Raw genomic sequence first — 54,876 nt, forward strand, 5'->3', positions numbered from 1 at the left:
CACACCGGCACGCTGACCGGATCCGACCACGTCGTCCGCGGCCAGGAGCGCGCGCAGCTGCGCGCCACCGGCGCCATCGCGGTCGACATGGAGTCCGCGGCCACCCTGTGGGCCGCCACCCGGGGCGGCGGCCGTCCGGTTGCGGCCGTCCGGGTGATCGTGGACGCCCCGGAGCACGAGCTCGTCCGTATCGGCACGGTTCGCGGGGGAATATCGGCCTTCCGTGTCCTGCGTGCCGTACTGCCCGCGTTTCATGAATGGCACCGTTCGTTGCTGCTCCCCAGGAGGTGAGCCAGATGGCCATGCCGCTGCGCCAGTCCATCAGGGTCGGGACGTATCTTCTCGAACAGAAGCTCCGCAAGCGCGAGAAGTTCCCGCTGATCGTCGAACTGGAACCGCTCTACGCCTGCAACCTGGCCTGTGAGGGGTGCGGGAAGATCCAGCACCCGGCCGGGGTGCTCAAGCAGCGCATGCCGGTCGCCCAGGCGGTCGGCGCCGTACTGGAGTCCGGTGCGCCCATGGTGTCCATCGCGGGCGGTGAGCCCTTGATGCACCCGCAGATCCACGAGATCGTCCGGCAGTTGGTGGCGAGGCGGAAGTACGTGTTCCTCTGCACCAACGCGATGCTGCTGCGCAAGAAGATCGAGAAGTTCACCCCTTCCCCCTATTTCGCCTTCGCCGTGCACATCGACGGTCTGCGCGAACGCCACGACGAGTCGGTGGCCAAGGAGGGCGTCTTCGACGAGGCGGTCGCCGCCATCAAGGAGGCGAAGAAGCGCGGGTTCCGGGTGACCACCAACTCCACCTTCTTCAACACCGACACCCCGCAGACGATCATCGAGGTACTCAACTACCTCAATGACGACCTCCAGGTCGACGAAATGATGATCTCGCCCGCCTATGCCTACGAAAAGGCTCCCGACCAGGAGCACTTCCTGGGCGTCGAACAGACGCGAGAACTCTTCAGGAAGGCCTTCGCGGGCGGCAACCGGCGGCGCTGGCGGCTCAACCACTCCCCGCTCTTCCTGGACTTCCTGGAAGGAAAGGCCGATTTCTCCTGCACGGCCTGGGCCATTCCGAATTACTCCCTCTTCGGCTGGCAGCGCCCCTGCTATCTGATGAGCGACGGCTACGTGCCGACGTACCGCGAGCTCATCAACGACACCGACTGGGACAAGTACGGCCGCGGAAAGGACCCGCGCTGCGCGAACTGCATGGCGCACTGCGGCTACGAGCCCACCGCCGTCCTCGCCACCATGGGCTCCCTCAAGGAATCCCTGCGCGCGGCCCGGGAAACCATCGCCGGCAACCGGGACAAGTCGGCATGACCGGGCGGCCACAGGAGGAAGGGGGCGGCCGGGGCAAGGGCTTCGACCTCGGCGCCCTGCTCGCCGAGCGCGGCGCGGAGCGGTACGAGCTGCACGCCCGGCACCTCAACCACCAGCTGCCCCGCATGCTGCACACCATCGGCTTCGACAAGGTCTACGAACGGGCCGAGGGCGCCCACTTCTGGGACGCGGAGGGCAACGACTACCTGGACATGCTGGCCGGGTTCGGGGTGATGGGCCTGGGCCGGCACCATCCGGTCGTCCGCCGCGCCCTGCACGACGTCCTGGACGCCCAGCTCGCCGACCTGACCCGGTTCGACTGCCAGCCGCTGCCCGGGCTGCTGGCCGAGAAGCTGCTCTCGTACAGCCCGCACCTGGACCGGGTCTTCTTCGGCAACAGCGGCACCGAGGCGGTGGAGACGGCCCTGAAGTTCGCCCGGTACGCCACCGGGCGCCCCAGGGTCCTCTACTGCGACCACGCCTTCCACGGTCTGACCACCGGCTCCCTCTCGGTGAACGGGGAGGGCGGCTTCCGGGACGGCTTCGCACCGCTGCTCCCCGACACGATGATCGCGCTCGGGGACCTCGCCGCCCTGGAGCGCGAGCTGAAGCGCGGGGACGTGGCCGCCTTCGTCGTCGAGCCGATCCAGGGCAAGGGGGTCCTGGCCGCCCCGCCCGGATTCCTGCTCGCCGCGCAGGAGATGCTGCACCGGCGGGGGGCACTGCTGATCGCGGACGAGGTGCAGACCGGCCTCGGACGTACCGGTGACTTCTACGCGTACCAGCACGAGCCGGGCGTGGAGCCGGACCTGGTGTGCGTGGCGAAGGCACTGTCGGGCGGATACGTCCCGGTCGGCGCGACCCTGGGCAAGGACTGGATCTTCAAGAAGGTCTACTCGTCCATGGACCGGGTGCTCGTGCACTCCGCGAGCTTCGGTTCCAACGCCCAGGCCATGGCGGCGGGCCTCGCGGTCCTGTCCGTCATGGAGGACGAGGAGGTCGTGGCGAACGCCCGCGCCATGGGTGACCTGCTGCGCGGGCGGCTCGCCGCGCTGGTGGGCGAGTACGAGCTGCTGCACGAGGTGCGGGGGCGCGGGCTGATGATCGGCATCGAGTTCGGCCGGCCGTCCTCGCTGGGCCTGCGCAGCCGGTGGACCATGCTGCAGGCGGCCCGCAAGGGCCTCTTCGCGCAGATGGTCGTGGTGCCGCTGCTGCAGAAGCACCGGATCCTCACCCAGGTCTCCGGGGACCACCTGGAGGTGATCAAGCTGATCCCGCCGCTGATCGTGGACGAGGCGGACGTGGACCGGTTCGTCGGGGCCTTCCGCGAGGTCATGGACGAGGCGCACGGCGGGTCCGGACTGATCTGGGACTTCGGCCGCACGCTGGTGAAGCAGGCCGTCGCCACGCGCTGACGGCCCGCCCACCCCGTGGGGGAACCGGTCCCCGCCCCGGTCAGGCGAGGAGCCGGTCCCGCAGCCGGCCGAGGGTCTCGGGCGTCAGCCCGAGGCCCTCCGCCAGGTAGCGGTCCACCCCGCCCCAGATCTCGTCGATGGTGTCGAAGGCGGCCACCAGGTACTCGGCGCGGGCGTCGAAGAGCGGCGCGAGCAGCTCCATCACCTCGGGGGAGCGGGCGCCCTCCGACTCGTCGGTGCGGCGCACGCGGTAGCGGCGGTGCGGGGCGTTCGACTCCAGGTAGTCCGCCACGATCGCCTCGCGCTCGACGCCCAGCGCGAGCAGGGTGACGGCGATCGACAGGCCGGCCCGGTCCTTGCCGGCCGCGCAGTGCATCAGCGCGGGGACGCTGTCCTCGGCGAGGGCGTGCACGACCCGGCTGTGCTCGGCGGTGCGCTGCCGGATGATCCCGCGGTACGAGTGCGACATCCGGGCCGCGGCCTTGCCGTCGCCCAGGAGCTCGCGCAGCTGGACGAGGTCGCCGTCGCGGACCAGTCGCCAGAACTCCCGTCCGTCGGCCGGGTCGGAGAGCGGGATGTTGACGTTCCGCACGCCCGGCAGCTCGACGTCCGGCCCCTCCAGCGCGTGATCGGCGACGTTGCGGAAGTCGAAGATGGTGTGGAGACCGAGCGAGGCGAGGAATTCTGTATCGGTTTCGGTGGCATGCGCGAGATGTCCGCTTCGGAACAGTCGTCCTGTCCTGACCGTTCGGCCGTCAGAAGTCGGCAATCCGCCCACATCGCGGAAATTGCGCACTCCGGACAGCTCCGGCTCCTGTATCTGCTGGGTCAAAGCAACTCCTCCGCCATGTCGTGGACCCTCTGTCCGAATTACACTACTTGCGCCAACTTGCCATATCCGGAGGCGAGATCGGGCACGTCCCCGTGAGCCAGATCATACGGTGACCGTGAGTGCCTGATCGTCAAAGGTGAATGGCCGCGTCGGGGCGGCTGTTGGCGGTGCGGAATGGACGGAGGGTGACGGTAATTCCGTCGGTCCCTCATGCCTGTTATTCCGTCAGGGAATTCGCGGCTTGTTCCGTGCTGCCGCAAGGGATTACCTTCGCGATCGATCCGGGTGGACCGCCAAATCCTGCCGCCTCCCGGAAACCGCACCCGACCTATTCGCGCGGCAGGAGCGGGGGAACCAGGTAAGCCGCCGGCCCGGAGATCTTTTCTCCGGGAACGGCTCGGGGTGAAGCCGTCCATGTCCCGTACATGTACGGCCGGACATCTCCAGTCCGAACCCGACAGCTCACCTCGCAGGCGCCGGAGAGGAATTCGTCATGCCTGCAAAGGGTAAGCACCGCCGTCCCAAGTCCCTTTCCCTTTCCCGCGGTTTCGCCGTCGCCGGAACCGGTGGCGCGGCCCTCGCGCTGCCGCTGATCGGTGCCGCCGGCGCCCACGCGGCCGGCGCCCCGGCCGCCGCGAGCGCGGTGACCCCCGCGGTGGCGTCGCAGGCCCCCGTCGCCGTGCGGGCTGCCCCCGTCGCCGCAGTGCAGGCCGCGCCGACCCTCTACACCGTCGTGCCGGGCGACTACCTCTCCAAGATCGCCGCCGAGCGCCATCTGTCCGGCGGCTGGGAGCAGCTGTACGCCGACAACCGCGAGGCCGTCGGCGGCAACCCGTCGCTGATCCACCCGGGCCTGAAGCTGCACCTCGGCGGTCCCGCCGAGGCGGCTCCGGCCGAGGCGGAGGCCGAGGCCGCCCCGGCCCCCGAGGCCGACGCGAAGCCGGCCGCGCAGGCCGCGCCGGAGCCGGTCCGCGAGCAGGCCGAGCAGGCCGCCCCGGCGCAGCGGGAAGCCGCCGTCGAGTCCCCGGCCGAGGCCCCCGCCGCCGCGCCGCAGTCGGCCGCGGGCTTCGTGGCCCCGGTCAGCGGCGGCATCTCCACCCAGTACAAGGTCGCCGGCAGCATGTGGTCCTCCGGCTACCACACCGGCGTCGACTTCATCGCTGCCATGGGCACCACCGTCAAGGCCGTCGGCGCGGGCACCGTGGTCTCCGCCGGCTGGAGCGGCTCGTACGGCAACGAGATCGTCATCAGGCACGCGGACGGCAAGTACTCCCAGTACGCCCACCTGTCCCAGCTCTCCGTCTCCTCCGGCCAGAGCGTCACCGCCGGGCAGGCCATCGGCCTCTCCGGCTCCACCGGCAACTCGACCGGACCCCACCTCCACTTCGAGATCCGTACGACCCCGTCCTACGGCTCGGACATGGACCCGATCGCGTACCTCCGCTCGAAGGGCGCGAGCCTCTGACGGCACCCGCCGCCGGAGCGCCGACAGGGCGTGAGGCCGGGACCCGAGGGGGGTCCCGGCCTCACCTGTACTTATTCCTTATCCCTCGCGTGGTATAGATCACGGTCCGTCAACCCCTCATTACGTTGGCGTAGGTTGGTTACCGGAGTGAAGTATGGGTTCTCGTGGCAGCGACGACGACGAAACTCAAGACCATCGGCTCGTACGCGGCGATCGGGGACAGCTTCACCGAGGGTGTGGGGGACCCGGGACCCGGGGATTCTTTTCTCGGCTGGGCGGACCGGCTCGCCGTGCTCCTGGCCGATCAGCGCGAAGAGCATGACTTCCGGTACGCGAATCTGGCGGTGCGGGGGAAGCTCCTCGACCAGATCGTGGCCGACCAGCTCCCGAGAGCCAAGGCCCTCGCACCGGACCTGGTGACCTTCTGCGCGGGCGGCAACGACATCATCCGGCCCGGCACCGACCCGGACGACGTGGCGGAGCGGTTCGAGGCGGCCGTGGCCGACCTCACCGGGTCCGTGGGCCAGGTCATGATCACCACGGGCTTCGACACCCGTGGCGTACCGGTGCTCAAGCACCTCCGCGGCAAGGTGGCGACGTACAGCGCGCACGTCCGCGCCATCGCCGACCGCTACGACTGCCCGGTGCTCGACCTCTGGTCGCTGAAGTCCGTGCAGGACCGGCGGGCCTGGGACACGGACCGGCTGCACCTCTCGCCCGAGGGACACACGCGGGTCGCGCTGCGCGCCGCGCAGGTGCTCGGCCTGGACGTGCCGGCCGACCCCGACCAGCCGTGGCCCCCGCAGCGGCCGCGCGGCTCGGTGGACGTGACCCGGGACAACATCCAGTGGGCGCGCGAGCACCTCGTGCCGTGGATCGGCCGGCGGCTGCGCGGGGAGTCCTCCGGGGACCACGTGGAGGCGAAGCGGCCGGACCTCCTTCCGCTGTAGCGGGAGCGGGAGCCAGAAGCGGAATCCTTCGGGGCCGGTGTGCGTTGGGATGGTCGTAGAGCGACGACCATCCTGACCCCATCCTCCCTGGAGGCGCTTTGACCGGCTCCCGTCCCCTGCGTCCGCGGCTGCGTGCCCTGCGGCCCGAAGCCTTCGGCGCGGACCCGTCCGGTGCCCGGCTGGAGCGGATCAAGCGCTCGCCGAACTTCGCCGACGGCGTCTTCCAGAACCCGGTAGGGGCCCGGAGCAGGCCCTCGGGGTCGATGGCAGAGTTCGCGAAGATCTACTTCCACCGGGAGCAGCGGGCGCGGCGCAGCCCCGGGGCGCCGATCCCGGTCCACCCGACGACCCTCGCGGACCTGGCGAAGCCGCCCGTGAGCGGCCTGCGGCTGACCTGGATGGGCCACTCCAGCGTGCTCGCGGAGATCGACGGGCGCCGGGTGCTGTTCGATCCGGTGTGGGGCGAGCGGTGCTCCCCCTTCCCCTTCGCCGGTCCCAAGCGGCTGCACCCGGTACCGGTCCCGCTGGCCTCGCTGGGCACGGTCGACGTCGTGGTCATCTCGCACGACCACTACGACCACCTCGACCTGCCGACGATCAAGGCGCTGGCCGGTACGGACACGGTCTTCGCCGTCCCGCTGGGCGTCGGCGCGCACCTGGAACGCTGGGGCGTACCGGCCGACCGGCTGCGCGAGCTGGACTGGAACGAGAGCACCAAGATCGCCGGTCTCTCGCTCACGGCCACCCCCGCCCGGCACTTCTGCGGCCGCGGTCTGCGCAACCAGCAGCACACCCTGTGGGCGTCCTGGGTCGTCGCGGGCGACGGGCACCGGATCTTCCACAGCGGGGACACCGGCTACTTCCCCGGCTTCGAGGAGATCGGCGCCGAGCACGGGCCCTTCGACGCCACCATGATCCAGATCGGCGCCTACTCGGAGTACTGGCCCGACATCCACATGACGCCCGAGGAGGGCATGCGCGCCCACCTCGACCTGCAGGGCGGCACCCCCCACGGGACGATGCTGCCGATCCACTGGGGCACCTTCAACCTGGCCCTGCACCCGTGGGACGAGCCGGGCGAAGGCACGCTGACCGCATCGAGGAACGCGGACGCGGCCATCGCGCTCCCCGTCCCGGGACAGCCCTTCGAGCCCGGCTCGGCGGACGCACCCACCGCACCGTGGTGGCGGCCGTTCGTCGGCGCAACGGCGGCGGGCGGCCCCGTCGACGGCCGCGCGTCCGTGCCGCCGCTCGGGGCGGGCGGAGCGGTGGCGACAGCTGCCCGGGTGGCGTCGGCGGCCGCCGACGGCCAGGAGAAGCCGGAGTCCGTCGGCTCGTAACGCACGCCACCGGGGCAGGACCGGGCCGTCCCGGCACATCCGGGCGGCCGACAGCCGCGGATAAGGACCCCCCACGGGACGTACCCCATGGGGGTCCTTCGTGCTCGGAGCCCGCGGCGCTCCCCGCTTCCCCGCCGGACGCGCCCGGCTGCCGCGGGGCGCCGCCGGGGCGGTGCGCAGGGGCCGACCGGCGCATTCGGGCTGCTGTACGAGCGCTCCACCGGGAGCGGGAAGCACCCCGGCGAAGTTCGCCAACTGGCGCTCCGGGGTGCTGCGATGGGGTCTAGCGTGGGTATTCGGTGATCAACACCGGGCCCCGGGAACGCTGGGGGCCGGGCCCCACGTACCGAGGACGCAGATGTCCGGACTCCGCGCCGCCCGCCATGCCCCGTCGAGACACGCCGTCACCGGTCCCGGCCGGCAGATACGCCCCCAGCTGGTGCGCGCCGCCGTACTGCCCACCCTCGCCGCGGGGCTCAGCGGCGCGGCCGCGGTGATCTTCACCCTCCAGCTCGGCGGGGGAGCCGGCGACCGCGACGCCCGGCTGTGGCCGGTGCTCACCGGCTGCGCCCTCCTCGTGGTCGGCGCCCTCGCCGCAGCCCTGCTCGGCGCCCAGCGCACCGCCAAGGCCGTACGGGACCGGTGCGAGGCGCTGCGCCGCTCCAGCGTGCGCGGCCGGGGCGAGCTGCGCGCGGCCGCCGACCGGCTGGAACGGGGCGAGACCCCGGCCCGCCCGGTGCGCGGAGGGCCGAACTCGCCGCTGCCCGGCGGGGATCCGGCCGGGGTGGACGAGTTCTGGCTGCTCTCGCAGGAGCTGCGGGGCGCCCGCGAAGAGGCGCACACCACTCTCCTGCGGGTGGCCGGACCGGCCGCGCCGACCGACAGCGAGCGCAAGGTCGAGGTCTTCGTCAACCTCGCGCGCCGGCTTCAGTCCCTCGTGCACCGCGAGATCTCGCTGCTGGACGATCTGGAGGACACGGTCGAGGACCCGGACCTGCTCAAGGAGCTCTTCCACGTCGACCACCTCGCCACCCGCATCCGCCGGCACGCCGAGAACCTCGCCGTGCTGGGCGGGGCCGCGTCCCGCCGCCAGTGGACCAGGCCCATCGACCTGAGCGAGGTGCTCCGCTCCTCGGTCGCGGAGGTCGAGCAGTACACCCGGGTCAAGGTCGTGCCCCCGGCCGGCGGCAGCGTACGCGGGCACGCCGTCGCGGACGTGGTGCACCTGCTGGCCGAACTCGTCGAGAACGCCACGGTCTTCTCCGCCCCCGACACCGATGTGGTGCTGCGCGCCGAACGGGTCACCGCCGGCATCGCGGTCGAGGTGGAGGACCGCGGACTCGGCATGCCCGCCGAGGAGCAGCACCGGATGAACGCCCTGCTCGGCGACCCCGACCAGATCAGCGTCCGGCACCTGCTGGCGGACGGCCGGATCGGCCTGTTCGTGGTGTCGGCGCTCGCCCGTCGGCACGGCATCGCCGTCGAGCTCAAGTCCAACATCTACGGCGGTGTGCTCGCCGTGCTGGTGCTGCCGCAGGAGCTGCTGGGCGCGGAGGCGCCCACCGCGGCCGACGCGGCGGGCGGCTCGCGGGCCACCTCGTGGGGGACCGGTCACGGGTCGGCGATGCCACCGCTGGAGCCGGTACGGATGCCCCTGCCGGCGCCCCTGCCGGAGGCCCGGCTGGCTTCCGGCGGCCCGGGGGCCGCAGCCCCGCACGACCCCGAGCCGCACCCCGGACCCGCACCCGAACCCGCTCCGCCGTCCCACGCCCCGCCCGCCCCCGCCCCCGTTGCGGGCTCCGGCACCCGGCCGGGTCCCGGAGCCGCGACCCCGTCGGAACCCGCGCCCCAGCCCGTGCCCCGGCCCCGGACGGAGCCCCAGCCCCGGCCCCCGTCCCTGCCGTCGCCCCGTTCCGGGGCGACGGACGGGCCCGGTGCGGTGGCCTGGTCGGCCCCCGTGGCCGATCCCCGGGTCGGGCCCGTGCCGGGTGCGCCGACCGGTGCGGTGGCCTGGTCGGCGCCCGTGCCCGAACCGGCGCCGGCGGCCGATCCCGTACCCGGCGCACCCGCCGCGGGCGACCGGCCACGGCTGCCCCGGCGCCGCGCCCAGGAGCACCTCGCGCCCCAGCTGCGCGAGGCCCCCGCACCCCGGCGGGCCGCGGATCCGGAACAGCCGGTGCACGACCCGGGCCTGATGGCCGCCTTCCAACGGGGCTTCGGCCTGGCCCAGTCGGAGAACCAGGCATGACCCCGACCCCTCACCTCAGCAGCAAGGAGCGCACCCCCATGGGCGGCGAAGTGGCGACGAAGACCGGCGGTCGGCTCTCCGACCTCGACTGGCTGCTCAGCGGCCTGGTGCAGCGCGTGCCGTACACGCGAAGCGCCGTGATCCTCACCGCCGACGGGCTCGTGACCTGTGTGCACGGGCTGGACGCCGACAGCGCCGACCACCTGGCCGCCCTCGCCTCAGGGCTGTACTCCCTGGGCCGCAGCGCGGGCTCCCGCTTCGCGGACGGCGCCGAGGTACGGCAGGTCGTGGTCGAACTCGACAGCGCGCTCGTCTTTGTCTCCGCGGCCGGATCCGGCACCTGCCTGGCCGTCCTCGCCGACCGGGAGGCCGACGCCGGGGTGCTGGGCTACGAGATGGCGATGCTGGTCAAGAGCGTACGTCCGTACCTCGCGGCCCCGCCGCGGCGGCCCGTCGCCGACGTGGAGCGATGAGGGCCCGCGGGACGGGGGCGTACGCGAAGGGGCGGGACACACCATGGCTCGACGACTCGGCGGGTCGCGTGATGCGCCCGTACACCGCCAGCGGGGGGCGGACCAGGCCGGGCTTCACGCTCGACCTGCTCTCGCTGGTGAGCGCGACCGGGGTGCGGCCGCACGTCCCGCTCGGGGCGGAGCACACGCTCGCACTGCGGATGTGCGCGGGCGCCACCACCGTCACCGTGGCCGAGGTGGCCGGGCAGCTGCGGCTGCCCGCCGTCGTGGTGAAGGTGCTGCTGTCCGATCTGATGGAACACGGGGCCGTCATGGCGCAGGCGCCGCGGTTCCCGGGCGGGGGCTCGTTCGCCGCCGACGACCGGTCCCTGCTCCTGGCGGTGCTCGATGGCCTTCGTAAGCGACTGTGACGCCCCCGCACCCGCCCCGGCCCCGGCCGCCGGAGCCCCGCCCGCGACCTTGAAGATCCTGGTCGCGGGCGGGTTCGGGGCGGGCAAGACCACCTTCGTGGGCGCGGTCAGCGAGATCGAACCGCTGAGCACGGAGGAGCTCCTCAGCGGACTCGGCGCGGGCTCCGACCCGCTGCACGGCGTCGAGGAGAAGACCACGACGACCGTCGCGCTCGACTTCGGCCGGATCACCCTGGACGAGCGCCACGTGCTCTACCTCTTCGGCACCCCGGGCCAGCACCGCTTCTGGTTCCTCTGGGAGGAGCTGTGCGCGGGCGCGCTCGGAGCGGTGGTGCTCGCCGACACCCGCCGCCTGGCCGACTGCTTCCCCGCCGTGGACTTCTTCGAGCGGCGCGGGATCGCCTTCATCGTCGCCGTCAACGAGTTCGACGGCGGTCACCGCTACGGGCCCGAAGAGGTCCGCGAGGCGGTGGGGATCGGGCCCGAGGTACCCGTCGTACGGTGCGACGCGCGCCTCGCGAGCTCCGGGACGGGGGCGCTGGCCGCCCTCGTCCGCCACCTGCTCTGCACGTCCACAGCCAGCTCTTCGTCTTCGGAGTCGGGGGAACCGCCATGACGTACTACGAATCGACCGGACACCTGCTGCTCACGCCGGTGGACCGGGAGGCACCCGCACGCACCGTCCGGCTGCGCGAGCTGGGCCTGGGGGAGCGTACGGACGCCGAACTGGACGCCTTCGCGCGGCGCGTCGCCGACGTCCTCGGCGCACCGTACGCGGGGGTCAACTTCATCGGCGAGGAACGGCAGTTCTTCGCCGGGCTGCACCACGCCGCCGAGGCCCCGGCGAGCGGGTACCCGGCGCGGGTGCTCGCCCGCGACCACGGCTACTGCCCGCACGTGGTGGTGCGGCGGCGGGCGCTGGTGCTGGAGGACGTACGGGACTTCGCGCGCTTCGCGGGCAACGCGGTGGTGGACGAGAGCGGGGTGCGGTCGTACGTGGGCGCGCCGCTGACGGACCGGCGCGGCATCGTCCTGGGCACGGTGTGCGCGGTGGACGTGGTGCCCCGGCGGTGGGGGACGGAGGGACTCGCCACCGTGAAGGCGCTCGCGGCGGAACTGGTGGCGCTGGTGCACGAGCGGGAGGACCGGCGGGGGTGAGCGGCATGGTCGGTGGCGGGGGCTACGGTCGTCGGACAAGGGTCCACCGGTGGGTGGAGAGGAGTCTCGGGGATGGCCACGACCGCGCAGGACGTCCGCCTGATCGCGCTGTCGCTTCCGGACAGCAGTGAGAAGCCCGCCTGGGGCATGCCGACCTTCCGGGTGGGCGGGAAGATCTTCGTCTCGCTCGCCGACGACGACACCTCGATCGGGGTGAAGTGCCCCAAGGAGGACCGGGCCGGGCTGATCGCGGCGGAGCCCGGGAAGTTCTTCCTGCGGGCGGGCCACGACGACAACTACGCCTGGATCCGGGTCCGGCTCGCCGCCGTGCGCGACACGGCCGAGCTGCGCTCCATCCTGACCGACTCCTGGCTCCAGGCGGCCCCCAAGCGCCTGATCGCCGCACATCCGGAGCTGACCGTGGACACGGGCTGAAGGCGGCGGCACGGCCGCGCGGACCCGGAGACGGACCGGAGACGGAAAGGTGCGCGCAACCACCCCGCGAAGTGCGGTATCGTTCTCCTGCGCGTTCAACCAGGGGAAACCCCAGGTCAGCGTGCATCGGGACGTGGCGCAGCTTGGTAGCGCACTTGACTGGGGGTCAAGGGGTCGCAGGTTCAAATCCTGTCGTCCCGACTCGTGAGAGTCGTAGATCGAAGGGCCGCTCCGGAGCAATCCGGAGCGGCCCTTCGATCGTTCTCCGACCTTCCCGGGGTGTTCCGGCCGAGGTCAGGCGGTCGTGCTCGCGTCGGCCTCCCGTTGCATGCCCGCGCACAGCGCCCAGACCACGAACAGGTTGACGGCGATCAGGATCACGGCCCACCACGGGTAGTACGGCAGCCACAGGAAATTGGCGATCGCGCCGAGACCGGCGATGGCCACGCCGAAGAAGCGCGCCCACAGGGCTCCGGTGAAGACGGCGCAGCCGCCGAGGACGAGGGCGATGCCCACGATCAGGTGGACCCAGCCCCAGCCCGTCACGCTGAACTCGAACACGTAGTGCCGCGTCACGACGAACAGGTCGTCCCTGGCGAGGGCCGCGATCCCTTCGAAGATAGCCATGGCACCCGCGAAGACCATCAGGGCGCCTGCCGTGATGGTCGTACCCGATGTGGGCGCAGTCCAGGCGCTGGGCTGCGATTGACTGGTCCGGGCCCTGCCGGCGTCACTGGCCATGTCGGTCTCCTCGGTGGCAGAGCCGATCCGGCGCGCCGGAGTCGGCGTTCCCCCGATTCAGCGTGGCACGATCACCCTCCGTCGGCACTCCGGCCGCAGGAGGGGGCCGTTCCGGAGTAATCCGGAACGGCCGCCCTCGTTGCCGGGGCGCCCGCTAGTGCGGACCCGCCAGGACGGGGTGCGCCGCCCGGGGGCCCGGAGGCAGGGCGGGCCACTCGCGGTGCGGCCGGGCCGCGGCGGCGGGCCGCCGGGACAGGTTCGCGCTGATCATCGCCGCCGCCCGGGCCACGGACCCGCCCAGCGGGGCGATCTGCCCGGCGTCCGGGCTGGTCGCCGCCACGGCGGCGACCACCTGCCCGGACGCGGAGAGCACCGGCGCCGACACGCACGAGAGCGAGGGCACGCACTCCCCGTACCGGAAGGCGAGCCCTCGCTCCCCGGCCTGGGCGACCTCACGGGCCCAGGAGGCGGCCGTCCGCCCCTCGGGCGGCTGTGCCACCGGGGCGGAAGCCGCCAGGATCAGCTCGGCCGCGCTCCCGGGCGGCAGTACGACGCCCGGTCTCAGCGCGAAGACGTCGTCCGCCTCGCCGCGCAGGCCCGCGACGACGATCGTCTGTCCCGCCTCCGCGACCGACAGGCTGAGGGTCAGCCCGCCGTTCGCCGAGGCGAGCTCACGCAGCGGCCGGGCCGATGCCGCGCGCAGCGCCCGCGCCGGGTGCCATGCCTGTCCCAGGCGGAAGGCCCTCGCCCCGAGCCGGTAGCGGCCGGAGCGGCTCTGCACCGCGCCCAGGGCCACCAGCTGGCCCAGCAGCCGGTGGGCGGTGGCCTTCGGCAGTTCCGCGTCCGTCGCCAGGCGGGTCAGCCCGACTTCCTCGCCCTCGGCGAGCACCTCCATCAACGCGAACGCTCCTTCCAGTACGCCCCGCCCCTCTGCGCCGGATCTGGCCATGGGCGGTCCCCCTTTCACGCCTGGCCCCGTCGGTCGGACGGAACCAGAACTCCCCGTTCGTACCGGCTGGTCGGAGGTATCGGTGGTGCCTTCCCCCGTTCACCGGTCCGTTGAATGGACCAGATCATTGCCCGTGCGATCCGATCGCGCCATTGTGTTCTCGTCCAAGTGACGGAACGTTACGGCGACTTCGGAGGAGCCTGAGGGACCGTCCGCCCGGAACGAACAAGGAGGATCCGATGAGCGCGATCAAGACGAGCGCCAAGCAGTTCAAGTACGTCATGGGCGCCATGACGGCGGTCTTCTTCGCCACCTGTTCCGCCAGCTGACGAAGAAGTGAGGGGTGGGAGCGGCGCGTCGCTCCCACCCCTCCGCCACGCCCCAGGGAGGTATGAGTGCTGGAGACCGGTGTCCGCCAGGTCCGGGTGGCCATGGCCATGGTGTTCGGCCGGCGGCTGAACGTACGGGCCGTCGAGCGACTGGTCGCCGACGCCCTCCTCACGCTGGAGGAGTTCGGCTCGCTCGGCGACGACGTCGACGAACTGGCCGACGGACCGTTCGCCGATCCCGAGGAGCGCAGGGACCTGCAGGACCGCGCGCTCCGGCGGACCGTACGCAGGCTCGCCAGACACTCCCCCTTCTACCGGGAGCGCCTCGCCGGCATCGACCTCGACGGCGTGAGCGCCGCGACGCTCGCCGCGATCCCCGTGACCCGCAAGGCCGACCTCGTCGAACGCCCCGCCGACTTCCTGTGCGGCACCCCCTACCTGGCGACCCAGACGACCGGTACCACCGGCCGCCCCGTGCAGATCTGGCTCTCCCGCTACGAGATGGAACTGTGGCCCGCGCTGATCGCGCTGTCCCTGGTGCTGCGCGGCGATCTCGGGCCCGGCGACCGGATGCAGATCAACCTCAGCTCCAGGGCGACGGCCGCCGTGCAGGAGGACGTCGAGGTGTGCCGGCTCGCCAACGCCTCGTGCCACGTCGTCGGACAGATCCCGCCGGACGAGTCCGTCGAGCACCTGCTCACCGAGGTCGGCGGCACCCGGCCCACCATCCTCACCGGCAACCCCAGCTACCTCGGGCAGATGGTCACCGCCGCCCGGCAACGCGGCTGCGGACCCGGCGACTTCGCGCTGCGCGCGGTCTACGCCGGCGGGGAGATGCTGTCACGGAGCCTGTCGGACGCCCTGCGCGAGACCTTCGGCGCCCCGACCGTCGGCGACGCCTTCGGCATGACCGAACTGCTGCCGGTCGGCGGCCGCACCTGCAGCGAGCGCCACCTCCACATCGACCCCAACATGGGGTACACCGAGGTGCTCGACCTGGTGACCGGCGAGCCCGCCGCCCCTGGCCGGCTCGGCGAACTGACGGTCACCCCCTACTTCCCCTACCGGGAGTGCATGCCGGTCCTGCGGTACAACACCGGCGACGTGGTCCGCACCCTGGACGGCGAACCGGACTGCGAGCTGGCGGCCGTGCCCGCCGTCTCCCACATCCTCGGCAAGGCGGGCACACTGCACCGCACCGCCGACGCCGTCGTGACCCCGCGCGACATCCTGGAGGCGCTGGACGGCACCCCCGGCCTGCCGTTCCCGCTGCGCCACCGGGCCGGGGTCGGGGCCGACGGCCGGCTCCACGTGGAGGTCGCCTCCAAGGAGGTCACCGAGGCGGAGGTGACCGAGCGGCTGCGGGTCCGGGGCGTGGACGCCCGCGTCACGGTCCTGCCGGTGGACGCGGAGGAGGCAGCGCGCCTCTTCCCGCTCCGCTGCGACCTGTCGGAGCACACCTTCACCCGGAGCCACGCATGAGCGTCTTCTTCCAGCTCGCGGTCACCATCGCCCTGGCGGTCGGGGTGTGCGCCGGTGCGATCGCCTACTTCCGTGCCGTACGCACCCCGAGGCCGCCCGTCGGCGTCTTCAACGGCAGCGACATCTTCATGATGATGGGCTTCGTCCTGGCGCTGCCGTACGTCTATCTGACGCTGCCCGGAGCGGTCCTCCCGGTGGTGCTCGCCCTCGTCTTCGCGGGCGGACTGTCCGTCGGCTACCAGCCCGTGATCGGGAACGGCCGGCTGCGCTGGGCGCTGATCGCCGTACTGATCGCGAGCGTCCTCGTCTCGCACCTGGCCTTCGGCGAGACCGCGCCGCCGTACTGGGTGGCGAACAGCGCCGTCGTCGCACTGATCGTCGTCTCCGCCACGAACCTCAACGTGCAGGGCGGCATGCGGCTCGAGAACGTCGCGTGGTTCCTGCTCGCGCTCACCGCGTACGACGCCTTCTTCGCCTGGGTCGTACCGCTCACCCAGCAGCTGTCCGACGCCATCCAGGGGTATCCGTACGCGCCCGCCGCGGGCCTGCGCATCGGGGAGGACCTGGGGGCGGTGGTCGGCATGGGCGACCTGCTGGCGTACGCCCTGTTCACCACCACCGCCTACAAGGCGTACGGGAAGCCGGGGCTGCGGACCGGCATCGCGCTGGTGACCCTCTTCGGCGCGGTGGCCCCGGTCGCCACGCTGCACGTCCTCGCCGCGGTCACCGGCCACGCGCCGGCCCTCATCCCGGCTCAGGTGTTCTTCGGCCCGGCGGCCTTCCTCGGCTACCGCTACCTGCGCCGGAGCGGCCCCGAGCGGCGGATGGCCGACGTGGTCCTCCGCGGGACGCGCCGGGGCGCGGCGCCGCAGGCGCCGGCCGGCCGCGGTGCCGCCGTCGAACCCGTGGGCTGAGCGGGCCGCCCCTCCCGGGCGCGGCTAGCCTGGGACTGCGGGACACCGGCGCGATCGGAGGAGCACATGACCACCGTCACTCCTGGTAGCGCGCGGGCGGGGAGCCGGTGCCGTGACACACGCCGACTGGCTCCTGCTTCCCGCTGAACGCGGCAACCCCGCGACACGCCTGGACCGGCGCCGGCCCGACGGCACAGCCTGGTCCACGGGAAACGACGTACGGCCCCTGGTCCACGGAGCCGTCTACTTCGCGGAGCTCCTGGCGGCCGTCCGCGCGATGGGTCCGGGCGATCTGTTCCTGTTCACCGACTGGCGCGGCGACCCCGACGAGCGGCTCGCCGGACCCGGCACCGAGATCGGCTCCGTCCTGTGCCGGGCGGCCGAGCGCGGCGTCATCGTCAAGGGCCTGCTGTGGCGTTCCCACCTGGACGGTCTTCACTTCAGCCAAGAGGAGAACCTCCACCTCGGCAAGGAACTCGCGCGGGCCGGCGGTGAGTGCCTGCTCGACATGCGCGTGCGGCCCGGCGGCTCCCACCACCAGAAACTGGTCGTGCTGCGCCACCCCGGCCGCCCGGAGCTCGACGTGGCCTACGTCGGCGGGACCGACCTCTGTCACAACCGCAACGACGACGCTTCGCACCGCGGCGACCGTCAGTCGCTGCCCCTCGCCGCAGCCTACGGTCCGCACCCGCCGTGGCACGACGTCCAGCTCGCCCTGCGCGGGCCGGTCGTGGGCGACGTCGAGGCCGTCTTCCGCGAGCGCTGGGAGGATCCGGCTCCGCTCAGCCGGAGCCCGCTCACCCGCCTGCGGGAGCTGATGCACCGCGAGGACGTCAGCGCGGACCCGCTGCCACCGCAGGCACCCGATCCGGAGCCCTGTGGCACGCACAACGTCCAACTGCTGCGGACCTATCCGAACCGGCTGCTGTCCGGTTACCCCTTCGCCCCGGACGGCGAGCGCAGCATCGCCCGCGGGTACGCCAAGGCCCTGCGGCGGGCCCGGGTGCTGATCTACCTGGAGGACCAGTACCTGTGGTCGCCCCGGGTGGTGGACCGCTTCGCCCGGGCGCTGCGCGATCACCCACGGCTGCGGGTGATCGCGGTCGTCCCCAGCATCCCGGAGGAGGACGGTCCGCTCACCCTGCCGATGAACCTGATCGGGCGGATCACGGCCCTGGACGAGCTGCGCCGGGCCGGCGGCGACCGGGTCGCGGTGTACGGCCTGGAGAACCGGGCGGGAACACCGGTCTATGTCCACGCCAAGGTCTGCGTGATCGACGACGTCTGGGCCTCGGTCGGCTCCGACAACATCAACCTCCGTTCGTGGACGCACGATTCCGAGCTCGGCTGCGCCGTGTACGACGAGCACCCCGACCCGCGGCGGCCGGCCGACCCGGGAGGACTGGGGGACGGAGCGCGGGCCTTCGCCCGGAAGCTGCGGCTGGAGCTCATGTGCGAGCACGCCGAGGCCGGGGAGGCGGACGGGCTGTGCGACCCGGAGGCCGCCTTCGACGCCTTCGCCGCGAGCGCGGCAGCCCTGGACGCCTGGCACTCGGGCGGCCGCCCCGGTCCGCGGCCGCCGGGCCGGCTGCGCCGGTACGAGCCCCCGGAGCTGTCCGTGACCCGGCGGGTGCTCGCGACCCCCCTGCACCACCTGCTGGTCGACCCGGACGGCCGTCCGCTCGGCATGAGGATCCGGGGCACGTTCTGACGGCGAACCATTGAAAATCCGTACAAATTCATGTCACATAGTGCCCGTTCCCGACACGGTGGGTACCGCTTAAGTGACCAAAATGGCGGCGGGTTAGCATATGAGCACCGCCTAGCTCGAAAGATAATCCTGTGACTGTCAATGAGGACTCGTTCACCAGCTGGAAGAACCGCGAGGAGATCGCGGAGTCGATGATCCCGATCATCGGGAAGCTGCACCGGGAGCGGGACGTCACGATCCTGCTCCACAGCCGTTCCCTGGTGAACAAGTCGGTGGTCAGCATCCTCAAGACCCACCGATTCGCCCGGCAGATCGACGGTGAGGAGCTCTCGGTCACCGAGACGCTGCCGTTCCTGCAGGTGCTCACCACCCTCGATCTCGGCCCGTCCCAGATCGACATCGGCATGCTCGCCGCGGAGTACAAGAGCGACGACCGCGGCCTCTCGGTGGCGGAGTTCACCGCCGAGGCCGTCGCCGGCGCCACCGGCGCGAACAAGATCGAGCGTGGCGACGGCCGCGACGTCGTCCTGTACGGCTTCGGCCGCATCGGCCGCCTCGTCGCCCGCCTGCTGATCGAGAAGGCCGGCTCCGGCAACGGCCTGCGCCTGCGCGCCGTCGTCGTCCGCGGGGGCGGCGAGGCCGACCTGGTCAAGCGCGCCTCGCTGCTGCGCCGCGACTCGATCCACGGCCAGTTCCAGGGCACGATCACCGTCGACGAGGCGAACAGCACGATCATCGCCAACGGCAACGCCATCAAGGTGATCTACGCGAACGACCCGTCCGAGGTGGACTACACCGAGTACGGCATCAAGGACGCCATCCTCATCGACAACACGGGCAAGTGGCGCGACCGCGAGGGTCTGTCCAAGCACCTGCGCCCCGGCATCGACAAGGTCGTGCTGACCGCCCCGGGCAAGGGCGACGTCCCCAACATCGTCCACGGCGTCAACCACGACACCATCAAGCCGGACGAGCAGATCCTGTCCTGCGCCTCCTGCACCACCAACGCGATCGTCCCGCCGCTCAAGGCCATGGACGACGAGTACGGTGTCCTGCGCGGTCACGTGGAGACCGTCCACTCGTTCACGAACGACCAGAACCTGCTGGACAACTACCACAAGGCCGACCGTCGTGGCCGCTCCGCGCCGCTGAACATGGTCATCACCGAGACTGGTGCCGCCTCCGCCGTCGCCAAGGCGCTGCCGGACCTGAAGGCGCCGATCACCGGCAGCTCGATCCGCGTCCCCGTCCCGGACGTCTCGATCGCCATCCTGAGCCTGCGCCTGGGCCGTGAGACCACCCGCGAAGAGGTCCTCGACTACCTCCGCGACGTCTCGCTGCACTCGCCGCTCAAGCGCCAGATCGACTTCACCACGGCTCCCGACGCGGTCTCCATGGACTTCGTCGGTTCGCGCCACTCCTCGATCGTCGACGCGGGCGCCACCAAGGTGGACGGCGACAACGCCATCCTCTACCTCTGGTACGACAACGAGTTCGGCTACTCCTGCCAGGTCATCCGTGTGGTCCAGCACGTGTCCGGCGTCGAGTACCCGACCTACCCGGTTCCGGCGGTCTGATCCGTCGCACCACCGTCACACCGTTCGACCGGCTGAACCGACAGGCGGGGCGGCGGTGGGCGGGCCCCCGATGCCGACCGGCACCGGGACGCCCCGCCCATCGCCCCCCGCCTCTCGTGTGCCGCGCCCCTGCGGCGCCGCGAGGTGCCGGGCCAGGGCGATCACGCAGAGCAGGGCCACGAGCGCACACACGCCCTGCCAGCCGGCCCGGCCGTAGATCCGTACGCCCAGCCAGGACCCGCCGCTGCCGCCCAGGTACGCGCAGGTCATGTACGCGGTGTTGAGCCGGCTGCGGGCATCGGGACGCACGGCGTACACCCGGGCCAGGTTCGCGACCGTGCCGGACTGCATCGAGACGTCGAGCAGCAGCGTGCCGCCCGCCAGCGCGGCCAGTCCCGCCGCCCCGCCGCCGGCGCCCGCCGCGAGGACCGCGGCCGAGAGCAGGACCCCGAGCAGGCAGGCGAGGTTCACCCGGTCCGCTCCCGTGCGGTCCACCAGGCGCCCGGCGTACGGGGTGCACAGCATGGTCACCGCGCCCACCAGGGCGAGCACCCCCACCGCGTCGGCGCCCAGGCCGTACGCCGGGCCGGTGAGCAGCAGCGCCAGGCACGTCCAGACCGCCGAGAAGGCACCGAAGACCGCCGCCTGGTAGAGGCAGGAGCGGCGCAGTTCCGGCTCGGTGCGCAGCAGGCGCAGCGGCTCGGCCAGCAGCGCCGGGTACGGCCGGCGCGAGGTCGGGGTGGTGACCGGCAGGGCGCGGCCCAGGACAGCGGCCAGCAGCAGGGCCACGGCACCGGCCGCCAGGTAGGGGGCCCGCCACCCCAGCCGTTCACCGAGCGTCCCGCCGAAGGTGCGGGCCAGCAGCATGCCGCCGGTCGAACCGCTCAGCAAGGTGCCCAGTACGGCTCCCCGGCGGTCGGCGGCCACCAGACCGGCCGCCAGCGGACCGATGACCTGCGCGGCCACGGTCGTCACACCGACGACGGCCGAGGCGGCCAGGAGCGGCGCCAGCCCCGGCGCGCAGCCGGCGGCCAGCAGCCCGGCGCCGGTCAGGGCGAGCAGGGTGACGAGGAACGGGCGGTGCGGGAGCCGGTCGCCGAGCGGCACCAGCAGGAAGATCCCGGCCGTGTAGCCGATCTGGACCGAGGTCACCACGAGGCCGGCGGAGCCGGGCGATACGTGCAGGGCCGTGACGACCAGCGGGCTGACCGCCTGCGGAAAGTAGACGGTGCCCACGCCGACGGCGCAGGTCAGGGTGAGGAGCAGGAGCAGCCGGCGGCTCATCCCGGACCCCCGGTGAACGGCGTTCGACGTGCCAGGAGTTGTCATGAAGGGAGTTCACGGCACGTCACCGCACGCGACAAACGATGTAGCGTATGCCTTGATGATCAGCTTCGAGCTCGGCGTCGAGGACCTCGCCGACACCCGGTTCGCACTCTCCCCCCTGTACGAGACCGTGCTCAGCCTGCGCGTACTGCGCGAGCCGGGGCTCTCCGCCCTGCACCTCCCGTGGCGCAGGTCCGCCCTCGGCACACTGGACGCACTCGACGGGCTCGACACCGAGCTGCTGATGTCCGTGGTCGCGGTGCGGCGCACCCTGCCCGACTTCCTCACCCCGCGGCCCGCGAGCTTCGCCCCCTCCTTCGAGGAGGAACTGGCCACCGTCGGCCGGACGCCCCCCGGCCTGGTCCGCCGCGACCTGCTGGCCGCGCACGCCCCGGACCCGCTCCCCGCCCCGCTGCTCGCCGCCCTCGCCCCCGACGACGGGCCCGTCGTCGGGCTCCGCGACGCCCTCTGCGCGCTGCTGCGCCGGTACTGGGAGGCCGCCGTCCGGCCGATGTGGCCGCAGATGCGCCTCCTGCTGGAGGCCGACATGACCTACCGCGCGCGGCAGCTGGCCATGGGCGGGGCCCGCCTCCTCTTCGCCGACATCCACCCGAACCTGCGCTGGCACGACGGCGTGCTGCACATCGGACAGATGGTCAGCCGGCACCACGTCGTCGCGTCCGGCCGCGGGCTGCTCCTCGTACCGTCGGTGTTCGCGCACAAGCCCGCACCCCCGGTCAGTCCCGAGGAGGCGCCGACGCTGGCGTACCCGAGCCGCGGCGTTGCGACCCTCTGGGTGCGCGAGCCCGTCGCCGGGACGGCCGCCCTGGTGTCTCTGCTGGGCGCCCCCAAGGCGAGACTGCTCGGCCTGCTCGACGAGCCGCTGCCCACCGTCGAGCTGGCCCGCCGCCTCGGGGTCACCGCGAGCGCCGTCTCCCAGCACCTGGGCGTGCTGTACGCCACCGGCCTCGTCTCCCGGGCGCGCGACGGACGGCAGGTCCTCTACCGCCGCAGCCCGCTCGGCGACGAGCTGAGCGGCCGGGGCCGGCCGGGGTGACGCCCGGCGGCCGCCGCACGGGGCCCCGCGTACGCACGTACGCGCTCAGGCGCTCGCCCGCGCGGGCCGCCGCAGCAGATAGCCGGCCGCAGCCGTGACCAGGACGGCCATGCAGGCGATGAACACCAGCCCGGCGCCCTCCAGACCGATCGGGCCCACCAGCAGCCCCACCCCGATCACCGGCAGCGAGATGCCCGCGTACGCCACCACGAACAGCATCGAGATCACGGCCGCGCGCCGGTCCGGCGGCGAGGCCGCGGCCACCGTGGCCAGCGACCCGCGGAACGCCAGCCCCTGCCCGGCCCCGCCGACGACGGCGCTCGCCACCACCAGCGCCAGCAGGTCCCACCACAGCGCGCTCGCGAGCAGCGCCAGCCCGGCGAGCAGCCCCGCGCAGCCCAGCGGCAGCGACCGGCCCACCCCCACCCGGCCGACCGCCAGTTGGCCGGCGGTCGAGGCGAAGAAGGCCAGCGCGACGATCAGCCCGCTCACCGCGCGGTTGTGCACGTCCAGGGACTGCGCGAGGAAGGCCGGGCTGACCGAGGTGAACACCCCGAACAGTGCGAAGCCCACGAAGGAGGCGATCGCCGCGGGCACGAACACCGACCGCACCCGCGCGGGCAGGCCGGGCCGCTGCGGCCGTACGGTACTCAGCGGCTTCCGGTCGCGCACGGTCTCGGGGAGCCGCACCAGGACGACGGCCGAGACCGCCACCAGTGCGAGGTGCACGGCGAACGGCAGGTACAGCGGCCAGGCGGCGTACTGCGCGAGCACCCCGGCGAGCAGCGGGCCGCAGCCCAGCCCGCCCATGTTGGCGGCCGTGGCCACGAACGTGGCCCGGGAGGCACCGCCGCTCGGCGCCAGTTCCATCACGTAGGCCGTGGCGGCCCCGGTGAACAGGCCGGCGGACAGCCCCGACAGCAGCCGGCCCGCGTACAGCCAGCCCATGCCGGTGGCGCACAGGAAGCAGACGGCGCTCGCCGCCGAGAAGGCCAGGCCGGCCAGCAGCACGGGCCGCCGGCCGACGGTGTCCGAGGCGTTGCCCGCCAGCAGCAGTACGCCGATCACCCCGAAGGCGTACACGGCGTACACGACGGTCACCACCAGCTCGGAGAAGCCGAACTTCTCCTGGTAGAGCCCGTACAGGGGGGTGGGCAGCGTGGTGCCCGCCATGCACACGGCGAACACCGCCCCGCCGAGCAAGCACTGGCGCCACTGCCGGCGATCACCGTCCATGCCGCCGACGGTAACCCCGCCGCCGCGGCCCGGCGCGGCGGCGTCCGGGACCGTCGGTCAGGGGCGGCCCGCGTGGAGTTCCAGCGGACCGGTGCCCGCGGCGCGGGCGGCCAGGCAGGCGGTGATCTGGCGCCGCAGGGCGGGTTTGACCAGGCCCGGGAGTTCCGCGGAGGCGACGGTGCGCCACTGGAGCAGCTCGGTCCGGTCCAGCCGGATCCGGGCGAGGGTGGGGGCGTCGAGGACGCCGCCGTCGTAGAGGAACCTGATACGGGCCGGACGGCCGGGCTTGTGGGACCAGTTGACGGCGAGCAGCCGGCCCGGGGCGAGGTCGAGGCCGAGCTCCTCGTGGACCTCCCGCCGGGCGGCGGCGCGCGGGATCTCGCCGAGGTCGCTGTCGATGCCGCCGCCGGGCAGGTTCCAGCGATCGGACCTGCCGTACGCGGGCTGCACCAGCAGGATCCGGCCGTCGGAGCCGGTGAACAGCACGCTCGCCGCGGTCACGGCCTTGGGACGGCTGGCCCGGTGGCTGGCCGGGTCGAGGGTGCCCGAGTGCTCCAGGGCCACCCGCCGGGCCGGGTCCAGCCCGGCCGGGGAGCCCGGCTGGGGCACCCCGTCGACGAGGTGGGCGAAGGAGCCGGTGTGCAGGGCGGCCAGTGCGGCGCGCAGCCGGGGCGCGGTACGGGCGGGCAGCATCGCACAGGCCGCCTCCGGCGGGAGCCAGCGGGCGTCGGTGGTCGCCCCGGCGGGGAAGGAGACCGCCGCGGCCTCGGGCGGTGGCAGCGGGCCGACGAGGTGGACGTGCACGACCAGGGAGCGGCCGGAGGTGCCGGCCGGGCCGGGCTGGCCGGGCGGGCGGGAGTCCACCGCCAGCAGGCGGCCGGCCGGCCGGGCGAGGCCCAGCCCTTCCCGCAGCGCGCGGGCCAGCCCTTCCTCCGGGGTCTCGGAGTCCTGGACCGCGCCGCCCGGAAGCTCCGGGTCCGTCCGGCCGGGGGTGGTCAGTACGAGGACGCGCCCGCGCGTGTCCAGGACGACCCCGGTGGCGGCCACGAGCGGGGAGGGACGGTCGGGCACGGCGGGCTCCAGGGGATCGGGTCGGCGGCACCAGCACTATGCCCCGGCCGCGGCGGGCGCCCGGCGCCGACATGCGGACACTCCCTAGTGCTGTGGCCGGGAAGGTTTGCCGGGTCGCGTCGTCCGGTGCGGTGGATCGCAAGGCGGAGGACCGCGGCTCGTACGGGACGTACTTGCGCGGTCCGACAACGCGGCGAGGCGCCGTGCCGGGCGTCGTGACCCGGTGAACCTTCCCGGCCACAGCACTAGGCGCGGGCCAGCAGCAGGCCGCCCATGGTGACCATGGTCGCGGCGACCAGCCCGTCGAGGACCCGCCAGGCGGCCGGGCGGGCGAGCAGGCCGCTCAGCAGCCGGGCCCCGTAACCCAGACCGGCGAACCAGGTCAGGCTGGCCAGCACGGCCCCGACGGCGAAGGCCCACCGCAGGTCGCCGCGGTCGGCGGCCAGCGAACCGAGGAGCAGCACGGTGTCCAGGTAGACGTGCGGGTTGAGCCAGGTCATGGCCAGAGCGGTCAGCACGGCCCGGCGGGCGGACCCGCTCGTCGCCCCCTCCGTGGTGAGGGCGGCGCCGGGGGCGGGCCGCAGCACCCGGCGGGCCGCCAGGACCCCGTAGCAGATCAGGAACCCGCCTCCGGCGAGCCCGACCACCGTGAGCGCGGCCGGCCAGGCGGTGACGAAGGCGCCGACGCCGGCGACGCCGAGGGAGATGAGGACCGCGTCGGAAACGGCGCAGATGGCGACCACGGCGAGGACCGCGTGGCGGCGCGCGCCCTGTCGGAGGACGAAGGCGTTCTGCGCGCCGATGGCGACGATGAGGGAGAGTCCGCTGCCGAAGCCGGCCAGGGCCGCGGTGACGATGCCGTAGTTCATGACCTCGACGGTAGGCAGCGAGATCGGTTCAGTACAGCTAAAGATTTTTACGTACCATTAGCGCTTGTGATGGACGAGCTTCCGCTGGACCAGGTACGCACGCTGCTCGCCGTGGTGGACGAGGGCACCTTCGACGCGGCGGCGGCCGCCCTGCACGTGACCCCCTCCGCGGTCAGCCAACGGGTCAAGGCGCTGGAGCAGCGGACCGGGCGGGTGCTGCTGATGCGGACGAAGCCGGTGCGGGTGACCGAGTCCGGGGAGGTGGTGATCCGCTTCGCCCGGCAGCTGGCCCGCCTGGAGCGCGACGCGCGCGCCGAGCTGGGGATGGCCGACGGGATGGGCCCGGTGCGGCTGCCGATCGCGGTGAACGCGGACTCCCTCGCCACCTGGTTCCTGCCCGCGCTCGCGCGGGTGCCGCAGGATCCGCCGGTCTGCATCGAGCTCCACCGCGAGGACGAGTCCCACACGACCGCGCTGCTGCGGGAGGGACAGGTGATGGCGGCGGTGACCTCCTCGCCCGACCCGGTGGCCGGGTGCAGCGTACGGATGCTGGGACTGGCCCGGTACCTGCCGACGGCGAGCCCCGCGTTCGCGGCCCGGTACCTGACGGGGGAGCCGGAGCGGGACCTGCGCGAGGCGCCGACGATCGTCTTCGACCGCAAGGACGACCTCCAGGACGCCTTCGTCCGCGCGCTGACGGGGGATCCGCCGGCCGGTGCGGGGCCGGTACGGCACTACATACCGACGTCGGAGGGCTTCCGGGACGCGGTGGTCGCGGGGCTGGGGTGGGGGCTGGTGCCGGAGCAGCAGGCGAGACCGCTGGTGCGGACGGGGCAGCTGGTGCTGCTGGAGCCGCTCCGACCGATGGACGTACCCCTGTACTGGCAGCAGTGGAGGCTCGACTCGCCCGCGCTGTCGACGGTCGCGGAAGTGATCGCGGCGGCGGCCCGGGAGTCGCTCCGCCACCCTGCCGGGTGACCGGGCCCGATCCGGATCGGTCCGGATCGGGCGTGATCGGGCATGATCCACAACGCACCCCCTAAGCTGCGGACCATGGAGTCCTACACGATCGGCCAGGCGGCCCGGCTGCTCGGCGTCAGCGTCGACACGGCCCGGCGCTGGGCGGATGCCGACCGGTTCCCCACCCACCGCGAGGGCACACGCCGGATGGTGGACGGGCCCGACCTGGCCGCCTTCTGCGTCGAGGCCGCACAGGAGGGCGCCGAGGGCGAGGAGGCCCCGTACACCTCGGCCCGCAACGCCTTCCCCGGCATCGTCACCGGGGTGAAGCTCGGCACGGTCGACGCGCAGGTGGAGATCCAGGCCGGACCCCACCGGATCGTGTCGCTGCTGACGCGCGAGGCGGTGGAGGAACTCGGGCTGGAAGTCGGCGCGCGGGCCACGGCGCGGGTGAAGTCGACGAGCGTGTTCATCGACAAGGTCTGACGCGGACGGCGGAGTACCGCCCCGGACGGCGAACTACCGCCCGGGGCGGTGAGCCCGGACGCAGGCGTTCCGGTGGCGATGGCAGACTGGCCGCTGATCCGCCGAAGGGGAGTACGCCTTGTCCATGTTCAGCAACCTGCGCCGGGTCGTGCGGCGCAGCTACCGGCGGGCCGTCGACCTCAGCCACCCGTCCCGCTCCCCGCTCGGCAGTGCGGTGGTCAACTGCGTGATCTACCGGGACGGCGTCCGGCAGGACGACTGCGCGGAGGTCGAGGAGGCGCTGCGCCGGGTCCGCAAGACGGGTGACGGCTTCGTCTGGATCGGCCTGCACGAGCCGGCGAGGTCGGAGCTGGCCGGGCTCGCCGAGCTGTTCGGCCTGCACCCCCTCGCGGTCGAGGACGCCGTGAACGCGCACCAGCGCCCCAAGGTGGAGCGCTACGACGACACGCTGTTCTCCGTCTTCAAGACCGTGCGCTACGTGGAGCACGAGGAGCTGACCGCGACCAGCGAGGTGGTGGAGACCGGCGAACTGATGGCCTTCACCGGCCAGGACTTCATCATCACCATCCGGCACGGCGGCCGCGGCACGCTGGGCCCGGTCCGCGAGGAGCTGGAGGCCGCCCCGGACCAACTGGCCAACGGACCCGCGGCCGTTCTGCACGCGATGGCCGACCACGTGGTCGACGACTACGTGGGCGTGACGGACGCGGTGCAGAACGACATCGACGCCGTCGAGACCGCGGTGTTCAGTGAGGACGGAGGCCGCGGCGACGCGGGCCGGATCTACCAGCTCAAGCGCGAACTCCTGGAGCTGCGACGGGCGGTGGCACCGCTGAGCCGTCCGCTCCAGCAGCTGGCCACGCAGCCGATACCGGTCATCCCGCCGGAGACCCGCGCGTACTTCCGGAACGTGGCGGACCATCTGACCCGGGCCACGGAGCAGATCGGCGCCTACGACAACCTCCTCGACTCCATCCTGCAGGCCCACTTGGCGCAGGTGACCGTCGCCCAGAACGAGGACATGCGCAAGATCACGGCATGGGCGGCGATCGTCGCCGTCCCGACCATGGTCTGCGGCGTGTACGGCATGAACTTCGACCACATGCCCGAACTGCACTGGACCTACGGCTATCCGCTGGTCCTCGGCGTGATGGCGCTCGCCTGCTTCGTCATCCACCGGGGCTTCAGGCGTAACGGCTGGCTCTGACCGGACGGGGTCATTCCTTGGGGTGCGCCCGGGTATTGAGCTGCCGTCAGCTCTGGTAGTAAAGTTTCCTAACGAAGCTGGGACGCCTCAACTACCAGATGGAGGCCTTGTGTTCACCCCCCACCGCAAGATGCTGGCGATCGGCGCACTGCTCGGCAGTGCGCTGATCGCCGTCCCCGTCGCCGCCCACGCCACCACGGCCCCCGCCCCTGCGGCGGAGAGCACGGCGGTGGCAGCCGCAGGACTCGACGATCCGGCGAAGAAGGAGATCGCCATGAAGATCGTCTCCAGCGCGGAGAACTCCTCGCTGGACTGGAAGGCGCAGTACAAGTACATAGAGGACATAGACGACGGCCGCGGTTACACGGCCGGCATCATCGGATTCTGTTCCGGCACCGGAGACATGCTCGACCTCGTCGAGTACTACACCCAGATCAAGCCGGGCAACGTCCTCGCCAAGTACCTCCCCGCCCTGCGCAAGGTCGACGGCAGCGACTCGCACGCCGGCCTCGATCCGAACTTCACCAAGGACTGGGCGAAGGCGGCCCAGGACGCCGACTTCAGGAGGGCCCAGGACCACGAGCGCGACCGGGTCTACTTCAACCCGTCGGTGAACCAGGGCAAGTCCGACGGGATCGGCGTGCTGGGCCAGTTCATGTACTACGACGCCATCGTCATGCACGGCGACGGCGGCGACTCCACCAGCTTCCGCAACATCCGCAAGCGCGCCCTGTCCAAGGCCAAGCCCCCGTCCCAGGGCGGCAACGAGACCGCATACCTGCACGCCTTCCTCGACGCCCGGGTCTGGGCGATGAAGCAGGAGGAGGCGCACAGCGACACCAGCCGGGTCGACACCGCGCAGCGGGTCTTCCTGAAGAAGGGCAATCTGAACCTCGATACGCCGCTCGACTGGAAGGTCTACGGGGACTCCTTCCGCATCGGCTGACGGTGCGCCGCGGACCGGGGCGGAGCCCTCCTCCCCGTCCCGGCCCGCGGTGTCGCGGGGCGATAACGATGTGGGTAACGATCAGAGCAGCTGCGGGGGCGTCAAGTGGGCCTCGTGTGCGGACGTTTCGGACGTTCAGGGACATGGTGTTGCGGCTGTGTCCCGAAGTCGTAACTCCGGTGCCGGAAATCGGGCGGTCCAGCCGATTTGGCCTCCCCGGAAGTGGCTTGACCGCGACGTAAGGGGGGCATAAGTTCTGCCCCGGCTTGCTCCAGCAGGACGGGCCGAACCAACCGTCCTCTGGGGGGACCCTCATGAACCACTACCTTGACGTTCTGAAGAAGTACGCCGTCTTCTCCGGCCGCGCGCGCCGCCAGGAGTACTGGATGTTCTTCCTCTTCAACCTGGCCGCCGCGGTCATCCTGACGATCCTCGACGGCGTGCTGGGCACCTCCCCGGTCCTGTACAGCCTCTACTTCGTCGCCGTCCTCCTGCCGAGCCTGGGTGTCGCCGTCCGCCGCCTGCACGACACCGGCAAGTCCGGCTGGTGGATCCTGATCGGCCTGGTGCCCTTCGTCGGCTTCATCTGGTTCATCGTTCTCCTGGCCACCGCCGGTCAGCCGCAGCCGAACCAGTACGGCCCGGACCCGAAGGCCTACGCCGCCTGATCTGCCGTACGGGCCTGATCAAGGCCTGAATGCCTGAGCGCCACCCCTGGCCGGGACAAGCCGGGGGCGGCGCTTTCGCCTTTTCCGGGGCCCGCCGGGGCCCGCGTGACACGCGTCTCCCGGACTGGCGGCCGGGGGCTGTCCAGAGCGGCCCGATCACGAGATATCTTGATGTCGAGCAATGTTGCAGACGAGAGACGCAGACTGTGGAGCGGAGCATCCGGTGACTGACTCGACCATCATCTACACGCACACTGACGAGGCCCCGGCCCTCGCGACGTATTCCTTCCTGCCTGTGATCCAGGCATACGCGTCGACGGCCGGTGTGAATGTCGAGACCCGTGACATCTCCCTGGCCGGTCGGATCATCGCCGTCTTCCCGGAGTACCTCCAGGAGAGCCAGCGGATCGCCGACGCCCTCGCCGAGCTCGGTGAGCTGGCGAAGACCCCGGAAGCCAACATCATCAAGCTTCCGAACATCTCGGCCTCGATCCCGCAGCTCAAGGCCGCGGTCGCCGAGCTCCAGGGCCAGGGCTACGCCCTCCCGGACTACCCGGACGACCCGAAGACCGACGAGGAGCGCGACATCCGCGCCCGCTACGACAAGGTCAAGGGCAGCGCCGTCAACCCGGTCCTGCGCGAGGGCAACTCCGACCGCCGCGCCCCCGCCTCGGTCAAGAACTACGCCAAGACGCACCCGCACCGCATGGGCGCCTGGACCACCGAGTCGAAGACGAACGTCGCCACCATGGGCGCGAACGACTTCCGCTCCACCGAGAAGTCCACCGTCATCTCCGAGGCCGGCACGCTGCGCATCGAGCACGTCGCCGCCGACGGCGCCACCACGGTGCTGCGCGAGTCCGTACCGGTCCTCGCCGGTGAGGTCGTGGACGCGTCCGTCCTGCACGTGGATGCGCTGCGCACCTTCCTGAACGACCAGATCGAGCGTGCCAAGGCCGAGGGCGTGCTGTTCTCCGTGCACCTCAAGGCCACGATGATGAAGGTCTCCGACCCGATCATCTTCGGCCACGTGGTCCGCGCCTTCCTCCCGAAGACCTTCGCCCGCTACGGCGAGACCCTGGCCGCCGCCGGCCTGTCGCCCAACGACGGTCTGGGCGCCATCCTGAACGGCCTGGGCGCGCTGCCCGACGGCGACGCCGTCAAGGCTTCGATCGACGCCGAGATCGCCGAGGGCCCGGCCCTCGCGATGGTCGACTCCGACAAGGGCATCACCAACCTGCACGTGCCGTCCGACGTCATCGTCGACGCCTCGATGCCGGCCATGATCCGCACCTCCGGCCACATGTGGGGCCCGGACGGCGCCGAGGCCGACACCCTCGCCGTCCTCCCGGACAGCAGCTACGCCGGTGTCTACCAGGTCGTCGTCGACGACTGCCGCACCCACGGCGCCTTCGACCCGTCCACCATGGGCTCGGTCCCGAACGTCGGCCTCATGGCGCAGAAGGCCGAGGAGTACGGCAGCCACGACAAGACCTTCGAGATCGCCACCGCCGGCACCGTCCGCCTGGTCGACGCCGCGGGCAACACGGTCCTGGAGCAGGAGGTCGCCGCCGGTGACATCTTCCGCGCCTGCCAGACCAAGGACCTGCCGATCCAGGACTGGGTCAAGCTCGCCGTCACCCGCGCCCGCGCCACCGGCGTCCCGGCCGTCTTCTGGCTGGACGAGACCCGCGCCCACGACGCGCAGCTGATCGCCAAGGTCAAGACGTACCTCGCCGAGCACGACACCGAGGGCCTGACCATCAAGATCCTCTCCCCGGTCGAGGCCACCGCCTTCTCCCTGGAGCGCATCCGCCGCGGCGAGGACACCATCTCGGTGACCGGCAACGTGCTGCGTGACTACCTGACCGACCTCTTCCCCATCCTGGAGCTGGGCACCAGCGCCAAGATGCTGTCGGTCGTCCCGCTGATGAACGGCGGCGGCCTCTTCGAGACGGGCGCCGGCGGCTCCGCCCCGAAGCACGTCCAGCAGCTGGTCAAGGAGAACTACCTGCGCTGGGACAGCCTGGGCGAGTTCTTCGCGCTGGCCGCCAGCTTCGAGCACCTCGCGACCACCACCGGCAACGCCCGCGCCCAGGTGCTGGCCGACACCCTGGACCGCGCGACCGGCACCTTCCTCAACGAGGACAAGTCGCCGAGCCGCAAGCTGGGCGGCATCGACAACCGCGGCAGCCACTTCTACCTCGCCCTGTACTGGGCGCAGGAGCTGGCGCGCCAGACCGACGACCCGAAGCTGGCGGCGGCCTTCGACCCGCTGGCCAAGACGCTGGCCGAGTCCGAGGAGAAGATCGTCGGCGAGCTGATCGCGGTGCAGGGCTCCCCGGCCGACATCGGCGGGTACTACCGGCCCGACGCCACGAAGGCCGAGGCGATCATGCGCCCGTCCACGACCCTCAACCAGGCGCTCGCCCTCCTGGGCTGATGCCGGCAGCCGTACCCGCGCGTCCCTGACGACGTGACCCGCTCCGCCCCGGCCGGCCCCGTGCCCGCCGGGGCGGAGCCGTGTCCGGCGCCTTCGGGGACCGGGCCGTCATGGGGCTCCTGGCCGCGGAGTGGGCCCTGCGCTAGCGTTCGGGTTCGGTGCCCCCGGGGGCTGCACCGAAAACGCTCTGGGGGTTCTGTGGCACGTCGTTCCGACACGTCCTGCGGTGGTATCGGCTGCCTGGCACTCCTGCTCGTGCTGTTCGTCCTGCCCACCGTCGGCTATCTGCTGGCGGTGCCGGTGGCGCTGCCCGATCTGCTCGCCGAGCAGTCACCGCCGCAGCGGCTGCACGGCTTCGGCCAGTACCTCCTCGTCCACGCCGTCCCGGCCGTCGTGGCCCTGCTGCTGGCCCTGTTCGCGTCGCGGCGGCGGACCGGCGGCTGGTGGCTGGTCCCGGTCCGGGCGGCGGCGCTGCTCGCGCTCGTCGCCGGCGCGCTGTGGTGGACGGAGAGCAGGGTCGGGCAGTACCCGGTGTGGAACGTCCGGGCCACGGCCGAGAGCATGGCCGCCGGACTGGTGGCGCTCGCCTTCGTCGTGGCGGTCCGCCGGTGGGACGCCTCGCGCGGCGGCCCGCGCGTCGCCGTCGGCACCCGCCGGCCGGCGCCGGGGGAGATCTGGCTGGCCATGGTGCCGCTGCGCGAGGATCCGGCGCGGCAGCTGCGGCACTACTGTGTGGTGCTGGCCGTCCATCCCGGCCACGCGGAGGTCGCCCAGATCACCACCAAGGACAAGGACGGCCGCGCCGACCACATCCGGATGCCCAACGACGGCTGGGACAAGGCCTCCGGCCGCGACCACTGGGTGGAGTTCGGCCGTCCGCCGCGCCGGGTCGACTACGGGATGTTCCTCAAGTCCCGGCCGCAGGGGCGCTGCCCGGCCCCGGTGTGGCGCCGGCTCAGCCGACAGCTCGGCTGAGCCCGGCGGCCCCGTCCGCGTCCCCGTCCACGGCCCTGTCCGAGGCCACGTCCGCGGCCACCCGGAAGCCGATGTTGCCGGCGGAGCTGTCAGGGGTGTTGCGGGTGCGCGCCGCGACCCGGTACCGGTTGCAGTACGAGTCGTGGCACATGTGGGAGCCGCCGCGCATGGTCCGTTCCGGGCCGGCGGGGGAGAAGCGGTCGGCGGACCACTCCCACACGTTGCCGACCGTCTGGTAGAGCCCGTACCCGTTGGGCCGGAAGGCCTTGGCCGGGGCCGTGCCCGCGTAGCCGTCGGCCCGGGTGTTGTGCACCGGGAAGTCACCGTTCCAGATGTTGCACATGTAGCGGCCGCCGGGGAGCAGCTCGTCGCCCCACGGGTAGCGCTTCTGCTCCAGCCCGCCGCGCGCGGCGAACTCCCATTCCGGCTCCGTGGGCAGCCGGGTCCCGGACCAGGCGCAGTACGCCTGGGCGTCGTGCCAGGAGACGTGGACCACGGGGTGGTTCTGGCGGGCGGCGAAGGAGGAACCGGGCCCTTCCGGACGGCGCCAGTCGGCCCCGGAGACGGCCCGCCACCACGGGGTCCCGGCCACCGCGGGCGAGGCGGCCGCGAGTTCGCCGGTCAGGAAACCCGCGAAGACGAAGCTGAAGCCGAAGGACTCCGCCTCCGTGACGTGGCCGGTGGCCTTCACGAAGGACGCGAACTGCGCGTTGGTGACGGTGGTCGGGGCGATGCGGAACGCCCCGACCACCTCCGGACGTACCGGCCCCTCGCCGTCCGCCGGGAACCCGTCCGGGTCCTCCGTCCCCATCAGGAACCGGCCCCCCGCGAGGGCGACGAGGTCGCGTACGGCCCGGGCCGCCGAGGGGTCCGCAGCCGGAGCCCCCACGGGCGCGGGTTCCGGCCGCCGGGCCAGGGTCAGGACCTCGGCGGCGGGCTCGCGTCCGGGGGTGCAGCAGGGCTCGGGCGGCATGGATCTCTCCTGGGGGACGTATATGGACGTACGGGGACGTACGGGGGTGGCCGGAGCGGTGCGGATCCGCTCCCGGGTCAGCCGGCGCGGTCGGCGGCCGGCCGCGCGGCCACCGCCGCGGCGCCCGCGAGGAAGCCGCGTCTGCCGACCGGGGCGGTGCGGGGCGCGTTCCGGGGCGTGCCGGTGTGCTCGCTCACGAAGGGTCACCTGTACGTGCGGGGGCGGGAACGTACGCACGGAGGTTCGCGGCGCTGCTCGCGCACCGTCGAACCCGCCGGTCAGACCCTAGGACCGGGGTGTGGCAGCACCGTGGCGGGGCTGTGGCGGCTCCATGGCGGCGCTGTGCCGCGCACGTAACGGGCTCGGTGGTACGGGATCCGGGTGGCCCGGACCGGCGGATCAGAGCCGGTGGATCCGCTCCTGCTCGAAGGCCAGCGGGGACCGCCCGGCCGCCAGGATCCGCAGCCCCGGCGCCACGGCCAGCAGGTTCCGCAGCCAGGCCAGGGCGTCCGGGCCGAGCTGCTCCGCGCCGTCCAGGACGAGCAGCATGTCCCGTTCGGCCAGCCACGAGGCGGTGTTCGCCGTCCCGCAGGCCGGGGCGGGCATGCCCGGTACGGAGCCCAGTTCGGCCGTCAGCTCGCGGACTCCGTAGCCGCCGTGCTGCGGGTTCATGGCGACGACGGCCACCCCGTCGTAGAAGTTGGACGCGATCCGCCGCGCGATCTCCCGTACCAGCAGGCTCCGCGGCTCGCGGAAGGCTCCCGCCACGGTCAGCACGCGCCCCCGCCGGACGGCGGTGAGCAGCCGGGACATTTCGGCGGACGTCGCCGGCAGCGTTCCCGATAAGCCGTTTTCCCTCATCGACCCGGCTTCCCCCATGCCCCGGATTCCCTCATCGGCACGATGCCCCCACTGCATGCGTGACCAAGTGCGGCAAGAGGGTTTTTTCGAGCCGCGTGACGACGATTATGCGCCACTTGTGCCGTAAGGCTAGGGGAATGTCGCATTCCGGCGAAGGCGTTCGCTGCGGCCCAGGTGGGGACATCGTCCGGACTGCCGGACGGGCGGCGTAGTTCCCGTGGTCCGCGTGACGTACGTACTCGAACTCCTGCTCCTGGGAACGGTTGTCCGGAAGCCGGGATTGGGCTCTACTGCTGTGCAGCCCCTACGAGGGGCGTATTCGCGGAAGGGACCAGAATGACAGCGGACCGGCGAACGGACCGGCGAGCACAGCATCGTGCGGCCCGGCGGGCCCGGCGCGCGGGGCGGGCGGCCGGACCCGTGTCGCACCGGCGCCGGCCGGCCTTCCGGGGCCGCAGGCCGCTGCTCGCCACGCTGCTCTCCGCCTTCTTCCTGTTCGGTGTCTGCGCGGCCACCGGAATCGCCTGGGACCCCCGCGACGCGGCTTCCGTACAGGAGGCCGCCGCCCGTGGCGGCGGACTGCCGGCTCCCACCGGGACCGGCGGCGCGTCCGGCACTCCCGGCTCGGCCACCCCGTCCCCCGCCGAGCCCCCGGAGCCCACCAAGGGCGCGGCCGCCAAGGGCACCCCCAAGGGCGCGGTGGACTCCGGAGCCGAACGCCCCACCGGAGCCCTGCCCTTCGACATGCCCTCGCCGCCCGCCCTGCGTTCCGGCGGCGCGGGCAAGAAGCTGGTGTTCGCCCACTACTTCACCCCCTACCCGCTCTCCCTCGACAACGCGGCCGCGGACCGGGACTACTACACCCGCAACTACCTCGACCCCGACGGCGAGAGCGGGAAGCACGGCCGGTACGGCGGTCTGCTGCGCGACCGGCCGCTGCCCGTGGCCCCGAAGAGCGGTGACTGGGAGTACGCCAACCTCCAGCAGGAGGTGCGCACGGCCCGTGCGGCGGGCATCGACGGCTTCACCCTCGACCTGCTCTCCCTCTCCGGCAAGAACTGGGACCGCTGCAACCTGCTGATGGCGGCCGCCCGTTCGGTGGATCCCGCCTTCAAGATCATGCTGATGCCGGACATGACCTCGCTGAAGACCGACGACCCCGCCGTACTCGCCGGCGCGATCGCCACGCTCGCCGACGCCTCCGCCGCGCACCGGCTCCCCGACGGCCGCCTCGTGGTCTCCCCGTTCAAGGCGGAGGAGAAGAGCGTCGGCTGGTGGACCGAGGTCATCGGCCGCCTGAAGTCCGACCACGGCATCCATACCGCCTTCGTCCCGCTCTTCCTCGACTTCGGTGCCCACAGCGGCGAGTTCGCCCCGATCAGCCACGGCTTCTCCGAGTGGGGCAGCCGCAGCTACGTCGGCCAGGAGAGCTCCACGCGCGACGTCCAGCGGGCCCACGACATGGGCAAGATCTGGATGCAGCCGGTGTCGGTCCAGGACGCCCGCCCCAACCAGGGCATCTACGACGAGGCGGGCAACACCGCGACCCTGCGCTCGACCTGGACGCACGCCATCGAGGACGGCGCCGACTGGGTGCAGCTCACCACCTGGAACGACTATTCGGAGGGCAGCCAGTTCGCCCCCTCCCTGCACAACGGCCACGCGTACCTGGACCTGAGCTCGTACTACCTGACCAAGTTCAAGACGGGCAGCTGGCCGAAGATCGTCCGGGACACCCTCTACCTCTGCGCGCGCACCCAGTTCGCGGACGCCGACCCGACCGGCGACCAGTCGCTGGTGATGTCGCTCCGCAAGGGGAGCGCCCCGGCCCGGGACAAGGTGGAGGTGCTCAGCTTCCTCACCGGGGCCGGAGCCGTCCGGACGGCCGTCGGCACCACGGACGGCAGTTACGAGGCCCCCGCCGGGATCCACTCGCAGCTGCTCCCGCTGACGGCGGGCACCAGCTCGGCGCAGGTCGTCCGGGACGGCAAGGCCGGAGTGAAGGTCGACCTGCCGTACCGGGTGGACCACACGGTGGAGGTGCAGGACCTCCAGTACTACGCGGCGACCAGCGGCCGCGAATCGTAGGGGCCAAGGAGCCTCTTGCCGATCAGGCCGGAGGGGTGAATTCCGGCTGGTCGAGCAGGCGCAGCCAGCTGCCGTCGCTCTGGCGCCGCACGACCTGCGCGCGAGCCCCGGAGCCGTCCTTCGGCGGGGTCGAGGTGAGCGCGATGCCGCCGCTGACCAGCGTCGGCAGCGGGGCCTCCGGTTCGAAGACCGGGCGGTGGGCCAGCACCTTCTCCCACAGCGCCCGGATCGCCTCGCGGCCCACCGTACGCTCTCCGGGCGGGTACGCCATCACCGCGTCCTCCTCGTAGAGCGCGGCGACCCCCGCCGCGTCCCCGGCGTTGGAACGCTCGACGAACAGGCGGGTGATGTCCTCGGGCCGCATCGCCTTCTCGTACACGACTTCCTCCCTGGGGTGTGCGCGTCCGCCGCGCTTCGTACCTCCAGCCTGATCTCCCCACGACCAGAAGTCCAACAGATGGATCTTCTGGTAACTAGAATCTCCAGTCATGGAACTGAGGCAGCTCGCCTACTTCGTCGCCGTCGCCGAGGAACAGAACTTCACCCGGGCGGCCGAGCGGGTGCACATCAGCCAGTCCGGGATCAGCGCCCAGATCCGCCAGCTGGAACGGGAGCTCGGCGCCGAGCTGTTCGACCGCTCGGCCCGCACCGCCACCCTCACCGCGGCCGGAGCGGCCGCGCTCGCACCCGCCCGGGCCGCGCTCGCCGCCGCCGGGGCGGTCGGCCAGGCGGTCGGGGACGTGGCCGGCGTGATCCGGGGCCGGATCACGGTCGGCATGGTCGTCGGCTGCACCGTCACCCCGCTCTTCGACGCCCTCGCCGCCTTCCACCGCGCCCACCCCGGCGTGGAGATCGCCCTGCTGGAGGACAACTCCGACCGGCTCGTCCAAGGGGTCCGCGCCGGCACGGTCGACGTGGCCCTCATCGGGACCGCCACCGCCGCACCGGCCGGACTGGAAGCCCTCACGCTCGTCAGCGAGCGGCTCGTCGTCGCGGTCCCGCCCGATCACCCGCTGGCCCACCGGCGCCGGGTCACCCTGCGCGACCTCGCCGGCCACCCGGTCATCTGCATGCCCGCCGGCACCGGCCTGCGCACGGTCTTCGACCAGGCCTGCGCCGCACAGGGGGTCCGGCCCGTGATCGCCCTGCAGGCCGGGGCCGCGGACGCCATGGCCGACCTCGCCGCCCGCGGCCTGGGCGTCGCCGTCCTCAGCGAATCCATGGCCGAGAGCTACCGCGACCGGCTCAGCGCCCGCGTCCTCGACGACATCGACATCCCCGCCCTGCTCTGCCTGGTCTGGCGCCCCGCGCACGGCCCCGCCGTGCGCGAGCTGCTCGCGCACGGGCGCCGGGCCTTCGGCGGCGGTCTACCGGAGCAGGCGGCCGCGGGAGATGATCCGCAGGACAGCCGCGCCGCATCACCGGAGGAGCAGTGACCGAGCCGATACGTCCCGCCGGATCCGCCCACGAGTTCCCCGGCGGACCCGCCCTCTTCCGCCTCGACCCCCGCGTCGCCCACCTGAACCACGGCTCCTTCGGAGCGGTGCCCGTCCCCGTCCAGGAAGCCCAGGCCACGCTCCGCGCCGAGGTCCACGCCGACCCCGACGCCTTCTTCACCGCCGTCCCGGACCGCCTCGCCGAGGCCCGCACACGGATCGCCGCCCACCTCGGCGCCGACCCCGACGGGATCGCCTTCATCGCCAACGCCACCGAGGGCGCCAACCTCGCCCTGGACGCCGTCCCGCTCGCCGACGGCGACGAGATCCTGGTCACCGACCACGGCTACGGCACCGTCGTCGCGGCCGCCGCCCGCCGCGCCCCGGTCACCACCGTGGCCCTGGACCCCCACCTGCCCGACGAGGACGCCGTACGCGAGAGGGTGCTGGCCGCGCTGACACCCCGGACGAAGGTGGCCGTACTCGACCACGTCAGCTCGCCCACCGCCCGCGTCATCGCCTCCCCCCGGCTCCTCGCGGACCTGCGCGAACGCGGGGTCACCACCGTCGTCGACGGCGCCCACGCCCTGGGCATGCTCCCCGACCCCCTCGCGGGCGGCGCCGACTTCTGGTTCGGCAACCTGCACAAATGGGGCTACGCGCCCTCCGGCAGCGCGGTCCTGGCCGTCGCCCCGCAGCACCGCCGCCGGATCAGGGCCCTCGTACCGTCCTGGGAGGACCAGCACGGATTCCCGCGGTCCGTCGAGAACCGCGCCACCGCCGACTACACCGGCTGGCTCGCCGCCCCCGAGGGGCTGGACCTCCTCGAACGCCTCGACGCGGCCAAGGTCCGGGCCCACAACAGCGCACTGGCCGCCCACGGAGCGGCCCTCCTCGCCGAGCTCCCCGGGCTCACCCCGCTCCCGCACGGCGAGGCCCTCGCCATGCGCACCCTGCGCCTGCCGGCCGGGGTCGCCGACACCCCGGACCGGGCCCGCGCGCTGCGCGAACGGATCGCGGCCGAACAGGGCATCCGGGTGCTGATCTGGCCCTGGCCGGGCGGCGGCGGCATCCGCGTCTGCGGCCAGATCTACAACCGGCCCGAGGAGTACGAACGCCTCGCCGCCGTCCTCCCGGCCTGCCTCAGCCGCGCCTGAGCAGGTACGTGTCCATGATCCAGCCCTTGCGGGCGCGGGCCTCGGTACGCAGCTCCTCGATCCGCCCGGCGACCTCCGCGAGCTTGCCCGAGACCAGGATCTCGTCCGGGGTGCCCACGTAGGCCCCCCAGTAGATGAAGAGGTCCTGGTCCAGGTGGGCGGTGAAGGCGTGCCGCGCGTCCAGCATCACCACCACGTCGTCCACGCCGTCCGGCCAGCCCTCGGCCAGCCTGCGGCCGGTGGTGATCTGGACCGGGCGCCCGACCCGGTTCAGGTTGGTCCGGTGCCGTGCCAGCAGCGCCGAGATGCTGCTGATGCCCGGCACGACCTCGTGCTCGAAGGTCACCCGGCCGCGCTCCAGCACCTCGTCGAGGATCGCGAGCGTGGAGTCGTAGAGGGAGGGATCGCCCCAGACCAGGAACGCCCCGGTCTCGCCGTCCGCCAGATCCTCCGCGATGAAGCGCTCGAAGAGTCCGGCCCGCGCGCTGCGCCAGCCGTCCACCGTCGGGGCGTAGTCGGCGGGCGTCCGGTCCCGGTCCGGGTCGCGGCCCTCCACCAGCCGGTGGCCCGGGCGGGCGTGCGCGTCGAGCATCGCGCGCCGCAGCCCGGTCAGATCCGCCTTCTCCTCGCCCTTCTCCAGGATGAGGAATGCGTCCGCCGCGCCGATCGCCCTGACCGCCTGGAGGGTCAGATGGTCCGGGTCGCCCGCGCCTATGCCGATCACTGAGAACTTCTTCACCGGGCTATTGTGCCCATCATGCGAGCCGCCCTGTTCGTCACCTGCGTCAATGACGCGCTCTACCCGCGGACCGGCATCGCCGTCGTACGCCTCCTGGAGCGGCTCGGGGTCGGCGTGGACTTCCCGGCGGCCCAGAGCTGCTGCGGGCAGCCGCAGTACAACACCGGGTACCGGTACGAGACCGAGCCGCTGATGCGGCGTACCGCTCGGGCCTTCGCGGGACACGCGTACGTGGTCACCCCCTCCGGATCCTGCGCCGCGATGATCCGCGAGCACTACCCGCGCATCGGCCGGAAGGCGGAGGCCGAAGGGCGCGGCAGCGAGCTCGCCGAGGCGGCCGCCGCGCTCGCGCCGCGCGTGTACGAGCTGACCGAATTCCTGGTCGACGTGCTCGGGGTGACCGACGTCGGCGCGTACTTCCCGCACACCGTCACCTACCACCCCTCCTGTCACGGCCTGCGCGGCCTCGGGCTCGGGGACCGGCCGCGGCGGCTGCTGGCCGCCGTCAAGGGCCTGGACCTGGTCGAGCTGCCGGGCGCCGAGGAGTGCTGCGGCTTCGGCGGCACCTTCGCCGTCAAGAACCCGGAGCTCTCGACCTCCATGGGCACCGACAAGATCACGGCAGCGGCCGGCACCGGCGCCCAGGTGCTGTGCGGCGCCGACAACTCCTGCCTCGCCCACCTGGACGGCCTGCTGCGCCGCGCGGACAGCCCGCTGCGGACCCTGCACCTCGCCGAGATCCTGGCCGCGACCGAGGAGGAGCCGCTGCCGTGACCCGTACCCACCTGGGCATGCCCGCCTTTCCCGCCTTCCCCGCCGCCGCCCGTGAGGCCGTCCGGGATGAGGTGTTGCGCGCCAACCTCCGGCACGCCACGCACACCATCCGCGACAAACGCGCCCGGGCCGTCGCCGAACTCGCCGACTGGGACCGGCTGCGCGCCGCGGGCAAGGCCGTCAAGGACCACACCCTGCGCCATCTCGACCGCTACCTGCTGCAGTTGGAGGAAGCCGTCACGGCCGCCGGCGGCACCGTCCACTGGGCCGCCGACGCGGACGAGGCCAACCGGATCGTCACGGAACTGGTCCGCGCGACCGGCGAGCGCGAGGTCGTCAAGGTCAAGTCCATGGCCACCCAGGAGATCGGGCTCAACGAGGCCCTGGAAGCCGCCGGGATCGCCGCGTACGAGACCGACCTCGCCGAACTCATCGTGCAGCTCGGCCACGACCGCCCCTCCCACATCCTGGTCCCGGCCATCCACCGCAACCGGGCCGAGATCCGCGACATCTTCCGCGCCGAGATGGGCGGCTGGGGCCGGCCGGCGCCCGAACCCCTCGGCGACGACCCGCGGGAACTCGCCGAGGCGGCCCGCCTGCACCTGCGCGAGAAGTTCCTGCGCGCCAAGGTCGCCGTGTCCGGGGCCAACTTCATGGTCGCCGAGACCGGCACGATGGTCGTCCTGGAATCCGAGGGGAACGGCCGGATGTGCCTGACCCTGCCCGAGACCCTCATCTCCGTCGTCGGCATCGAGAAGGTCGTCCCGACCTTCCGCGACCTGGAGATCTTCCTCCAGACACTGCCGCGCTCCTCGACCGCCGAACGGATGAACCCGTACACGACGATGTGGACCGGGCTGGGCCCTTCACGAGGGGCGGACGGCGACGGCCCCGCCGCCTTCCACCTCGTCCTCCTCGACAACGGCCGCACCGACACCCTCGCCGACCAGACCGGCCGCCAGGCCCTGCGCTGCATCCGCTGCTCCGCCTGCCTCAACGTCTGCCCGGTCTACGAGCGCGCCGGCGGCCACGCCTACGGCTCCGTCTACCCGGGCCCCATCGGCGCGATCCTCAGCCCCCAGCTCCGCGGCACCGGCAGCGCGATCGACGCCTCCCTGCCCTACGCGTCCACCCTGTGCGGAGCCTGCTACGAGGTCTGCCCGGTGGCCATCGACATCCCCGAGGTCCTCGTCCACCTCCGCGAACGGGTCGCCCAGGGCGGCCCGGTGACCCGCGACGGCGTCCGCGTCACCCTCCGCCCCGCCGACGGCCACACCGCCGAACGGGCCGCCATGCGCGCCGCCCGGCTGCTCCTGGACCACCCGGGCGCCCTGCGCGCGGGGGAGCGCCTGCTGGCCAGGGCCCGGCGGCTGGCCCCCCGCCGGCTCCCCGGAGCCGGGCGGGCCTGGACCGACAGCCGCGAACTGCCCACCGTCGCGGCGCAGTCCTTCCGCGACTGGTGGGCCCGGGAACGGAGCACCCAGCGATGAGCAGCAAGGACCGCATCCTGGGCCGGATCCGCCGGGCGCTGCGCGACGAGGCGCCCGCGGCGCCGGTCCCCCGCGACTACCTCCCCGTCCACGGCGCCCGGACCCCGGCCGAGCGGGTGGACCTGCTCGCCGACCGCCTCGCCGAGTACCGGGCCGTGGTCCACCGCACCGACGAGGAGGCGCTGCCCGCGCTGCTGACGCGGCTCCTCGACGCGCGGAGCGCCCGGTCGGTGCTCGTCCCGCCCGGCCTGCCCCCGCACTGGCTCCCGGCCGGGGGCCCCACCCGGGTACCCGACCGGGCGGCCTCCACCCCGTACGAACTGGACCAGGTCGACAGCGTGGTCACCGGCTGCGCCCTGGCCGTCGCCGAGACCGGCACGATCGTCCTCGACGGCGGCCCCGACCAGGGCCGGAGGCGCATCACCCTGATCCCGGACCACCACATCTGCGTGGTCCGCGTCCCCGACCAGGTGGTGGACTCCGTCCCGCAGGCCCTGCCGCTCCTCGACCCGGCCCGCCCCCTGACCTGGATCTCAGGCCCCTCCGCCACCAGCGACATCGAACTCGACCGGGTGGAGGGCGTCCATGGCCCCCGCACCCTGGAAGTGATCCTCGTAGGCACACAATGAGGGCATGCCCTCGCACATCGCCCTCACGGCCCTCCTCGTCCACGACTACGACGAGGCCATCGACTTCTACACCCGCGCCCTCGGCTTCGACCTCGCCGAGGACACCGCCCGCCCGGACGGCTCCCGCTGGGTCGTGGTCCGCCCGCCCGGCGCCACCGAATCCGCGCTCCTCCTGGCCCGGGCCAAGGACGAGGCCCAGCGCTCCCGCGTCGGCGACCAGACCGGCGGCCGCGTCGGCCACTTCCTGTACACCGACGACTTCACCCGCGACCACGCCCGGATGACCGCCGAGGGCGTCCGCTTCCTGGAAGAGCCGCGCCACGAACCGTACGGCTCCGTCGCCGTCTTCGAAGACCTGTACGGCAACCGCTGGGACCTCCTCCAGCCCGCCACCTCCTAGCGCTGCGACCGGAAAGGTTCACCCGGTCACGACGCCCGGCACGGCACCTCGCCGCGTTGCCGGACCGCGCAGGTACGTCCAGTACGAGCCGCGGCCCTCTTCCCACCGGGGTGACGATGATCGATCCGCTCTACGGCTGAATCCACGGCGGACGCGGCCGGGGCGGCGGGCGTGGCGTCGGGATTTGTGCGGGTTGTCGGGTGATGCTGGCGCAGTGCGACTTGATCACGTGTCCTATGCGGTGGCCCGCGACAGCTTCGTCTCGACCGTCCAGTGGATCGGATCGGCCCTCGGCGCCGGGTTCGTCGACGGAGGCGTGCACCCGCGATTCGGCACACGCAATTTCATTCTCCCGCTGAGCGGCGGCACCTACGTCGAGGTCGTCACCACACTCGACCACCCCGCCGCCGACCGCGCACCCTTCGGCCAGGCGGTCGCGCGCCGCGCCGCCGAGGGCGGCGGCTGGCTCGGTTGGGTGGTCTCCGTCGACGACATCGCCCCGGTCGAGGCCCGCCTCGGCCGCACCTCGGCCGAGGGCCACCGTGTCCGCCCCGACGGGTTCGACCTGAGGTGGAAGCAGATCGGCCTGCTGGAACTGCTGGACGACCCGCAACTGCCCTACTTCCTTCAGTGGTCGGTCCCCATCGAGGAGCGCCCGAGCGCCGACCCGCGCACCCCCACCACCATCCACGGGGTCTCCATCGCCGGCGACGCCGCCTCCATCGCCGAATTCCTCGGCGAACCGGCCGACCACCCCCTCGACCAGATCGACGTCACCTGGGTCGAGGACGAGGAACCGGGCCTGGTGTCGGTCGAGTTCGCCACCGCCCACGGCCCGGTCACGATCTGACCAGGGCCCGACTGCCCGGCGGGAGCAGCCGGCTGCGGACTCCTGGCCGGCGCGTGTCTCGTCGACGGGTCGGTCAGCTGATCGGATGTGTCTGCCCGATCAGTGATCACTGATGCGACGTGGGGCCGGATCGAGCCGCTGATGCCGGCCGATCGGGTCCGTGGACGGCGGTGACGACATCGGCAGGACCGCCTCGGTCGACTCCACCGTCGTCCGCGCCCACCGGCATTCCGCCGGAGCGCGCAAAAAGGGCCGAAGGCCGCAGCGAGCCCGCCGACCACGCCCGCGGGCGCTCACGCGGCGGCCTGAGCACCAAGGTCCACCTGGCCGCCGGCGACCGTGCACGGTCCCTGACCGTCACCGCGGGCCAGGCCGGCGACGCACCTGCCTTCGAAGCGGTAGGGCGGCACTCCACCTCGCCGCCATCCTCATCTGGGCACGACGCTGACCAAAGAGACAGAACCTAGTGCTGTGACCGGGAAGGTTCACCGGGCCACGACGCCCGGCACGGCGCCTCGCCGCGTCGTCGGACCGCGCAAGTACGTCCAGTACGAGCCGCGGTCCTCCGCCTTGCGATCCACCGCACCGGACGACGCGACCCGGCAAACCTTCCCGGCCACAGCACTACGGTCCCAGCCTGGGCGCCTCCCGCGCGGCATCGACGGCCGGGCCACCGTCCGCCACCCGGCCGGCCAGCTCCCCGGCCCACCGGACGAGGCCCGGCACGTCGACCCCGTACGGGCCCCCGTCCAGCCCCTCGATCCCGGCGGCCCCGCGCCGCAGCAGCCGCGCCCCGCCCACCGCGTTGCCGCGCGCGGCGTGCGTCAACCCGACGGCGAGCTGCGCGAGCCCCCGCCAGAGCGGGGCCGCGGCCTCGGGCCCGGACTTCCAGGCGTCCTCGAACACCTCGTGCGCGTGGAACGGCATCCCGGCGTCCAGCAGCCGCTGCGCCTCCCGCACGGTCTCCCCGGGGGCGCGCACCACCCCCTCGGGCTGCCGCTCCACCCCGGCCACCCCGTAGGCGAGCGGCCGCCCCAGCCCATCCCTCGGGCGCGCACTGCGCGCCCGCCCGTCGACGTCCCGATCCCGTGCGTTCACCACCCCATCCTGCCCCGCGCCGGTTACCCGTGCGTGCACACCCCTCGTCGTGGGGTAATGTTCTGCATGTGCCACCGGGCAGGGGGAAACCCCAGGTCGCAGGCACAACGGGACGTGGCGCAGCTTGGTAGCGCACTTGACTGGGGGTCAAGGGGTCGCAGGTTCAAATCCTGTCGTCCCGACTAGAGGTTCGCCTCGTAGTCGCAGATCAGAGCCCTGTCTCACTTCGGTGAGGCAGGGCTTCTGTGTGTTCTCTGGGGCCGCCGTGTCACATTTCGTCACACACTTGGTGGATCTTCTCCCCTCAGTCGGCGAGCAGCTCACCGAGCTTGTCCGAACCGGCCCGCAGACTCTGCGGGTCGGGGTGCACGTAGACCCGATTGGTGAAGGACAGGTCGCTGTGGCCCGCCCACGCGGAGACCACGGTGTCAGGCACGCCGTTGTTGGACATCCAGGAGAGACACGCGTGGCGGGCGTCGTAGAGGCGCACCTTACGCACACCGGCCTCTGCCATGAGCCGGTGGGCCTCACGGCGGAGCTTGTCAAGCTTGGACATCTTGGAGGGGGCCAGCCAAGGCGGACTGCTAGGCCCCGGTGGGTGAGGCGGGCCTCGGTGCGTAGCTCCCGCAGACGCGCACCGAGGGCCTCTCTGGCTCGCTGAAAATCCGTACTCACACAGCGGAAGGTACTTGAGCGACGAACTCTCGGTAGGGGACGGCGTAGTGCCAGGCGGCGTCACGGACTTGGCAGTACCGCAGCACACGAGCCGGGTCTTCGATCAGCTCCAGGCCGACGGGCTCATCGCCCTCATAGTGGAAGAGTGCGACGCACCGGCTGTCAAAGAGCCAGAAGTCCTCAGCGGGCAAGGCCGCTTCCTTCGCCTGCGCTCGGCGTAGATAGCGGACGTCCTCGCCAGCCTCTATGGCAGCTGGAACACCGGTAAGTCCGTAGCGCTGATAGGTCGTTGGCGGATCATCGATGAGCCGAACCCGCTCGGCTCGCTTACCCAAACCGGTTTGCCTCCGCATGTTCACGAGCCACGGACGATCGGGATCACGAGCTGGTTCTTCTCCCCGGAGGAACCGCTGCTAGGTCTCGCCTTCGTAGTCGACCTGGTAGGCCCGCCGGATCTCCAGGCGCCAGGCGGTGTGCTCAAAGCCCTCCCGGAAGAGACGGTCGATCTCATCGCTGTCGATCAACTTCGGCACAGCTCACTCCTTGGGCGCGAAGCGGGTCAGGAGTTCTCGCGGCACCACGACGAAGGTCTCACCGGGCAGTACATCCCGCAGCTGCTCCAAAGCCTCCTCGTCGGTGGGCCTGTACCCCGAACGACGACGTCGTACGATGAACCTCAGCTTCATGACCCCTCCCAGTGATCGTTGTAATCGAGCCGCTCCGAACCGTAGCCGCCTGAACACCGGAAGCAGAAGGGTGCAGGGGGCCCACGAACAAGAAGCGGCGCGAACCACAGGAAGTTGATCAAGAAGCAGATCGAAGCATCGTTCACCCCGGCGCCCACGTGCTTCTAGCGTCCCGGGGCATGGCGACGAAGCAGACAGACCTGAAGCTCAGCGTTGCTGAGGAAGCCGTGGCACAACTGCGAGACGCGCTGAGCGAGGCGGGGATCGTACTGCCCTCGCTGGACAGCGACCTTGGCAGCCCGTACCTCAACCTGGTGGAACTCGGGCGTGTGTGTGCGGACGTTGCAGTGAAGCTAGCCGAGGTCGTGCGCCGCGGGACGGTCTGATGACCGGCGAACAGGACAGTGCAACACCCTCACGAGTCACGACCGGCTCACTCATGGTGGATACGCGCACCGACCGCATGGGCGTTGTCATGGGCCACGTCGGGCCATACGTCCAGCCGCGCCCGCCCGCGGGAAGTCTCGAGTGGGAAGCGTCCCCCAACGACCTGCGGCCGGCTGATACCAACGAGCAGCTGCGCGCCAAAGTCACTGTCATCAACGCCCGAACCCGGCGAAGGAGCCTGCGATAAGCGCCCACACGGTCATCCGCTTCGCTAACTGGACGATGCGTCCCGAAACTGCCGACGAAGCCCCGGCAATGGTGCATGAGCTGCAGTGCACCACCTGCCTTGCGGCCTCAAGGGCCCCACGCGCTGCCAGCTGGCCGGCCTGAGGGTTTGGCCGGTGGCCTGCATCGTGTTGGGGGCAGGGAGACCACACACTTGTGAAATCGGGCAGCACCGCAGCTGCCTCAAGAGCCCGATCAGGTCTCCCTGCTTAAGGGCCCCGACATGGGGGAGGTGGATAAAACCTCAGGGCCAATCTTGATACGTATCACCGCCCGAGAGGATCCACAAGATAAGCGCAGCCAGATGAATGAAAACCTGGCCTCCGATTGCGACAGTCATTAATCGTGCTAACACTGGATGCGCGTGTGACTATCAAGCAACGAGTAGACGATCGGAGTCGGCATGTCTAAGCCTACGAACGGCTTCGCCTGCGAAGCTGGTGCTCAAGACTTCACTGCCACGGCATACCGAGACAGTAAGGGTAGACGCTGGGTTGCGGTGAAGGGCACGTGTTCATGCCAAACCCCCGACTTCAAACTCAAATTGGAACTTGCGCCCCCACCGTTCGTCCCAACCCCCGACGAACTGCACCTGAACCTGACTGAAGAGAAACCAAGCGGGTCCGTCCCGCAAGTCATCACGCCCACGGATGTAGAAGGCAAATTCGAGATCGGCGATGAGGTCGAGCGCGTTCTGATCCGCAATCGAAACTTCAGCGTGCCGGTCAAAGAGGGATAAAGACTCTGGGCTCAAGTAGCTGCTAGGGCGAAAGAGAGCTACAAGAGAAGAAGCGTAAGAACCGCTGAGGCTGGCACCACTGCTACAGGACGATTCAAATGTTCTGGCGGAGGAGTCAGCCTCAAAAGGCCGTCTGGGAACATTTCTTCTGCGACATGGCCTGCTGGTGTGGGTTCCAGCTAGTGGGTTCTTTTCTTCCTAGGTTGATATAGCCAGTCCGATCGTACGTAACGATTACCCGTCCTAGAGGTGCTGCTGCCTCATAAATTGCTCGGTCCCCCGAACCTCCGAGCCCCCAGCCATCGCCGACATGCTGGACATCGAAGTTCTTCTTCAGCAGGGGAAACTTGTGGCTGCGCGGCATGTTCTCATCGAGGGCAATCTTGTGGCGGTAGGGATCTCTAGGCATGAGCGTGTGCGGCTGAGTGAAATCGCAGATCTATGGCCTCATCGATGGCACCCTTGAGATTCTCCATGCTGACCCAGCGGTACATGTCATGGATCTCGTCGAGCGTATGCCCGTCTTTCATACGATGGAAGATGGTGGCGATCGCTATCCGCGTCCCCTTGATGACGAAATCGCCGCCCATGATTTTTGGATCGGATCTTAAGTACTTCATATACTCGTTATTTATGCCAAATTAGGGCATGTGGAGTCGATCGCCACTTTTCGGTGATTAAGTCGAACCGGGCCGCCTCAAGCGACACGTTGGGTGGCGGAAGGCGAACCCTTTCTGGTGGTCGCTAACCCCTTCCCGAACTATGGTGCGTCCTATCCGACCGACGAGCTTGACGTGCTGGGCCTTGGCCTCCGCGGTCTCGGGCTTCGGGGCCCGTTCCCCGGCGCGGCTCTGGGCAGTCTCCTGCGGGGACGCAGGCACTGCCTGTGGTTGGGCCTGGGGGGTGGGCAGGGAGTCCGGTGCTGTGCCGACTTGCTGGATCATCGGGCGGACATCAGGGAATGCCCCGAGGGCTCTCGCTGCTTCGGTGGGCGGCTTCTCCGGGGGCTTGGCAGCCTTGGCTTCTGCGGCAGTCTCGGGCTCGGCGGCCGGCGTGTCCACGGCCTCGTGCCGGGTGATGATCTGCTCGAGCCGTGCCCGGCGATCTTGCGCAGGACGTGAAGCGGCGCGCCGGCGTCGGCGAACAGGTCGGTCCGGTGTGGCGCAGGTTGTGCCGTCGGAGGTGTTCGAAGCCAAAGGCCGCCACCGGGCGAAAAGCGCCCGGATCGGGATGCGGGGCCTGCTCTTCGGCTTCGTCATGACCGCGTACTACGACCGCGAGGGGCACAAGCGCTTCACCCCGCAGCTCGCCGGATCCTGCCAGTCGGCACGGTTCTTCCCAGGTGTTCATCGAGACGGTTTGCAGGTGGTCTGCCTGAGCAGGGAGAGCGGAGAGCTACGTCCCACCACATTGTTAACGCTCACAATTTGAGGGTCAAGCCCCCGTCGTCGACCGGCCCGCGCTATATCCAAAGGTGATCTCTGGGCCCTTGACGGGGTTTCTGTGAGCGTTAACACTCTTGTAACGCCAGCCCAGAGCGGCACCCGCCGGGGCCTCAGCGGGGTTCACTCACCCCGCCGCCCGGTCGGCCGTACCGACCCCGAACGAACCCGGCCCCCTCCACCCCGGGCCGGTGCTCAACCCCGCTCGACCGGATCCGAGGCCCCTGCCGAGGTCGCGGCGATCGCGGCATACCACTGGAGGAATAGTGCGCAAGGTTTCGACGGGCCTCGCTGCTGCGGGCCTCACATTGGCCCTGACGGCCTGCGGCCAGAGCGCCAACGGTGTGGGCGACGGTGCAGGCGGCGGTAACGCAAAGGGTGGCCTCGTCGGCATCGCGATGCCCACCAAGTCGTCGGAGCGCTGGATCAGCGACGGCGACAACATGGTCAAGCAGTTCCGGGCCAAGGGCTACAAGACCGACCTGCAGTACGGCGACAACGTCGTCGAGAACCAGGTCTCGCAGATCGAAAACATGATCACGAAGGGCGCCAAGCTGCTGGTGGTGGCCGCCATCGACGGCTCCTCGCTCACGAACGTGCTCCAGAAGGCCTCCGATGCCAAGATCCCGGTGATCTCGTACGACCGCCTGATCCGCGGCACCGGGAACGTCGACTACTACGCGACCTTCGACAACTTCAAGGTCGGTGTCCTGCAGGGCAGTTACATCGTCGACAAGCTGGGTCTCGCCAGCGGCAAGGGCCCGTTCAACATCGAGCTGTTCGCCGGCTCGCCGGACGACAACAACGCCACCTTCTTCTTCCAGGGCGCGATGAGCGTGCTCCAGCCGTACATCGACCAGAAGAAGCTGGTCGTCCAGAGCGGTCAGACCAGCCTCAGCCAGGTCGGCACGCTGCGCTGGGACGGCGGTGTCGCCCAATCCCGGATGGACAACCTGCTGAGCAAGTCGTACACATCGGCCGGCATCGACGCGGTGCTCTCGCCCTACGACGGCATCTCCATCGGCATCCTGTCCTCCCTCAAGGGCGTCGGCTACGGCAGCCCGGGCAAGGCCCTGCCGATCGTCACCGGCCAGGACGCCGAGCTGGCCTCGGTGAAATCCGTCATCGCGGGCGAGCAGACCCAGACCGTCTACAAGGACACCCGCGAGCTGGCCAAGGTAGCGGTGCAGATGGGCGACGCCGTACTCACCGGCGGCCAGCCCGAGGTCAACGACACCAAGCAGTACGACAACGGTGTCAAGGTCGTCCCGGCGTACCTCCTGCAGCCGGTCAGCGTCGACAAGGAGAACTACCAGAAGGTGCTGGTCGACGGCGGGCAGTACACCGCCGACCAGCTCAAGTAGCCACGGGCCTCAACGCAGGGCCGCACCAGAGCCGGGCGCGTACGGGCGGGGCAGTCGACCTGACAGGCCCCCGCCCGTACCGCCCCTGTCGAACGGATGCACCACCATGGCCGGACCCGTCCTTGAGATGCGTTCGATCAGCAAGTCCTTCCCCGGTGTCCAAGCGCTCTCCGGCGTCACCCTGAGCGTCGCCCCCGGCGAGGTCCACGCCGTCTGCGGTGAGAACGGCGCCGGGAAGTCCACCCTGATGAAGGTGCTCAGCGGGGTCCACCCGCACGGCTCCTACGAGGGCGAGATCCTTTTCCAGGGCGAGTCCTGCGCCTTCAAGGACATCCGCGCCAGCGAACAGCGCGGCATCGTGATCATCCACCAGGAACTCGCCCTGGTGCCGTACCTCTCCATCGCGGAGAACATCTTCCTCGGCAACGAGCACGCCACCCGGGGCATCATCAGCTGGAACACAACGCTCACCCACGCCAAGTCGCTGCTGCGGCGGGTCGGGCTGGACGAGAGCCCGCACACCCGGATCGCCGACATCGGCGTGGGCAAGCAGCAGCTGATCGAGATCGCCAAGGCGCTCGCCAAGGAGGTCAAGCTGCTGATCCTGGACGAGCCCACGGCCGCCTTGAACGGTGAGGACAGCCGCAAGCTGCTCGACCTCATCCTGGAACTCAAGGCTCAGGGCATCTCCTGCATCCTCATCTCGCACAAGCTGGGCGAGATCGCCCAGGTCGCCGACTCCGTCACGATCCTGCGCGACGGCCGGACCATCGAGACCATCGCGGTCGGCGCCGAGGGCATCTCCGAGGACCGGATCATCCGGGGCATGGTCGGCCGCGATCTGGAGCACCGCTACCCCGAGCGCACCCCCGAGCCGGGCGAGGTCGCCTTCGCCGTCGAGGACTGGACCGTCCACCACCCGATCGACCATCAGCGCAAGGTCGTCGACGGCGTGTCGCTCGAAGTGCGGCGCGGCGAGATCGTCGGCATCGCCGGCCTGATGGGCGCGGGCCGCACCGAGCTCGCGATGAGCGTCTTCGGCCGCTCGTACGGGCGCTGTACCGGAGGCCGGGTGCTGCTGGACGGCGAGGAGATCCGCACGCGCACCGTCCCGGAGGCGATCGGTCACGGCATCGCGTACGTCACCGAGGACCGCAAGCAGCTCGGGCTGAACCTGATGGACGACATCAGTCGCAACATCTCGCTGAGCGCGCTCGGCAGGGTCGCTCGGCGCGGGTGGGTGAACAAGCACGAGGAGACCCGGGTCGCGGAGTCCTTTCGCAAGACCATGAACATCAAGGCCCCTTCGGTGTTCGCGGAGACCGGGAAGCTCAGCGGCGGCAACCAGCAGAAGGTCGTCCTCAGCAAGTGGATCTTCTCCGAGCCGGACGTACTGATCCTCGACGAACCCACCCGGGGCATCGACATCGGCGCCAAGGCCGAGATCTACACCGTCATCGCCGAACTCGCGGCCCAGGGCAAGGCGGTGCTGATCATCTCCTCCGAACTCCCCGAGCTGCTCGGCATGTGCGACCGCATCTACGCGATGGCCGAGGGCCGGCTCACCGGTGAGGTGGACCGCGCGGACGCGACCCAGGAATCACTCATGCGCCTCATGACCGTGAGCGCTGCGACCGAGAACGAGCAGGTGTAAGGCATGGCCCAGACGGAGACCACGGACACCCCGGGCACCACGGACCTCAAGACGGCCCTGCCCGCCCAGCCCGGCGGCGGGGGCGGCATCGGCCCCCTGCTGGTGCGGGCGCTGCGCGGCAACATACGCCAGTACGGCATGCTGGTCGCGCTGGCGCTCATCGTCGTGGTGTTCCAGATCTGGACCGACGGCATCCTGCTCCAGCCCCTCAACGTCACCAACCTGATCCAGCAGAACAGCTACATCCTGATCCTGGCCATCGGCATGATGATCGTGATCATCGCCGGTCACATCGACCTCTCAGTCGGTTCGCTGGCCGCCTTCGTCGGCGCCGCCGCGGCCGTCATGATGGTCAAGCACGACGTGCCGTGGCCGCTGGCACTGACCGCCGCCCTGCTGATCGGCGCGGCCGCCGGTGCCTGGCAGGGGTTTTGGATCGCGTACGTCGGCATCCCGTCCTTCATCGTCACGCTGGCCGGCATGCTGCTGTTCCGCGGCGGGACGCAGATCCTGCTGCAGGGCCAGTCGGTGGCTCCCTTCCCCAAGGGCTTCCAGGAGATCAGCAGCGGCTTCCTGCCGGAGGTCGGCCCGCAGACCGACTACCACAACCTCACACTGCTGCTGGGGCTCGTCGTGCTCGTGGTGGCGGTCCTCCAGGAGATCCGGGGCCGACGGCAGGCCGCCCGCTACGGCCTCGACCTGCTCCCGCTCGGTTTCTTCCTGGCCAAGCTGGGCGCCATCGGCGCCGCGGTACTGGTGTTCACGCTGCTGCTGGCGAGCTACCACGGCTTCCCGATCGTGCTGCTGGTCCTCGGTGTGCTGCTGGTCGCCTTCGGCTACCTGATGCGCAACTCCATCCTGGGCCGCCACACCTACGCGATCGGCGGCAACGAGGCCGCGGCGAAGCTGTCGGGCGTCAAGAGCAAGCGCGTCGTCTTCCTCGCCTTCGTCAACATGGGTGTGCTGGCCGCCCTGGCCGGCATGGTCTTCGCGGCGCGTCTCAACGCGGGGACGCCGCAGGCCGGTATCAACTTCGAACTGGAGGCGATCGCCGCCGCGTTCATCGGAGGCGCCTCGGCCTCCGGTGGCGTCGGCACGGTGCTCGGCGCCCTCATCGGCGGCCTGGTGCTCGGCGTGCTCAACAACGGTATGTCGCTGGTCGGTATCGGCACCGACTACCAGCAGGTCATCAAGGGCCTCGTGCTGCTGGCCGCGGTCGGTTTCGACGTCTACAACAAGCGCAAGGCCGGCTCCTGAACCCGTTCCGCCCCGGTCCGGGCGCACAGCCCCGCGGGGGTGTGCGGCCGGACCCGGTCGTCACTGCCGGCAGAAGGTGGCGTCGCCCTTGGCGAGGGTGGTGTGACGGGCTGGACGCAGCGCAGGAAGTACTAGTGCCGCAAGTACCGGCCCGCGGATAGTTGTACCAGGAGAGCCGCACGCGCATGGCGTCGTACGCGACCGGGACGCCGAAGTTTGGCGTGCCGTCGGAGTTCCGGTACAGCTTCTGGACGGCGACTGCGGCGGCTGGGGTCGTCCAGCGGATCCCCGGCGATGTCCCTGTCAGTCGGGGTCCACCGAGAACCGGTAGACGGTGGTCGAGCGGTAGTCCTCCCCCGGGCGCAGGACGGTGGAGGGGCAGCATGGGCGGTGCGGGGAGTCGGGGAAGTGCTGGGTTTCCAGCGCGATCCCGGCGAAGGCCCGGTACGGTGCGCCGCCCGGTCCTGTCAGCGAGCCGTCGAAGAGGTTCCCGGTGTAGATCTGCAGGCCGGGCTCGGTGGTCAGGCACTCCATCCGTCTGCCGCTGGCGGGATGCGCCAGTACCGCCACCTGCCGCGGGTCCTGGCCCTCGTGCGGACGGAGCACCCAGTTGTGGTCGTAGCCTCCGCCGGCCACGGTCAGCTGCGGGTGGTCGGCCGTGATCCGCTCGCCGACCGGGCGCTGCTCGGTGAGGTCGAACGGGGTGCCCTCGACCGGGAGGTGCGGGCCGTACGGGATCAACTCCCCGTCCACGGGCGTGTACTGGTCCACGTCGACCTGCAGCAGGTGGTCGAGGATGGTGCCGCTGCCCTCGCCGGCCAGGTTGAAGTAGGCGTGGTTGGTCAGGTTGACCACCGTGGGCGCGTCGGTGGCGGCCTCGTACGCGAGTGT

General features: G+C 71.5%; 56 protein-coding genes, 2 tRNA genes, 2 pseudogenes and 1 riboswitch (2 of these 61 running past the window's edge). Of the genes and pseudogenes, 42 read left to right on the forward strand and 18 right to left on the reverse strand.

Features of this window, described 5'->3' with window-relative positions:
* The 3 genes in view from ACZ573_RS05715 to ACZ573_RS05725 are tightly spaced (at most 5 nt apart) and all read left to right on the forward strand, a layout consistent with a single transcriptional unit that may run on beyond the window.
* A protein-coding gene (locus ACZ573_RS05715; RefSeq protein ID WP_471299486.1) for a phosphorylase family protein crosses the window boundary here: on the forward strand, positions 1–291 show its end. It extends 375 nt beyond the left edge of the window; 291 of the gene's 666 nt are visible here — the last part of the coding sequence; its start codon lies off the left edge, out of view; it ends in the stop codon at positions 289–291.
* A 5-nt stretch (positions 292–296) separates the two neighbouring features.
* Positions 297–1,328 carry an adenosyl-hopene transferase HpnH gene (gene hpnH, locus ACZ573_RS05720; RefSeq protein ID WP_030728986.1) on the forward strand — a complete coding sequence of 344 codons (1,032 nt, stop codon included), beginning with the start codon at positions 297–299 and terminating at the stop codon, positions 1,326–1,328.
* Positions 1,325–2,743 carry an aspartate aminotransferase family protein gene (locus ACZ573_RS05725; RefSeq protein ID WP_471299489.1) on the forward strand — a complete coding sequence of 473 codons (1,419 nt, stop codon included), beginning with the start codon at positions 1,325–1,327 and terminating at the stop codon, positions 2,741–2,743. The genes hpnH and ACZ573_RS05725 overlap by 4 nt, the downstream gene beginning before the upstream one ends.
* Before the next feature lie 40 nt (positions 2,744–2,783).
* Here the strand turns inward: ACZ573_RS05725 and ACZ573_RS05730 are convergent, their stop codons facing one another.
* Entirely contained in the window at positions 2,784–3,575 is a 792-nt protein-coding gene (locus ACZ573_RS05730) for a tyrosine-protein phosphatase (protein ID WP_471299492.1), read from the reverse strand.
* A gap of 314 nt (positions 3,576–3,889) precedes the next feature.
* Positions 3,890–4,066, forward strand: a riboswitch (cyclic di-AMP (ydaO/yuaA leader).
* Positions 4,067–4,068: 2 nt separating this feature from the next.
* Between ACZ573_RS05730 and ACZ573_RS05735 the strand changes: the two genes are divergently transcribed.
* From ACZ573_RS05735 to ACZ573_RS05780, 10 genes are all read left to right on the forward strand, one after another.
* Positions 4,069–5,040 carry a peptidoglycan DD-metalloendopeptidase family protein gene (locus tag ACZ573_RS05735; RefSeq protein ID WP_471299495.1) on the forward strand — a complete coding sequence of 324 codons (972 nt, stop codon included), beginning with the start codon at positions 4,069–4,071 and terminating at the stop codon, positions 5,038–5,040.
* A 164-nt stretch (positions 5,041–5,204) separates the two neighbouring features.
* On the forward strand, positions 5,205–5,990 hold the full coding sequence (locus ACZ573_RS05740; protein WP_301364793.1) for an SGNH/GDSL hydrolase family protein: 786 nt from the start codon (positions 5,205–5,207) through the stop codon (positions 5,988–5,990).
* A gap of 98 nt (positions 5,991–6,088) precedes the next feature.
* Positions 6,089–7,330, forward strand: a complete 1,242-nt coding sequence (locus ACZ573_RS05745; protein WP_471299502.1) for an MBL fold metallo-hydrolase — start codon at positions 6,089–6,091, stop codon at positions 7,328–7,330.
* 358 nt (positions 7,331–7,688) lie between these two features.
* Positions 7,689–9,578: a sensor histidine kinase gene (locus ACZ573_RS05750; protein ID WP_471299504.1), complete on the forward strand. Its 1,890-nt coding sequence runs from the start codon at positions 7,689–7,691 to the stop codon at positions 9,576–9,578.
* A gap of 38 nt (positions 9,579–9,616) precedes the next feature.
* Positions 9,617–10,051, forward strand: coding sequence for a roadblock/LC7 domain-containing protein (locus ACZ573_RS05755; RefSeq protein WP_314246967.1), 435 nt, complete (start codon positions 9,617–9,619; stop codon positions 10,049–10,051).
* A complete protein-coding gene (locus tag ACZ573_RS05760; protein WP_471299509.1) occupies positions 10,048–10,461 on the forward strand; it encodes a DUF742 domain-containing protein in 414 nt (137 codons plus the stop codon). The genes ACZ573_RS05755 and ACZ573_RS05760 overlap by 4 nt, the downstream gene beginning before the upstream one ends.
* Positions 10,439–11,077, forward strand: a complete 639-nt coding sequence (locus ACZ573_RS05765; RefSeq protein WP_471299512.1) for a GTP-binding protein — start codon at positions 10,439–10,441, stop codon at positions 11,075–11,077. Before ACZ573_RS05760 ends, ACZ573_RS05765 begins: the two co-directional genes overlap by 23 nt.
* A complete protein-coding gene (locus ACZ573_RS05770; protein ID WP_471299515.1) occupies positions 11,074–11,619 on the forward strand; it encodes a GAF domain-containing protein in 546 nt (181 codons plus the stop codon). The genes ACZ573_RS05765 and ACZ573_RS05770 overlap by 4 nt, the downstream gene beginning before the upstream one ends.
* A 72-nt stretch (positions 11,620–11,691) precedes the next feature.
* A complete protein-coding gene (locus ACZ573_RS05775; protein ID WP_471299518.1) occupies positions 11,692–12,054 on the forward strand; it encodes an MmcQ/YjbR family DNA-binding protein in 363 nt (120 codons plus the stop codon).
* 127 nt (positions 12,055–12,181) lie between these two features.
* Positions 12,182–12,255: transfer RNA gene (locus ACZ573_RS05780), tRNA-Pro, on the forward strand.
* Positions 12,256–12,348: 93 nt separating this feature from the next.
* Here ACZ573_RS05780 and ACZ573_RS05785 read toward each other — a convergent pair.
* Together ACZ573_RS05785 and ACZ573_RS05790 are read right to left on the reverse strand one after the other, a co-directional pair.
* Positions 12,349–12,717, reverse strand: coding sequence for a DUF7144 family membrane protein (locus ACZ573_RS05785; protein WP_471300603.1), 369 nt, complete (start codon positions 12,715–12,717; stop codon positions 12,349–12,351).
* 232 nt (positions 12,718–12,949) lie between these two features.
* Entirely contained in the window at positions 12,950–13,744 is a 795-nt protein-coding gene (locus ACZ573_RS05790) for an IclR family transcriptional regulator (protein ID WP_471299521.1), read from the reverse strand.
* Between the two features lie 395 nt (positions 13,745–14,139).
* Between ACZ573_RS05790 and ACZ573_RS05795 the strand changes: the two genes are divergently transcribed.
* The 4 genes from ACZ573_RS05795 to ACZ573_RS05810 all read left to right on the forward strand — a co-directional run bounded on the left by ACZ573_RS05795 (position 14,140) and on the right by ACZ573_RS05810 (position 19,757).
* Positions 14,140–15,555: a phenylacetate--CoA ligase family protein gene (locus tag ACZ573_RS05795; protein ID WP_471299524.1), complete on the forward strand. Its 1,416-nt coding sequence runs from the start codon at positions 14,140–14,142 to the stop codon at positions 15,553–15,555.
* Positions 15,552–16,469, forward strand: a complete 918-nt coding sequence (locus tag ACZ573_RS05800; protein ID WP_471299527.1) for a hypothetical protein — start codon at positions 15,552–15,554, stop codon at positions 16,467–16,469. The genes ACZ573_RS05795 and ACZ573_RS05800 overlap by 4 nt, the downstream gene beginning before the upstream one ends.
* A gap of 112 nt (positions 16,470–16,581) precedes the next feature.
* Positions 16,582–18,180 (forward strand): phospholipase D family protein, encoded by a 1,599-nt coding sequence (locus ACZ573_RS05805; RefSeq protein ID WP_471299530.1) that lies wholly within the window; start codon positions 16,582–16,584, stop codon positions 18,178–18,180.
* A gap of 131 nt (positions 18,181–18,311) precedes the next feature.
* Entirely contained in the window at positions 18,312–19,757 is a 1,446-nt protein-coding gene (locus ACZ573_RS05810; protein WP_471299532.1) for a glyceraldehyde-3-phosphate dehydrogenase, read from the forward strand.
* 15 nt (positions 19,758–19,772) lie between these two features.
* Here the strand turns inward: ACZ573_RS05810 and ACZ573_RS05815 are convergent, their stop codons facing one another.
* The gene (locus tag ACZ573_RS05815) at positions 19,773–21,041 is read right to left on the reverse strand and encodes an MFS transporter (protein ID WP_471299535.1); all 1,269 of its coding nucleotides are present in this window, start codon (positions 21,039–21,041) and stop codon (positions 19,773–19,775) included.
* A 100-nt stretch (positions 21,042–21,141) separates the two neighbouring features.
* On the opposite strand from ACZ573_RS05815, the gene ACZ573_RS05820 reads away from it, so the two are divergent.
* Positions 21,142–22,140 (forward strand): ArsR/SmtB family transcription factor, encoded by a 999-nt coding sequence (locus ACZ573_RS05820; RefSeq protein WP_471299538.1) that lies wholly within the window; start codon positions 21,142–21,144, stop codon positions 22,138–22,140.
* Positions 22,141–22,185: 45 nt separating this feature from the next.
* Here ACZ573_RS05820 and ACZ573_RS05825 read toward each other — a convergent pair whose 3' ends face one another.
* The 3 genes from ACZ573_RS05825 to ACZ573_RS05835 all read right to left on the reverse strand — a co-directional run bounded on the left by ACZ573_RS05825 (position 22,186) and on the right by ACZ573_RS05835 (position 25,316).
* Positions 22,186–23,376 carry an MFS transporter gene (locus ACZ573_RS05825; RefSeq protein ID WP_471299541.1) on the reverse strand — a complete coding sequence of 397 codons (1,191 nt, stop codon included), beginning with the start codon at positions 23,374–23,376 and terminating at the stop codon, positions 22,186–22,188.
* Between the two features lie 57 nt (positions 23,377–23,433).
* Positions 23,434–24,447, reverse strand: a complete 1,014-nt coding sequence (locus ACZ573_RS05830; RefSeq protein ID WP_471299543.1) for an NUDIX hydrolase — start codon at positions 24,445–24,447, stop codon at positions 23,434–23,436.
* Positions 24,448–24,692: 245 nt separating this feature from the next.
* A complete protein-coding gene (locus tag ACZ573_RS05835) occupies positions 24,693–25,316 on the reverse strand; it encodes a LysE/ArgO family amino acid transporter (RefSeq protein ID WP_471299546.1) in 624 nt (207 codons plus the stop codon).
* Between the two features lie 69 nt (positions 25,317–25,385).
* Between ACZ573_RS05835 and ACZ573_RS05840 the strand changes: the two genes are divergently transcribed.
* The 7 genes from ACZ573_RS05840 (at position 25,386) to ACZ573_RS05870 (ending at position 33,001) form a co-directional block, all read left to right on the forward strand.
* On the forward strand, positions 25,386–26,294 hold the full coding sequence (locus tag ACZ573_RS05840) for a LysR family transcriptional regulator ArgP (protein WP_471299549.1): 909 nt from the start codon (positions 25,386–25,388) through the stop codon (positions 26,292–26,294).
* Positions 26,295–26,369: 75 nt separating this feature from the next.
* Positions 26,370–26,762 carry a TOBE domain-containing protein gene (locus ACZ573_RS05845; protein ID WP_301364775.1) on the forward strand — a complete coding sequence of 131 codons (393 nt, stop codon included), beginning with the start codon at positions 26,370–26,372 and terminating at the stop codon, positions 26,760–26,762.
* Between the two features lie 124 nt (positions 26,763–26,886).
* Positions 26,887–27,969, forward strand: a complete 1,083-nt coding sequence (gene corA, locus ACZ573_RS05850; protein ID WP_471299552.1) for a magnesium/cobalt transporter CorA — start codon at positions 26,887–26,889, stop codon at positions 27,967–27,969.
* Between the two features lie 130 nt (positions 27,970–28,099).
* Positions 28,100–28,915, forward strand: coding sequence for a chitosanase (locus tag ACZ573_RS05855; protein ID WP_471300606.1), 816 nt, complete (start codon positions 28,100–28,102; stop codon positions 28,913–28,915).
* Positions 28,916–29,229: 314 nt separating this feature from the next.
* Positions 29,230–29,583 carry a DUF805 domain-containing protein gene (locus ACZ573_RS05860; RefSeq protein WP_471299554.1) on the forward strand — a complete coding sequence of 118 codons (354 nt, stop codon included), beginning with the start codon at positions 29,230–29,232 and terminating at the stop codon, positions 29,581–29,583.
* A 223-nt stretch (positions 29,584–29,806) separates the two neighbouring features.
* Positions 29,807–32,026: an NADP-dependent isocitrate dehydrogenase gene (locus tag ACZ573_RS05865; protein WP_471299557.1), complete on the forward strand. Its 2,220-nt coding sequence runs from the start codon at positions 29,807–29,809 to the stop codon at positions 32,024–32,026.
* A gap of 198 nt (positions 32,027–32,224) precedes the next feature.
* A complete protein-coding gene (locus tag ACZ573_RS05870; RefSeq protein ID WP_471299560.1) occupies positions 32,225–33,001 on the forward strand; it encodes a hypothetical protein in 777 nt (258 codons plus the stop codon).
* Here the strand turns inward: ACZ573_RS05870 and ACZ573_RS05875 are convergent.
* Complete coding sequence (locus ACZ573_RS05875; RefSeq protein ID WP_471299564.1) at positions 32,982–33,974, reverse strand: formylglycine-generating enzyme family protein; 993 nt, start codon at positions 33,972–33,974, stop codon at positions 32,982–32,984. The two genes, ACZ573_RS05870 and ACZ573_RS05875, sit on opposite strands and share 20 nt — an antisense overlap.
* Before the next feature lie 399 nt (positions 33,975–34,373).
* Positions 34,374–34,787, reverse strand: coding sequence for a hypothetical protein (locus tag ACZ573_RS05880; RefSeq protein ID WP_189741309.1), 414 nt, complete (start codon positions 34,785–34,787; stop codon positions 34,374–34,376).
* A gap of 468 nt (positions 34,788–35,255) precedes the next feature.
* Here ACZ573_RS05880 and ACZ573_RS05885 point away from each other — a divergent pair, with 468 nt between their 5' ends.
* A complete protein-coding gene (locus tag ACZ573_RS05885; RefSeq protein ID WP_471299567.1) occupies positions 35,256–36,923 on the forward strand; it encodes a glycoside hydrolase family 71 protein in 1,668 nt (555 codons plus the stop codon).
* Between the two features lie 22 nt (positions 36,924–36,945).
* On the opposite strand, the gene ACZ573_RS05890 is transcribed toward ACZ573_RS05885, so the two are convergent.
* Positions 36,946–37,287, reverse strand: coding sequence for a YybH family protein (locus tag ACZ573_RS05890; protein WP_471300609.1), 342 nt, complete (start codon positions 37,285–37,287; stop codon positions 36,946–36,948).
* Positions 37,288–37,411: 124 nt separating this feature from the next.
* On the opposite strand from ACZ573_RS05890, the gene ACZ573_RS05895 reads away from it, so the two are divergent.
* Positions 37,412–38,359, forward strand: coding sequence for a LysR family transcriptional regulator (locus ACZ573_RS05895; RefSeq protein ID WP_471299570.1), 948 nt, complete (start codon positions 37,412–37,414; stop codon positions 38,357–38,359).
* Positions 38,356–39,516: an aminotransferase class V-fold PLP-dependent enzyme gene (locus ACZ573_RS05900; protein ID WP_471299572.1), complete on the forward strand. Its 1,161-nt coding sequence runs from the start codon at positions 38,356–38,358 to the stop codon at positions 39,514–39,516. The genes ACZ573_RS05895 and ACZ573_RS05900 overlap by 4 nt, the downstream gene beginning before the upstream one ends.
* On the opposite strand, the gene cobF is transcribed toward ACZ573_RS05900, so the two are convergent.
* A complete protein-coding gene (gene cobF / locus ACZ573_RS05905) occupies positions 39,503–40,255 on the reverse strand; it encodes a precorrin-6A synthase (deacetylating) (protein WP_471299575.1) in 753 nt (250 codons plus the stop codon). The two genes, ACZ573_RS05900 and cobF, sit on opposite strands and share 14 nt — an antisense overlap.
* An 18-nt stretch (positions 40,256–40,273) precedes the next feature.
* Here cobF and ACZ573_RS05910 point away from each other — a divergent pair, with 18 nt between their 5' ends.
* From ACZ573_RS05910 to ACZ573_RS05935, 6 genes and pseudogenes are all read left to right on the forward strand, one after another.
* Positions 40,274–41,029, forward strand: a complete 756-nt coding sequence (locus tag ACZ573_RS05910; RefSeq protein ID WP_471299577.1) for a (Fe-S)-binding protein — start codon at positions 40,274–40,276, stop codon at positions 41,027–41,029.
* A gap of 17 nt (positions 41,030–41,046) precedes the next feature.
* Entirely contained in the window at positions 41,047–42,519 is a 1,473-nt protein-coding gene (locus tag ACZ573_RS05915) for a lactate utilization protein B (RefSeq protein WP_471300612.1), read from the forward strand.
* Entirely contained in the window at positions 42,516–43,148 is a 633-nt protein-coding gene (locus ACZ573_RS05920) for a LutC/YkgG family protein (protein WP_471299580.1), read from the forward strand. The genes ACZ573_RS05915 and ACZ573_RS05920 overlap by 4 nt, the downstream gene beginning before the upstream one ends.
* 4 nt (positions 43,149–43,152) lie before the next feature.
* Positions 43,153–43,548, forward strand: a complete 396-nt coding sequence (locus tag ACZ573_RS05925) for a VOC family protein (protein WP_382550490.1) — start codon at positions 43,153–43,155, stop codon at positions 43,546–43,548.
* A gap of 214 nt (positions 43,549–43,762) precedes the next feature.
* Entirely contained in the window at positions 43,763–44,398 is a 636-nt protein-coding gene (locus ACZ573_RS05930; protein ID WP_471299584.1) for a VOC family protein, read from the forward strand.
* 196 nt (positions 44,399–44,594) lie between these two features.
* Positions 44,595–44,799 (forward strand): annotated as a pseudogene (locus ACZ573_RS05935) (IS5/IS1182 family transposase); the annotation flags it as partial.
* A gap of 223 nt (positions 44,800–45,022) precedes the next feature.
* Here ACZ573_RS05935 and ACZ573_RS05940 read toward each other — a convergent pair.
* Entirely contained in the window at positions 45,023–45,496 is a 474-nt protein-coding gene (locus ACZ573_RS05940) for a DUF309 domain-containing protein (RefSeq protein WP_471299587.1), read from the reverse strand.
* Positions 45,497–45,604: 108 nt separating this feature from the next.
* On the opposite strand from ACZ573_RS05940, the gene ACZ573_RS05945 reads away from it, so the two are divergent.
* Positions 45,605–45,678: transfer RNA gene (locus ACZ573_RS05945), tRNA-Pro, on the forward strand.
* A 122-nt stretch (positions 45,679–45,800) separates the two neighbouring features.
* Here ACZ573_RS05945 and ACZ573_RS05950 read toward each other — a convergent pair.
* The 3 genes and pseudogenes from ACZ573_RS05950 to ACZ573_RS05960 all read right to left on the reverse strand — a co-directional run bounded on the left by ACZ573_RS05950 (position 45,801) and on the right by ACZ573_RS05960 (position 46,857).
* Positions 45,801–46,052: a tyrosine-type recombinase/integrase gene (locus ACZ573_RS05950; protein WP_471299590.1), complete on the reverse strand. Its 252-nt coding sequence runs from the start codon at positions 46,050–46,052 to the stop codon at positions 45,801–45,803.
* A 115-nt stretch (positions 46,053–46,167) separates the two neighbouring features.
* Positions 46,168–46,704: pseudogene (locus ACZ573_RS05955) on the reverse strand (DUF6879 family protein).
* Positions 46,705–46,707: 3 nt separating this feature from the next.
* The gene (locus tag ACZ573_RS05960) at positions 46,708–46,857 is read right to left on the reverse strand and encodes a hypothetical protein (protein ID WP_471299593.1); all 150 of its coding nucleotides are present in this window, start codon (positions 46,855–46,857) and stop codon (positions 46,708–46,710) included.
* A 179-nt stretch (positions 46,858–47,036) separates the two neighbouring features.
* Between ACZ573_RS05960 and ACZ573_RS05965 the strand changes: the two genes are divergently transcribed.
* The 3 genes from ACZ573_RS05965 (at position 47,037) to ACZ573_RS05975 (ending at position 48,268) form a co-directional block, all read left to right on the forward strand.
* Entirely contained in the window at positions 47,037–47,243 is a 207-nt protein-coding gene (locus ACZ573_RS05965; RefSeq protein WP_471299596.1) for a hypothetical protein, read from the forward strand.
* A 244-nt stretch (positions 47,244–47,487) separates the two neighbouring features.
* Positions 47,488–47,634, forward strand: coding sequence for a DUF7848 domain-containing protein (locus ACZ573_RS05970; RefSeq protein WP_471300615.1), 147 nt, complete (start codon positions 47,488–47,490; stop codon positions 47,632–47,634).
* A 298-nt stretch (positions 47,635–47,932) separates the two neighbouring features.
* The gene (locus ACZ573_RS05975; protein WP_471299600.1) at positions 47,933–48,268 is read left to right on the forward strand and encodes a cupin domain-containing protein; all 336 of its coding nucleotides are present in this window, start codon (positions 47,933–47,935) and stop codon (positions 48,266–48,268) included.
* Positions 48,269–48,389: 121 nt separating this feature from the next.
* Here ACZ573_RS05975 and ACZ573_RS05980 read toward each other — a convergent pair whose 3' ends face one another.
* Together ACZ573_RS05980 and ACZ573_RS05985 are read right to left on the reverse strand one after the other, a co-directional pair.
* Positions 48,390–48,677 carry a DUF5615 family PIN-like protein gene (locus tag ACZ573_RS05980; RefSeq protein WP_471299603.1) on the reverse strand — a complete coding sequence of 96 codons (288 nt, stop codon included), beginning with the start codon at positions 48,675–48,677 and terminating at the stop codon, positions 48,390–48,392.
* Positions 48,670–48,888, reverse strand: coding sequence for a DUF433 domain-containing protein (locus ACZ573_RS05985; RefSeq protein ID WP_471299606.1), 219 nt, complete (start codon positions 48,886–48,888; stop codon positions 48,670–48,672). Before ACZ573_RS05985 ends, ACZ573_RS05980 begins: the two co-directional genes overlap by 8 nt.
* A 538-nt stretch (positions 48,889–49,426) precedes the next feature.
* On the opposite strand from ACZ573_RS05985, the gene ACZ573_RS05990 reads away from it, so the two are divergent.
* From ACZ573_RS05990 to mmsB, 4 genes are all read left to right on the forward strand, one after another.
* The gene (locus ACZ573_RS05990; protein ID WP_471299609.1) at positions 49,427–49,699 is read left to right on the forward strand and encodes a hypothetical protein; all 273 of its coding nucleotides are present in this window, start codon (positions 49,427–49,429) and stop codon (positions 49,697–49,699) included.
* A 277-nt stretch (positions 49,700–49,976) separates the two neighbouring features.
* A complete protein-coding gene (gene chvE / locus ACZ573_RS05995; RefSeq protein WP_471299612.1) occupies positions 49,977–51,074 on the forward strand; it encodes a multiple monosaccharide ABC transporter substrate-binding protein in 1,098 nt (365 codons plus the stop codon).
* Between the two features lie 106 nt (positions 51,075–51,180).
* Positions 51,181–52,728, forward strand: coding sequence for a multiple monosaccharide ABC transporter ATP-binding protein (mmsA, locus tag ACZ573_RS06000; RefSeq protein ID WP_471299616.1), 1,548 nt, complete (start codon positions 51,181–51,183; stop codon positions 52,726–52,728).
* A 3-nt stretch (positions 52,729–52,731) separates the two neighbouring features.
* Positions 52,732–53,985 carry a multiple monosaccharide ABC transporter permease gene (gene mmsB / locus ACZ573_RS06005; protein ID WP_471299619.1) on the forward strand — a complete coding sequence of 418 codons (1,254 nt, stop codon included), beginning with the start codon at positions 52,732–52,734 and terminating at the stop codon, positions 53,983–53,985.
* 303 nt (positions 53,986–54,288) lie between these two features.
* Here the strand turns inward: mmsB and ACZ573_RS06010 are convergent, their stop codons facing one another.
* Positions 54,289–54,876 carry the 3' portion of an aldose epimerase family protein gene (locus ACZ573_RS06010; RefSeq protein ID WP_471299621.1) on the reverse strand. The gene runs 519 nt beyond the window's last position, so the window shows 588 of its 1,107 coding nt (coding positions 520–1,107); its start codon lies off the right edge, out of view; the stop codon is at positions 54,289–54,291.

It is taken from the genome of Streptomyces sp. NPDC040545 (genome assembly GCF_055595065.1).

Coding starts and splice junctions, on each gene's coding strand:
- mmsB (WP_471299619.1), top strand. CDS start 52,732: ATGGCCCAGACGGAGACCACGGACACCCCGGGCACCACGGACCTCAAG.
- ACZ573_RS05735 (WP_471299495.1), top strand. CDS start 4,069: ATGCCTGCAAAGGGTAAGCACCGCCGTCCCAAGTCCCTTTCCCTTTCC.
- ACZ573_RS05910 (WP_471299577.1), top strand. CDS start 40,274: ATGCGAGCCGCCCTGTTCGTCACCTGCGTCAATGACGCGCTCTACCCG.
- ACZ573_RS05750 (WP_471299504.1), top strand. CDS start 7,689: ATGTCCGGACTCCGCGCCGCCCGCCATGCCCCGTCGAGACACGCCGTC.
- ACZ573_RS05880 (WP_189741309.1), bottom strand. CDS start 34,787: ATGTCCCGGCTGCTCACCGCCGTCCGGCGGGGGCGCGTGCTGACCGTG.
- ACZ573_RS05790 (WP_471299521.1), bottom strand. CDS start 13,744: ATGGCCAGATCCGGCGCAGAGGGGCGGGGCGTACTGGAAGGAGCGTTC.
- ACZ573_RS05765 (WP_471299512.1), top strand. CDS start 10,439: ATGGCCTTCGTAAGCGACTGTGACGCCCCCGCACCCGCCCCGGCCCCG.
- ACZ573_RS05775 (WP_471299518.1), top strand. CDS start 11,692: ATGGCCACGACCGCGCAGGACGTCCGCCTGATCGCGCTGTCGCTTCCG.
- ACZ573_RS05925 (WP_382550490.1), top strand. CDS start 43,153: ATGCCCTCGCACATCGCCCTCACGGCCCTCCTCGTCCACGACTACGAC.
- ACZ573_RS05895 (WP_471299570.1), top strand. CDS start 37,412: ATGGAACTGAGGCAGCTCGCCTACTTCGTCGCCGTCGCCGAGGAACAG.
- ACZ573_RS05915 (WP_471300612.1), top strand. CDS start 41,047: ATGCCCGCCTTTCCCGCCTTCCCCGCCGCCGCCCGTGAGGCCGTCCGG.
- ACZ573_RS05950 (WP_471299590.1), bottom strand. CDS start 46,052: ATGTCCAAGCTTGACAAGCTCCGCCGTGAGGCCCACCGGCTCATGGCA.
- ACZ573_RS05755 (WP_314246967.1), top strand. CDS start 9,617: ATGGGCGGCGAAGTGGCGACGAAGACCGGCGGTCGGCTCTCCGACCTC.
- ACZ573_RS05845 (WP_301364775.1), top strand. CDS start 26,370: ATGGAGTCCTACACGATCGGCCAGGCGGCCCGGCTGCTCGGCGTCAGC.
- corA (WP_471299552.1), top strand. CDS start 26,887: ATGTTCAGCAACCTGCGCCGGGTCGTGCGGCGCAGCTACCGGCGGGCC.
- ACZ573_RS05725 (WP_471299489.1), top strand. CDS start 1,325: ATGACCGGGCGGCCACAGGAGGAAGGGGGCGGCCGGGGCAAGGGCTTC.
- ACZ573_RS05825 (WP_471299541.1), bottom strand. CDS start 23,376: ATGGACGGTGATCGCCGGCAGTGGCGCCAGTGCTTGCTCGGCGGGGCG.
- ACZ573_RS05890 (WP_471300609.1), bottom strand. CDS start 37,287: ATGCGGCCCGAGGACATCACCCGCCTGTTCGTCGAGCGTTCCAACGCC.
- ACZ573_RS05965 (WP_471299596.1), top strand. CDS start 47,037: ATGGCGACGAAGCAGACAGACCTGAAGCTCAGCGTTGCTGAGGAAGCC.
- ACZ573_RS05875 (WP_471299564.1), bottom strand. CDS start 33,974: ATGCCGCCCGAGCCCTGCTGCACCCCCGGACGCGAGCCCGCCGCCGAG.
- ACZ573_RS05920 (WP_471299580.1), top strand. CDS start 42,516: ATGAGCAGCAAGGACCGCATCCTGGGCCGGATCCGCCGGGCGCTGCGC.
- ACZ573_RS05960 (WP_471299593.1), bottom strand. CDS start 46,857: ATGAAGCTGAGGTTCATCGTACGACGTCGTCGTTCGGGGTACAGGCCC.
- ACZ573_RS05840 (WP_471299549.1), top strand. CDS start 25,386: ATGGACGAGCTTCCGCTGGACCAGGTACGCACGCTGCTCGCCGTGGTG.
- ACZ573_RS05800 (WP_471299527.1), top strand. CDS start 15,552: ATGAGCGTCTTCTTCCAGCTCGCGGTCACCATCGCCCTGGCGGTCGGG.
- ACZ573_RS05860 (WP_471299554.1), top strand. CDS start 29,230: ATGAACCACTACCTTGACGTTCTGAAGAAGTACGCCGTCTTCTCCGGC.
- ACZ573_RS05975 (WP_471299600.1), top strand. CDS start 47,933: ATGTCTAAGCCTACGAACGGCTTCGCCTGCGAAGCTGGTGCTCAAGAC.
- ACZ573_RS05855 (WP_471300606.1), top strand. CDS start 28,100: ATGCTGGCGATCGGCGCACTGCTCGGCAGTGCGCTGATCGCCGTCCCC.
- ACZ573_RS05815 (WP_471299535.1), bottom strand. CDS start 21,041: ATGAGCCGCCGGCTGCTCCTGCTCCTCACCCTGACCTGCGCCGTCGGC.
- hpnH (WP_030728986.1), top strand. CDS start 297: ATGGCCATGCCGCTGCGCCAGTCCATCAGGGTCGGGACGTATCTTCTC.
- ACZ573_RS05770 (WP_471299515.1), top strand. CDS start 11,074: ATGACGTACTACGAATCGACCGGACACCTGCTGCTCACGCCGGTGGAC.
- ACZ573_RS05760 (WP_471299509.1), top strand. CDS start 10,048: ATGAGGGCCCGCGGGACGGGGGCGTACGCGAAGGGGCGGGACACACCA.
- mmsA (WP_471299616.1), top strand. CDS start 51,181: ATGGCCGGACCCGTCCTTGAGATGCGTTCGATCAGCAAGTCCTTCCCC.
- ACZ573_RS05835 (WP_471299546.1), bottom strand. CDS start 25,316: ATGAACTACGGCATCGTCACCGCGGCCCTGGCCGGCTTCGGCAGCGGA.
- ACZ573_RS05820 (WP_471299538.1), top strand. CDS start 21,142: ATGATCAGCTTCGAGCTCGGCGTCGAGGACCTCGCCGACACCCGGTTC.
- ACZ573_RS05985 (WP_471299606.1), bottom strand. CDS start 48,888: ATGAAGTACTTAAGATCCGATCCAAAAATCATGGGCGGCGATTTCGTC.
- ACZ573_RS05980 (WP_471299603.1), bottom strand. CDS start 48,677: ATGCCTAGAGATCCCTACCGCCACAAGATTGCCCTCGATGAGAACATG.